This is a genomic window from Pseudomonas sp. MRSN 12121, from assembly GCF_000931465.1.
GTDB lineage: Bacteria > Pseudomonadota > Gammaproteobacteria > Pseudomonadales > Pseudomonadaceae > Aquipseudomonas.
On record NZ_CP010892.1, the window covers coordinates 794,765 to 852,435 of the forward strand.

Here is a 57,671-nt window from a genome sequence, read left to right on the forward strand (position 1 = left end):
GGAAAACAGGATGCCGATGGGGTGCAGGCGGCCGAGAAAGGCCACGGTGATTGCCGCATAGCCGTAGCCGGGCGACACCTGGGGCACCAGTTGGCCGATGGGGCCGGTGACTTCGCACACCCCGGCCAGACCGGCCAGCCCACCGCTGATCAGCAGCGCCAGCCAGATCAGGCGCTTTTCGCGAAAACCGACAAAGCCGGCGGCGCGCTTGTCCAGGCCCAGCACCTTGATCTGGAACCCGACGAAGCTCTTTTGTAGCAGCACCCACACCGCTACCAGGGCCAGCAAGGCGAAATACACCCCGGCGTGCACCCGGCCATCTTCCAGGAGCAGCGGCAGGCGGCTGGCGTCGCCGAACATCGCCGACTCGGGGAAGTTGAACCCGCCCGGGTCTTTCAGCGGCCCGTGCACGCAGTACAGCAGCAGGTTCAGGGCGATGTAGTTGAGCATGATGCTGGTGAGGATTTCATTGGCATTGAAGTGCGTGCGCAGCCAGGCGGTGAGGCCGGCCCAGGCGGCGCCGGCCAGGGTTCCGGTGAGCAGGATCAGCACCAGCGCCCAGCGGCTTTGCAGGTCGATGAGGTGCACCGCCAGCGCGCTGCCGGCCAGCGCGCCGAGCAGCAATTGGCCTTCGGCGCCGATGTTCCAGATTCGCGCCTGATACGCCACGGCCAGGCCGAGGGCACAGAGCAGGATCGGCAGCGCCTTGACCAGCAGTTCGGAGACGCCATACAGGTCGCTGATCGGGGCAATCAGCAAGGTGTGCAAGGTTTGCAGCGGATCGTGGCCCAGGGCGATGAACAGCAGCGAGCCGCAGCCCAGGGTCAGGACCGCGGCCAGCAGCGGCGAGCACCAGAGCATCAGGCGCGATTGCTGGCCGCGGGGTTCGAGTGAAAGCAGCATAAATAAAGAGCTCCGTTACGCGGGCTGGGCGGACAAGTGGACGGGGGTATCGAACTGGCCGGCCATCCAGCCTCCGACTTCGATCAGGCTGGTGTCGGCGGTGGCCTTGAGCGCCGACAGGCGACCGCCGCACAGGGCCGCCAGGCGATCGCTGATCTGGAACAGTTCATCGAGGTCTTCGGAGATCACCAGGATCGCCGCGCCCGCATCGCGCAGCGCCACCAGGGCCCGGTGGATAGTCGCGGCGGCGCCGACGTCGACGCCCCAGGTCGGGTGCGCGGCGATCAGCAGCCTGGGGCGCTGGAGGATTTCCCGGCCGAGGATGAATTTCTGCAGGTTGCCGCCGGACAGGCTGCGGGCGGCGGTCTGGCTGTCCGGGGTTTTCACCGCGAAGCGGCGGATGATGTCTTCGGCCAGGGCCAGCACCTTGCCGCGCTGAATCAGGCCTTTGCTCACCAGGCCTTGCTGAAAGGCGGTCAGCAGCGCGTTGTCCGCCAGGCTCAGTTCCGGCACGGCGCCGTGGCCCAGGCGCTCGGCCGGGACGAATGCCAGGCCCAGGCCACGACGGGCGTCGGGGCGCAGGTGGGCGACGGCTTGCCCGGCGAAGCGCAGGGTGTCGGCTTGGGTGCGGCCAAGGCGCTGTTCGCCGCTGAGCAGGGCCAGCAGTTCGTCCTGGCCGTTGCCGGCGACCCCGGCGATACCGACGATTTCTCCGCTGCGCACGTCCAGGTCGATGTCCTTGAGCGAGCAGCCGAACGGATCCGGGTTGGGCCAGGATAGCTTGCGGACTTGCAGGAAGGCATTGCCGCCCCTGGCCTTGGGGTAGTCGGTGATCAGGCCCGCGGCTTCGCCGACCATCAGCCGCGCCAATTCCTGGTCCGAACATTGCGCGGGTACGCAGTGCCCGGCCACCCGGCCGCCGCGCAGCACCGTGGCGTTGTGGCACAGGGCGCGGACTTCGCCGAGCTTGTGGCTGATGAACAGAATGCTGCAGCCCTCGCTGGCCAGGCGGCGCAGGGTGACGAACAGTTCGTCGGCCTCTTGCGGTGTCAGCACCGAAGTCGGTTCGTCGAGGATCAGCAGGCGGATGTCCTGCATCAGGCAGCGCACGATCTCCACCCGCTGGCGCTCGCCGATGGACAGGCTGTGCACCAGGCGTTCCGGCTCCAGGGCCATGCCGTAGCGTTGCGAGACCTGGCGGATCTTCGGCTCCAGTTGCTTCGGCGTGCCGGCTGCGGCGCCCATGGCCAGGGCGATGTTCTGCGCCACGGTCAGGGTCTCGAACAGCGAGAAATGCTGGAACACCATGCCGATCCCCAGGCTGCGCGCCTGGGCCGGATTGCGCATCAGTTGACGCTGCCCCTGCCAGATCAGCTCGCCCGAGTCGGCCTGGGTCACCCCGTAGATGATCTTCATCAGGGTGCTTTTGCCGGCGCCGTTTTCCCCGAGCAGGGCATGGATCTCCCCGGGCTGGATGCTCAGGTCGATCCCGTCGTTGGCCAGGCAGCCGGGATACCGTTTGGTGATCCTGCACAGTTGCAGGCGGGGTGTCGCATCGGGGACGGGGTTTGGCATGACGGACTCGGGTGGCTGAACGTTATGCCGGTGGATAAAGCAATTTCCTGGCCAGTGAGTCAGGAAATGGCCGCGACCCCGAGGAACCGGGGTTGCGGGCGCCCTTTGCGGGTTTCCCGGTGCGTGTAGGTGGCACCAGTTCGGGGCGAGGTGCTTGAAAAGGCGGCAGTTTGCCCGAACGAGACTGGTCGAAAAATGATCAGGTGCCTGCAAGCCTTGCCGGATCGGCGGCTGGCGCAGCCTTGCACGGGTTATCCACAGCTTGCTCCACAGTATTTGTGTGCAAGCCCGAAAGTCGGGCATAAGCACTGTGGGGCTTTCTTCTAAACGCGATAAAACCAGCTAACTTACTGTTTTAGCTTGAAAAATATGTTTTTTGCGAGCGATTGGGCGAAAAGTGAGCAACCGCCGCAAAGCCACGTTGCAAAAGGGTTACAGAGGAGTGTGCTCAGGTTATCCACAGTCGGGTGCACAGCGGGTGTGGGCAAGTCGGTTATCCACCGGGCCGTTGTGCACAGGACGATTGTGCCGCGTGGGTGCGTATGGGGGCGCTCAGCGCTGCAAGAGGATGCGCCCGCGGCTCAGGTCGGCCAGTTGGCCCTGCAAAGTGGCGATCTGGCTTTCACCGAGCGCCAGTTGCAGCTCCACGCCATTGGCCGTGAAATGCTCCTCGACCACCAATCCGCCCAGGTCGGCGACCCGCAGCTTGACCAGGGCCAGTTCGCTGAAGCTGCAGGCGCAGTGCAGCGCGACCCGGCTGATCAGCTCGATGCGCTCGGCGCCTTGCAGGCACTTGTTGGCGCTGCCGCCATAGGCGCGGGCCAGGCCGCCGGTGCCCAGTTGGATGCCGCCGTACCAGCGAATCACCAGTACCGCGACCTGATCGCACTCCTGGGCCTCGATGGCCGCGAGAATCGGTCGTCCCGCAGTGCCGCCGGGTTCGCCGTCATCGCTGCTGCGGTATTGGTCGGCAAGTTTCCAGGCCCAGCAGTTGTGGGACGCGTTGAGGTCGCTGTGCCGTTCGATAAAGGCTTGGGCCTCGGCCGCGCTGGTGATCGGCGCGGCGAGGGCGATAAAGCGGCTTTTGCGAATCTCTTCGCGGTACTCGCAAAGGCCGGCGAGGGTAAAGGGCATGCGCGCTGTTCTTTATAAGGCTGGCTTGAGCCCGCAACCCTTGAGGATGATGCGGATCAGATTGTTGCCGGCGTCTTCCATATCTTGCTTGGTCAGCTTGCTGCGCCCGGTGACACGGCAGATCTGGGTGGCGAAGTCGGCATAGTGCTGGGTGCTGCCCCACAGCAGGAAGATCAGATGCACCGGGTCCACCGGGTCCATCTTGCCGGCGTCGATCCAGGCCTGGAACACCGCGGCGCGCCCCTGGAACCAGGCGCGGTAATCCTGGCTGAAGTACTCGCTCAGGCATTCGCCGCCGCTGATGATTTCCATTGCGAAGATCCGCGACGCCTGGGGCTGGCGCCGCGAGAACTCCATCTTGGCGCGGATGTAGCGGGTCAGCGCTTCGGCCGGGTCGTCGTCGGCGGTCAGGGTGTTGAAGGTGCTGTCCCACTGCTCGAGGATGTTGCTCAACACCGCGATATACAGCCCAAGCTTGTTGGTGAAGTAGTAGTGCAGGTTGGCTTTGGGCAGGCCGGCATTCTGCGCGATGGTGTTCATGCTGGTGCCTTTGAAACCGTGGCGGGCGAACTCGTCTTCGGCGGCCTTGATGATCGCCTCTTCATTCTTCTGGCGAATGCGGCTGGCGGGCTTGGCGGTGTGAGGGCCGGCGTGGGCTGGAACTTCAAGGGTCATAAGCGTTTCCGGGCTGTTCTGTGGGTGCACCGGTGCGTTGATAGCGCACCCACAGGCGTCAGACAAGTCTTATGGGCAGAAAACCTCGAAGCGCCTGCGGTCAGCGGGTGGCCGCCAGGCTTTCCAGGAAGCTTTCCAGCACCAGGTGAGGGCGGCGCCCCTTGCGGGTGACCGAGGCCAGGCTCAGGTCGTAGAAGCGCGAGCCGGGTTTGAGCGCACGCAACCGCCCCTGCTGGACCCACAGGCTGGCGTAATGGTCTGGCAGGTAACCGATGTAGCGTCCCGTGAGGATCAGGAACGCCATGCCCTCGCGGTCCGACGCGCTGGCCGTGCAATTGAGCGCCTGGTAATGGGCCTGGATCTCGGCCGGCAGGCGGAAGGTCGGCGCGATGGCGTCCTGCTCGTTGAGCCGCCGATCGTCCAGTTGCCTGTCGTCCACATAAAACAGCGGATGGCCCACCGCGCAGTACAACAGCGAGCGCTCGTCATACAGCGGCTGGTATTCCAGCCCGGACAAGGCGCTGGCCTGGGGCACCACGCCGACATGCAGGCGACCGTCGAGCACGCCCTGTTCGACTTCATTGGGGGCGATCATGCGGATCTGGATCTGCACGTCCGGCCCACGCTCCTTCAGTTGGGCCAGGGCATGAGTGATGCGCATGTGGGGCAGGGTGACCAGGTTGTCGGTCAGGCCGATGATCAATTCGCCACGCAGGTGTCGGTGCAGGCCGTTGACCTCGGTACGAAAGCTTTCCAGGGCGCTCAGCAATTGCAGGGCCGACTGGTACACCTCGCGGCCTTCTTCGGTCAGGGAAAAACCGGCGCGTCCGCGCTGGCACAGGCGCAGGCCGAGACGTTGTTCAAGGTCGCTCATCTGCTGGCTGATGGCCGAGCGGCCAATGCCGAGCACGGTTTCCGCAGCCGAGAAGCCTCCACATTCGACCACGCTGCGAAAGATCCGCAACAGACGGATATCGAAGTCGCTGACTTGTGCCAGCGGGTCGGCTCGGCGGCTGCTCATAGTTTAGTGAACCACTGACTGAAGGTTATAAAAGTTGGATTTCAACGACTTTATCGCCGTGGCAACTTAGCTGCAACAACGCTTTCCGATCCCTGCGCCGCTTATTGCCCTGCGAGGTTTTGCCCCATGAACATGCCTGAAAACGCTCCAGCTTCCCTGGCCAGCCAGCTCAAGCTCGACGCTCACTGGATGCCCTACACCGCCAACCGCAACTTCCAGCGCGATCCGCGCCTGATCGTTGCCGCCGAAGGCAGCTGGCTGGTCGATGACAAGGGGCGCAAGGTCTATGACTCGCTGTCCGGCCTGTGGACCTGTGGCGCCGGCCACACCCGCAAGGAAATCCAGGAAGCGGTCGCCAAGCAACTGAGCACCCTCGATTACTCGCCGGGCTTCCAGTACGGCCATCCGCTGTCGTTCCAGCTGGCGGAGAAAATCACTGCGCTGACCCCGGGCAACCTGAACCATGTGTTCTTCACCGACTCCGGCTCCGAGTGCGCCGATACCGCGGTGAAAATGGTGCGTGCCTACTGGCGCCTGAAGGGCCAGCCGACCAAGACCAAGATGATCGGCCGGGCCCGTGGCTATCACGGGGTGAACATTGCCGGTACCAGCCTCGGCGGGGTCAACGGCAACCGTAAGCTGTTCGGCCAGGCGATGTCGGATGTCGACCACCTGCCGCATACCCTGCTGGCCAGCAACGCGTTCTCCCGCGGTATTCCGGAGCAGGGCGGCATCGCCCTGGCCGACGAGCTGCTCAAGCTGATCGAACTGCACGATGCATCCAATATCGCGGCGGTTTTCGTCGAGCCTCTGGCCGGCTCCGCTGGCGTGCTGGTGCCGCCGCAGGGTTACCTCAACCGCCTGCGGGAAATCTGCGACCAGCACAACATCCTGCTGGTGTTCGACGAAGTGATCACCGGTTTCGGCCGTACCGGCAAAATGTTCGGGGCCGACAGCTTCGGCGTGACCCCGGACCTGATGTGCATCGCCAAGCAAGTCACCAACGGTGCGATTCCGATGGGGGCGGTGATTGCCAGCTCCGAGATCTACCAGACCTTCATGAACCAGCCGACGCCCGAGTACGCGGTGGAATTCCCTCACGGCTACACCTACTCGGCGCACCCGGTAGCCTGCGCAGCCGGCCTGGCGGCGCTGGATCTGTTGCAGAAGGAGAACCTGGTACAGAGCGTCGCTGACGTGGCGCCGCATTTCGAGAAGGCGTTGCACGGCATCAAGGGGACGAAGAACGTCATCGACATCCGTAACTACGGCCTGGCCGGTGCCATCCAGATTGCCGCGCGTGACGGCGATGCCATCGTGCGTCCGTTCGAGGCAGGCATGGCCCTGTGGAAAGCCGGTTTCTACGTGCGCTTCGGCGGCGACACCCTGCAGTTCGGCCCGACCTTCAACAGCAAGCCGCAGGATCTGGATCGCCTGTTCGATGCCGTTGGCGAAGTGCTGAACAAGCTCGACTGAGTTCAACCAAACCTGCAGGAGCCGAGCTTGCTCGCGATGGCGTCCGCAAAGGCGGTCGCGGCTTGGCTCCTCCCCTGTGACATCTCTATATAGCAGGCGCTCGTTCGCGAGCGCCTGTGGACCACTTCAGGAGTCCCCCGATGAGTGTTATCCCGCATTTGATCAATGGCGAACTGGTGACCGAGAACGGTCGCGCGGTCGATGTGTTCAACCCGTCTACCGGCCAGGCAATCCACAAGCTGCCGCTGGCCAGCCGTGAAACCATCCAGAGCGCCATCGATGTCGCCAAGGCGGCTTTCCCGGCCTGGCGCAACACGCCGCCAGCCAAGCGTGCCCAGGTGATGTTCCGCTTCAAGCAGTTGCTGGAGCAGAACGAATCGCGCATCGCCCAGTTGATCAGCGAAGAACACGGCAAGACCCTGGAAGACGCCGCCGGCGAGCTCAAGCGTGGTATCGAGAACGTCGAGTTCGCCTGTGCCGCGCCGGAAATCCTCAAGGGCGAATACAGCCGCAACGTCGGTCCGAACATCGATGCCTGGTCCGATTTCCAGCCATTGGGCGTCGTGGCCGGTATCACCCCGTTCAACTTCCCGGCGATGGTGCCGCTGTGGATGTACCCGCTGGCGATCGTCTGTGGTAACTGCTTCATCCTCAAGCCGTCCGAGCGTGACCCGAGCTCGACCCTGCTGATCGCCCAGCTGTTGCTGGAAGCCGGCCTGCCGAAAGGTGTGCTGAGTGTGGTGCATGGCGACAAGGCGGCGGTGGATGCGCTGATCGAAGCGCCGGAAGTCAAAGCGCTGAGCTTCGTCGGCTCGACGCCGATTGCCGAATACATCTATGCCGAAGGCACCAAGCGCGGCAAGCGCGTGCAGGCGCTGGGCGGCGCGAAGAACCATGCCGTGCTGATGCCGGATGCCGACCTGGATAACGCGGTCAGCGCACTAATGGGCGCAGCCTACGGTTCCTGCGGCGAACGCTGCATGGCGATCTCGGTGGCGGTATGCGTGGGCGATCAAGTGGCCGATGCGCTGGTCGCCAAGTTGGTACCGCAAATCAAGGCACTGAAAATCGGCGCCGGTACCTCCTGTGGCCTGGACATGGGGCCGCTGGTCACAGGGCAGGCTCGGGACAAGGTCAGCGGTTATGTCGAAGACGGTGTGGCGGCAGGCGCGACCCTGGTGGTCGATGGCCGCGGCCTGAGTGTGCCGGGTCATGAAGATGGCTTCTTCCTGGGTGGCTGCCTGTTCGACAACGTCACCCCGCAAATGCGCATCTATAAAGAAGAGATCTTCGGGCCAGTGCTGTGTGTCGTACGGGTGAACAGCCTGGAAGAGGCGATGCAACTGATCAACGATCATGAGTACGGCAACGGCACCTGCATCTTCACCCGCGACGGTGAGGCGGCGCGTCTGTTCTGTGACGAGATCGAAGTGGGCATGGTCGGGGTCAACGTACCGCTGCCGGTTCCAGTGGCCTACCACAGCTTCGGTGGCTGGAAGCGTTCGCTGTTTGGTGACCTGCATGCCTATGGTCCGGATGGCGTGCGGTTCTATACCCGCCGCAAGGCGATTACCCAGCGTTGGCCGCAGCGTGCCAGCCACGAAGCCTCGCAGTTTGCCTTCCCTAGCTTGTAAGCAAGTGGAAGAGAGCAAAGGCCGCCCCTTGGGGCGGCCTTTGCTTTTAAGGTGTTTTTGATCGATGTGACAGGTTTATGAAAATAAGTGTTGACGGCGGATTTTATCTCTCTATAATTCGCCCCAATTCCGGCGCAGTCGAAATGGAAAACTCCTTGAGATTCAACGAGTTAAGCGATTTTCGGCAGCGGTTAAGCTTCAGTTCATCGAAGCCCGAAGGAGTTGATAAGGCAGTAAGTTTTCGCCTTGTTGACGATTCGATCGTCTCGGTCGAAAGCGGAGAAAAAGAGGTGTTGACAGCAGTGTGTAACGCTGTAGAATTCGCCTCCCGCTGACGAGAGATCGGAAGCGCAAGTGGTTGAAGTTGCAAAGGAAACTTTGAAAACTTCTTAAAATAACCGCTTGACAGATACAGAGGCTGCTGTAGAATGCGCGCCTCGGTTGAGACGAAAGACTTAACCAACCGCTCTTTAACAACTGAATCAAGCAATTCGTGTGGGTGCTTGTGGAGTCAGACTGATAGTCAAAAAGATTATCAGCATCACAAGTTACTCCGCGAGAAATCAAAGATGTAACCAACGATTGCTGAGCCAAGTTTAGGGTTTTCTCAAAACCCAAAGATGTTTGAACTGAAGAGTTTGATCATGGCTCAGATTGAACGCTGGCGGCAGGCCTAACACATGCAAGTCGAGCGGTAGAGAGGTGCTTGCACCTCTTGAGAGCGGCGGACGGGTGAGTAATGCCTAGGAATCTGCCTGGTAGTGGGGGATAACGTCCGGAAACGGACGCTAATACCGCATACGTCCTACGGGAGAAAGCAGGGGACCTTCGGGCCTTGCGCTATCAGATGAGCCTAGGTCGGATTAGCTAGTTGGTGAGGTAAAGGCTCACCAAGGCGACGATCCGTAACTGGTCTGAGAGGATGATCAGTCACACTGGAACTGAGACACGGTCCAGACTCCTACGGGAGGCAGCAGTGGGGAATATTGGACAATGGGCGAAAGCCTGATCCAGCCATGCCGCGTGTGTGAAGAAGGTCTTCGGATTGTAAAGCACTTTAAGTTGGGAGGAAGGGTACTTACCTAATACGTGAGTATTTTGACGTTACCGACAGAATAAGCACCGGCTAACTCTGTGCCAGCAGCCGCGGTAATACAGAGGGTGCAAGCGTTAATCGGAATTACTGGGCGTAAAGCGCGCGTAGGTGGTTCGTTAAGTTGGATGTGAAATCCCCGGGCTCAACCTGGGAACTGCATCCAAAACTGGCGAGCTAGAGTATGGTAGAGGGTGGTGGAATTTCCTGTGTAGCGGTGAAATGCGTAGATATAGGAAGGAACACCAGTGGCGAAGGCGACCACCTGGACTGATACTGACACTGAGGTGCGAAAGCGTGGGGAGCAAACAGGATTAGATACCCTGGTAGTCCACGCCGTAAACGATGTCAACTAGCCGTTGGGAGCCTTGAGCTCTTAGTGGCGCAGCTAACGCATTAAGTTGACCGCCTGGGGAGTACGGCCGCAAGGTTAAAACTCAAATGAATTGACGGGGGCCCGCACAAGCGGTGGAGCATGTGGTTTAATTCGAAGCAACGCGAAGAACCTTACCAGGCCTTGACATCCAATGAACTTTCCAGAGATGGATTGGTGCCTTCGGGAACATTGAGACAGGTGCTGCATGGCTGTCGTCAGCTCGTGTCGTGAGATGTTGGGTTAAGTCCCGTAACGAGCGCAACCCTTGTCCTTAGTTACCAGCACGTTATGGTGGGCACTCTAAGGAGACTGCCGGTGACAAACCGGAGGAAGGTGGGGATGACGTCAAGTCATCATGGCCCTTACGGCCTGGGCTACACACGTGCTACAATGGTCGGTACAGAGGGTTGCCAAGCCGCGAGGTGGAGCTAATCCCACAAAACCGATCGTAGTCCGGATCGCAGTCTGCAACTCGACTGCGTGAAGTCGGAATCGCTAGTAATCGCGAATCAGAATGTCGCGGTGAATACGTTCCCGGGCCTTGTACACACCGCCCGTCACACCATGGGAGTGGGTTGCACCAGAAGTAGCTAGTCTAACCTTCGGGGGGACGGTTACCACGGTGTGATTCATGACTGGGGTGAAGTCGTAACAAGGTAGCCGTAGGGGAACCTGCGGCTGGATCACCTCCTTAATCGACGACATCAGCTGCTTCATAAGCTCCCACACGAATTGCTTGATTCATTGAAGAAGACGATTGGGTCTGTAGCTCAGTTGGTTAGAGCGCACCCCTGATAAGGGTGAGGTCGGCAGTTCGAATCTGCCCAGACCCACCAATTACTGGTGCACCCTGTAGCGATACGGGGCCATAGCTCAGCTGGGAGAGCGCCTGCCTTGCACGCAGGAGGTCAGCGGTTCGATCCCGCTTGGCTCCACCATTACAGATTGGTGTCCATCGTTTAAAGCTTAGAAATGAGCATTCCGCCCAAGTGGCGATGAATGTTGATTTCTGATCTTTATCAGAATCGTTCTTTAAAAATTTGGGTATGTGATAGAAAGATAGACTGAACACTACTTTCACTGGTAGTGGATCAGGCTAAGGTAAAATTTGTGAGTGGCTCTTAAGAGCATTGCGAATTTTCGGCGAATGTCGTCTTCACAGTATAACCAGATTGCTTGGGGTTATATGGTCAAGTGAAGAAGCGCATACGGTGGATGCCTTGGCAGTCAGAGGCGATGAAAGACGTGGTAGCCTGCGATAAGCTTCGGGGAGTCGGCAAACAGACTTTGATCCGGAGATCTCTGAATGGGGGAACCCAGCCAGCATAAGCTGGTTATCTTGTACTGAATACATAGGTGCAAGAGGCGAACCAGGGGAACTGAAACATCTAAGTACCCTGAGGAAAAGAAATCAACCGAGATTCCCTTAGTAGTGGCGAGCGAACGGGGACTAGCCCTTAAGTGGCTTTGAGATTAGCGGAACGCTCTGGAAAGTGCGGCCATAGTGGGTGATAGCCCTGTACGCGAAAGTCTCTTAGTCATGAAATCGAGTAGGACGGAGCACGAGAAACTTTGTCTGAATATGGGGGGACCATCCTCCAAGGCTAAATACTACTGACTGACCGATAGTGAACTAGTACCGTGAGGGAAAGGCGAAAAGAACCCCGGAGAGGGGAGTGAAATAGATCCTGAAACCGTATGCGTACAAGCAGTGGGAGCAGACTTTGTTCTGTGACTGCGTACCTTTTGTATAATGGGTCAGCGACTTATATTCAGTGGCGAGCTTAACCGAATAGGGGAGGCGTAGCGAAAGCGAGTCTTAATAGGGCGTTTAGTCGCTGGGTATAGACCCGAAACCGGGCGATCTATCCATGGGCAGGTTGAAGGTTAGGTAACACTGACTGGAGGACCGAACCGACTACCGTTGAAAAGTTAGCGGATGACCTGTGGATCGGAGTGAAAGGCTAATCAAGCTCGGAGATAGCTGGTTCTCCTCGAAAGCTATTTAGGTAGCGCCTCATGTATCACTGTAGGGGGTAGAGCACTGTTTCGGCTAGGGGGTCATCCCGACTTACCAAACCGATGCAAACTCCGAATACCTACAAGTGCCGAGCATGGGAGACACACGGCGGGTGCTAACGTCCGTCGTGAAAAGGGAAACAACCCAGACCGTCAGCTAAGGTCCCAAAGTTATGGTTAAGTGGGAAACGATGTGGGAAGGCTTAGACAGCTAGGAGGTTGGCTTAGAAGCAGCCACCCTTTAAAGAAAGCGTAATAGCTCACTAGTCGAGTCGGCCTGCGCGGAAGATGTAACGGGGCTCAAACCATACACCGAAGCTACGGGTATCACGTAAGTGATGCGGTAGAGGAGCGTTCTGTAAGCCTGTGAAGGTGAGTTGAGAAGCTTGCTGGAGGTATCAGAAGTGCGAATGCTGACATGAGTAACGACAATGGGTGTGAAAAACACCCACGCCGAAAGACCAAGGTTTCCTGCGCAACGTTAATCGACGCAGGGTTAGTCGGTCCCTAAGGCGAGGCTGAAAAGCGTAGTCGATGGAAAACAGGTTAATATTCCTGTACTTCTGGTTATTGCGATGGAGGGACGGAGAAGGCTAGGCCAGCTTGGCGTTGGTTGTCCAAGTTTAAGGTGGTAGGCTGAAATCTTAGGTAAATCCGGGGTTTCAAGGCCGAGAGCTGATGACGAGTTACCTTTTAGGTGACGAAGTGGTTGATGCCATGCTTCCAAGAAAAGCTTCTAAGCTTCAGATAACCAGGAACCGTACCCCAAACCGACACAGGTGGTTGGGTAGAGAATACCAAGGCGCTTGAGAGAACTCGGGTGAAGGAACTAGGCAAAATGGCACCGTAACTTCGGGAGAAGGTGCGCCGGTGAGGGTGAAGGACTTGCTCCGTAAGCCCATGCCGGTCGAAGATACCAGGCCGCTGCGACTGTTTATTAAAAACACAGCACTCTGCAAACACGAAAGTGGACGTATAGGGTGTGACGCCTGCCCGGTGCCGGAAGGTTAATTGATGGGGTTAGCTAACGCGAAGCTCTTGATCGAAGCCCCGGTAAACGGCGGCCGTAACTATAACGGTCCTAAGGTAGCGAAATTCCTTGTCGGGTAAGTTCCGACCTGCACGAATGGCGTAACGATGGCGGCGCTGTCTCCACCCGAGACTCAGTGAAATTGAAATCGCTGTGAAGATGCAGTGTATCCGCGGCTAGACGGAAAGACCCCGTGAACCTTTACTATAGCTTTGCACTGGACTTTGAATTTGCTTGTGTAGGATAGGTGGGAGGCTTTGAAGTGGGGACGCCAGTTCTCATGGAGCCATCCTTGAAATACCACCCTGGCAACTTTGAGGTTCTAACTCAGGTCCGTTATCCGGATCGAGGACAGTGTATGGTGGGTAGTTTGACTGGGGCGGTCTCCTCCTAAAGAGTAACGGAGGAGTACGAAGGTGCGCTCAGACCGGTCGGAAATCGGTCGTAGAGTATAAAGGCAAAAGCGCGCTTGACTGCGAGACAGACACGTCGAGCAGGTACGAAAGTAGGTCTTAGTGATCCGGTGGTTCTGTATGGAAGGGCCATCGCTCAACGGATAAAAGGTACTCCGGGGATAACAGGCTGATACCGCCCAAGAGTTCATATCGACGGCGGTGTTTGGCACCTCGATGTCGGCTCATCACATCCTGGGGCTGAAGCCGGTCCCAAGGGTATGGCTGTTCGCCATTTAAAGTGGTACGCGAGCTGGGTTTAGAACGTCGTGAGACAGTTCGGTCCCTATCTGCCGTGGACGTTTGAGATTTGAGAGGGGCTGCTCCTAGTACGAGAGGACCGGAGTGGACGAACCTCTGGTGTTCCGGTTGTCACGCCAGTGGCATTGCCGGGTAGCTATGTTCGGAAAAGATAACCGCTGAAAGCATCTAAGCGGGAAACTTGCCTCAAGATGAGATCTCACTGGAACCTTGAGTTCCCTAAAGGGCCGTCGAAGACTACGACGTTGATAGGTCGGGTGTGTAAGCGCTGTGAGGCGTTGAGCTAACCGATACTAATTGCCCGTGAGGCTTGACCATATAACACCCAAGCAATCTGCGAACTCGAAAGAGACCAGATTGCGGTGTGTGAAGACGCAAGAACCGAAAGTTCGTATTGCTCACAAAGCACCCGCTATTACATACCCATTCGCTGAGGCGTTACTCCTGTAACGAATCGGCTACCGAATTTCTTGACGACCATAGAGCATTGGAACCACCTGATCCCATCCCGAACTCAGAAGTGAAACGATGCATCGCCGATGGTAGTGTGGGGTTTCCCCATGTGAGAGTAGGTCATCGTCAAGATTAAATTCCGAAACCCCAATTGCGAAAGCAGTTGGGGTTTTGTTTTTTGTGCGACAAAAAATGCCTCATTCCTCGCAACACTCGCATTGGTCCTCTCAGCTGCCAGCCGTGCGCGACAGTGCTAAGGTTCGGCCCTAGCTTTTGCATTTTCCAAGGAAGCCTTTATGTCGGACGCCACGTCCCTCAGCGCTGGTTTTATGGTGGTTCATGGCAACCGCCTGGATGAGTTGCGCAGCCTGGTGGTCAGTTGGATGCGGCGTTATCCCCTGGCGCCCCTGGAGAATGAGATCGCCCTGGTACAGAGCAATGGCATCGCCCAGTGGCTGAAGCTGGCTTTGGCTGAAGATCCTGAAGAGGACGACATGGGCGGTTGTGGTATCGCTGCCGCTATCGATGTACAGCTTCCCGGCAGTTTCATGTGGCAGCTCTATCGCATGGTGCTGGGGCGCGATGAGATTCCGCCCAAGTCCCTGCTGGATAAAGCTCCGTTGACCTGGCGTCTGATGCGGCTTTTGCCTGAGTTGATCGACCAGCCGCACTTCGAGCCGTTGCAACGCTTCCTCACCCGGGACACGGATCTGCGCAAACGCTATCAACTGGCCGAGCGCCTGGCGGATCTGTTCGACCAGTATCAAGTCTATCGTGCCGACTGGCTGGAGGACTGGGCGGCAGGGCGGCATCAATTGCGCAGTGCCCGGGGTGAGGCCAAGGCCCTGGCTCCCGCCAATTGCTGGCAGGCCGAGCTATGGCGGGCCCTATTGCTGGATGTGGGTGAGGAGGGCATGGCGCAAAGTCGCGCCGGTGTTCATCAACGTTTCATCGAACGCATTCTCAGCCTGGAAACGGCGCCCCAGGGGCTGCCTTCGCGGGTCATCGTTTTCGGCATTTCCTCTTTGCCGGCACAGGCCCTCGAAGCCTTGGCCGGCTTGGCTCGTTTCAGCCAGGTCCTGCTGTGTGTGCATAACCCTTGTCGTCACCACTGGGCGGATATCGTCGCCGACAAGGACCTGCTGCGTCACCAATACAAACGCCAGGCACGCAAGGCCGAGATGCCTGTGGTGCTCGATCCGCAGAGCCTGCATCAGCATGCCCATCCGCTGCTCGCCGCCTGGGGTAAACAGGGCCGTGACTACATCAACCTGCTCGACAGCTACGACGATCCCAACAGCTACCGCTCGGCTTTTCGCGATGGGCGTATCGACCTGTTCAGCGAGAACCAGCCACAGACTTTGCTGAACCAACTGCAAGACGACATTCTCGAACTGCGCCCGCTGGAGGAGACCCGCCAGCTATGGCCGGCAGTCGATCTGCAGCAAGATAAATCGATTCGTTTTCATATCGCCCACAGCGCCCAGCGCGAAGTGGAGATTCTTCACGATCAGTTACTCGCGCGCTTCAGTGAGGACGCCACATTACGTCCCCGGGATGTGATCGTCATGGTGCCCGACATCGACAGCTACGCGCCGCATATTCGCGCAGTATTCGGCCAGTTGGAGCGGGACGATCGGCGTTTCATTCCATTCACCCTGACGGACCAGGGCCAGCGTGGTCGCGACCCCCTGCTGATTGCCGTGGAACACCTGCTCAAATTGCCGGACAGCCGCTTCCCCGTCAGCGAGATCCTTGACCTGCTGGATGTACCGGCACTGCGTGCCCGCTTTGGCGTGGATGAAGCCGATCTGCCCACCCTGCACCGTTGGATCGAGGGTGCCGGCATTCGTTGGGGCATGAACGCGGAGCAAAGGGCCAATCTCGGCTTGCCGCAGGCGCTGGAGCAAAACAGCTGGCGTTTTGGCCTGCGCCGCATGTTGCTGGGCTATGCCGTGGGCCGCTCCGAGGCTTGTGAGGGAATCGAGCCTTACGACGAAATAGGTGGCCTGGATGCGGCGTTGATCGGGCCGCTGGTCGCGCTGCTCGATGCGTTGGAAACGGCTTATCAGAGCCTTGCCTTGCCGGCTTCGCCACCGCAGTGGGGCGAGCGCCTGCAGGCGCTGATCCAGCAGTTTTTCCTGGCCAGCACCGAACATGACGACTATCTGCTGAGCCAGCTCGAAGACTTGCGCGAGACCTGGCTGGAAACCTGCGAGTCGGTCGGCTTGCATGACGAGTTGCCGCTGACCGTGGTCCGCGAGGCCTGGCTGGCCGGGTTGGACCAGGGGCGCTTATCCCAACGTTTCCTGGCCGGAGCGGTGAACTTCTGTACGTTGATGCCGATGCGCGCAATTCCTTTCAGGCTGGTATGCCTGCTGGGGATGAACGATGGCGATTATCCGCGGGCGCAACCGCCACTGGATTTCGACCTGATGGGCAGCGACTACCGGCCCGGTGACCGTTCGCGGCGCGAAGACGATCGTTACCTGTTGCTGGAGGCGCTGCTCTCGGCTCGCGACCAGCTGTACGTCAGTTGGGTCGGCCGCAGCATCCGTGACAACAGCGAGCGCCCGGCCTCCGTGCTGATCGGCCAGTTGCGCGATCACCTGGCCAGCGGCTGGAAGCTGGCAAACGCTCAGCAAGACCTGCTTCATGCCCTGACCCAGGAGCACCCTTTACAGCCTTTCAGTTCGCGTTACTTCCATGAAGGCGCCGGGCTGTTCAGCTATGCCCGCGAATGGCAACTGTTGCACCAGGCCCGGCCTGCTCCTCAAGCGCTCGAGCCGCTCGCGCCTTATGTCCAGGAGGAACCTTTGAGCCTGGGGCAATTGCAGGATTTCCTGCGCAACCCGGTACGGCATTTCTTCAGCCAGCGCCTGAAGGTGTTCTTCGAGTCGGTCGACGCGCCTTTGGCCGACGAGGAGCCTTTCGTGCTCGACGCACTGCAACGCTACAGCTTGAGCGACAGCCTGCTGGAGGCCGCGTTGGCCAGCGGCGATGATCCGCAGCCGGCTTTGCAGGCCCAGGCGCAACGGTTACAAGCCAGTGGCCTGCTGCCCATGGCCGGCTTTGGCGAGAGCCTGCAAAGAGAATTGATCGAGCCCCTGCCGGATCTGCTGCTGCGCTATCGGCAGTTGCTGGAGCTCTGGCCGACCCCGGTGGTCAGCGCCTCGCCGATTGTCCTTGAGCTCCAGGGCGTGAGGGTCGAGGGCTGGCTGAGTGGTCTTCACCAGCGGGGCGATGGCGGGTTGTTGTCGGTGACGACTATCCCCAACAGCATCGGCTCGCCCAAGACCCGCAAGTGGCACCGCCTGGTCCGGCCCTGGGTCAATCATCTGCTGGCCTGTGCCAGCGGCTATAGCCTGACCACCGCGCTGGTGGCCAGCGATGACACTCTGTTGCTGCCCCCCCTGGAGCGAGACGCTGCGCAGCAGACCCTGAGCGATCTGTTGCTCGCCTGGCAGGCAGGCATGTGCCAGCCGTTGCCGGTTGCGGTAAAGACCGCCTTTGCCTGGCTCGGTCAGGCCGACCCGGGCAAGGCTGAAGCGGCGGCCCGCAAGGGTTATGAAGGGGATGGCCAGACCACCGATGGCGAGCGTCGGGAAAGCCCGGCCCTGGCGCGTCAGTACCCGGACTACAACGCCCTGGTCGCCGATGAAACCTTCAGCGGCTGGGCCGAGGCGTTGTATCGCCCTCTGTTGCAGGCGCCTTGGCGCTCCACAGCGAATGGGGAGGCGCACGCATGAGCCGACAGGCACCTCTGGCCCTGGCATTTCCGCTGCGCGGCAGCCAGTTGATCGAAGCCAGCGCCGGTACGGGCAAGACCTTCACCATCTCGGCGCTGTACCTGCGGCTGGTGTTGGGGCATGGCGGCGAGGAGGCCGGGTTCGGGCGTGAGTTGCTGCCGCCACAGATCCTGGTGGTGACTTTCACCGATGCGGCCACCAAGGAGCTGCGCGAACGGATCCGTACCCGCCTGGCTGAAGCCGCACGCTTCTTCCGGGACGAAACCGCCGCCCCCGATACCTTGATTGCCGAGCTGCGCGAGCAATTCGCGGTCGAGCAATGGCCGGGTTGCGCCAGCCGCCTGGATATCGCCGCGCAATGGATGGACGAGGCTGCGGTCTCGACTATCCACAGTTGGTGCCAGCGCATGCTGCGCGAGCACGCCTTCGACAGCGGCAGCCTGTTTACCCAGACCCTGGAAACCGATCACAGCGACTTGCTGGGCGAAGTGCTGCGTGACTACTGGCGGCTGTTTTGCTACCCGATGCAGGGCGATGCCTTGAACTGGGTACGGGCCAACTGGGGCGGCCCCGCAGCCTTGTTGCCCAGGGTGCGCGCGCTGTTCGGCAGTGAACCTGAGGCGCGCGAGGAGCGCACGCCGGCACAACTGATCGAGGCCTGCCTGCAGGAGCGCCGCTCGGCGCTGGTGCAACTCAAGGCACCCTGGCGGCAATGGGCGGCAGAGCTGCGGGAGATCTGCCTGCAGGGCGTCGCGAGCAAGGCGGTCGATGGCCGCAAGATGCAGGCCCGCTACTTTGAACCCTGGTTCGAGAAGATCGAGGCCTGGGCCGCGGACGACAGCATCGAGCAGCTGGATATCGGCACCGGCTTCAGCCGCCTGACGCCCGATGGCATGGCCGAGGCCTGGAAGGGCGAGGCACCGAGTCATCCTGCGCTGGAGGCGATGTCGAGCCTGAAAGCCGCACTCGATGCCTTGCCCAGTCCGGATGCCGCAGTGTTGCAACATGCTGCGCGCTGGGTCGGTGCGCGCTTCGAGGAGGAGAAGCGCCGACGCGCCGAGATGGGCTTCGACGACATGCTGCTGCGCCTCGATGCCGCCTTGCAGGCCGAAGGCGGCGAGCGCCTGGCGACGCTGATTCGCGAGCAGTTCCCGGTGGCTCTGATCGATGAATTCCAGGATACCGACCCGGTGCAGTACCGGATCTTCGAGAGCATCTACCGCATCGAGGACAACAGCCCCGAAACCGGCCTGTTCCTGATCGGCGACCCCAAGCAGGCGATCTATGCCTTCCGTGGCGCCGATATCTATACCTACCTGCGCGCGCGCCAGGCCACCAGTGGCCGGCTGCATACCCTGGGCACCAACTTCCGCTCCAGCCATGCCATGGTCAAGGCGGTGAACCATGTGTTCGAACGGGCCGAGTGCCGCGAGCAAGGTCGTGGCGCGTTCCTGTTCCGGGAGCCCGGCGGAGAGAACCCCGTGCCGTTCCTGTCGGTGGCCTCGCAGGGGCGCAAGGAGCAGTTGCAGGCCGACGGGCAGGGCGTGCCGGCATTGAACATCTGGCACTTGCCCGCCGAACAACCCATTTCCGGAGCGCTGTACCGCCAGCAATTGGCCGCGACCTGCGCCAGCGAGATCGTCGCCTTGCTCAATGGCGGGCAGCAGGGGCGTGTCGGATTCATGCGCGACGGCCAGCCTTTCAAAGGGGTGTTGCCGGCGGATATCGCGATTCTGGTGCGCGACGGCAAGGAGGCCCAGGCGGTGCGTGGCGAACTGGCCGCGCGTGGAGTTCGCAGCGTGTACCTGTCGGACAAGGACTCGGTATTCGCCGCCCAGGAAGCCCATGACCTGCTGGCCTGGCTCAAGGCCTGCGCCGAGCCGGACGTCGAACGCCCGCTGCGCGCGGCCCTGGCCTCCATTACCTTGGGCCTGCCGCTGGTCGAGCTGGAGCGCCTGAACCAGGACGAACTGGCCTGGGAGGGACGGGTCATGCAGTTTCGCGGGTATCGCCTGATCTGGCGGACCCAGGGCGTGCTGCCGATGCTGCGACGCTTGTTGCATGACTTCCAGCTGCCCCAGGCGTTGATCGCCCGCAGCGATGGCGAACGGGTCCTGACCAACTTGCTGCACCTGTGCGAACTGCTGCAGCAAGCGGCCGGCGAACTGGACGGCGAGCAGGCGCTGATCCGTCATCTGGCCGAGCATCTGGCCTCTTCCGCCCAGGCGAGCGAAGAACAGATCCTGCGTCTGGAAAGCGACGAACAACTGGTCAAGGTGGTGACCATCCACAAGTCCAAGGGCCTGGAGTACCCGCTGGTATTCCTGCCCTTCATCTGTTCGGCCAAACCGGTGGACGGCAGCCGCCTGCCGCTGCATTACCACGATGAGTCGGGCAAGGCGCAGATGACGCTGCGGCCAACCCCGGAGCTGATCGCCCAGGCCGACGACGAGCGCCTGGCCGAAGACCTGCGTCTGCTCTATGTGGCCCTGACCCGTGCCCAGCATGCGTGCTGGCTGGGTGTCGCGGATCTCAAGCGCGGCAACCACAGCAGCTCGGTGCTGCACCTGTCGGCCCTGGGTTACCTGCTCGGCGGCGGCGCGCGGTTGAGCGAGTCCGCGGGCTTGCTCCGCTGGCTGCAAGACCTGCAACAAGACTGCGCGGCCGTGAGTGTCAGCGAGTTGCCGAACCCTTCCGGCATGCGCTTCCATCCGCCACGCAACGACGCCACCCTGCTGGCTCCGCTGGAGCCCAAGCGGCGGGCCGCGGAAAACTGGTGGATCGCCTCCTACAGTGCCTTGCGCATCAGCGACACCCTGGGTGCCGGCAACACCGAGGCGCCGGAGAGCCCCCAGGCGCAAAAGCTCTTTGACGACGAGCGTCTCGATCCCGATGCGCCCCGCGAGGTGATGGCCAGCGGTGCGGATATCCATCGTTTTCCCCGCGGGCCGAATCCGGGCACCTTCCTCCACGGCCTGCTGGAATGGGCCGGTGACGAAGGCTTCGGCGCCGACCCCGCGGCCATCGAGGACGCCATCGCTCGCCGCTGCAACCGCCGAGGCTGGCAAGGCTGGATTCGTACCCTGAGCGACTGGTTAGGGCACCTGTTGCGACTGCCCCTGCCTGCCGGAGCGGGGCAGCCGCCCGTGGTGCTTGCCGAGTTGGCCCGCTACCGGGTGGAGATGGAGTTCTGGTTCGCCAGCCACAAGGTCGATGTGCTCAAGCTCGACGAGCTGGTGCGCCAGTACACGCACCAGGGCACGCCCCGGGTGACGGCCGAGCCGGTGCTGCTCAACGGTATGTTCAAGGGGTTCATCGACCTGACCTTCGAGCACGCCGGGCGCTATTACGTGGCCGATTACAAATCCAACTGGCTGGGCGTGGACGACGCCGCCTATACCGAGCAGGCCATGGAACAATCGATTCTCGATAACCGCTACGACCTGCAATACGTGCTGTACCTGCTGGCCTTGCACCGTCAGCTGCGGGCGCGCCTGGCGGATTACGATTACGACCGCCACGTGGGGGGCGCCCTGTATCTGTTCCTGCGGGGCACGGGATCGGCCAGTCGCGGGGTGTTTTTCACCCGGCCGCCCCGTGAGCTGATCGAGCGCCTGGACCGCTTGTTCCAGGGCAAGCCCGAGCAGCCTCGCGCCGAGCCGGCCTGGGAACAGGGAGTATTGCTGTGAACGAGGATCTGCTGACTCCGCTGGACCCCCAGCACGACCTGGCCCCCCTGGTGCGAGCCGACGACCTGCTGGTGTTGCTCGACCGTTGGGTCGAGCGTGGCTGGCTGCGTGCGCTGGACAAGGCTTTTGTGTCTTTTCTCCATGAACTGGAGCCGCAAGGCGATCCGCTGGTGTTGATGGCCGCGGCGCTGACCAGCCATCAACTGGGCCACGGGCATGTCTGCCTGGACCTGTTCGAGACGCTCAAGGAGCCGGATTTCGCCCTGTCCCTGCCGCCGGAAGGGGATCAGCCAGGCACCGCCACGGTGTTGCCGTCACAAGTGCTGGCGACGCTGGACGGTGCGCACTGGTGCAAGACCCTGGCGGCCAGCGACCTGGTTGCGCTGGCGGCCGATCCGGGCGAGCAGGCTCGCCAGCGGCCTTTGGTGCTGTCGGGCAAACGCCTTTACCTGCGCCGTTACTGGAGCTACGAACGGCGCATCGACCATGCCTTGCGCCAGCGCCTGGCGGTGCGCGAGGACACTCCCACGGACCTGGCCGAGCGCCTGGCTGGCCTGTTCGGAACAGCCAAGGGGGCGGGACCGGTCGATTGGCAGAAGCTGGCCTGCGCCCTGGCTACCCGCGGTGCGTTCAGCATCATCACCGGCGGTCCGGGCACCGGCAAGACCACCACGGTGGTGCGTCTGCTGGCCCTGCTTCAGGCCCCGGCGGTCGAGGCCGGCAAGCCATTGCGTATCCGCCTCGCGGCGCCTACCGGCAAGGCGGCGGCGCGGCTGACCGAGTCCATCAGCCTGCAAGTGCGTTCGCTGTCGGTCGCCGACGGCGTGCGCGAGAAGATCCCCAGTGACGTGACCACGGTGCACCGGCTGTTGGGCAATCGTCCCGGCACCCGGCACTTCCGCCATCATGCCGGCAACCGCCTGCCGCTGGATGTGCTGGTGGTGGACGAAGCCTCGATGATCGACCTGGAGATGATGGCCAACCTGCTCGATGCCCTGCCGATGCATGCGCGCCTGGTCTTGCTGGGGGACAAGGACCAACTGGCCTCGGTGGAGGCCGGCGCGGTGCTTGGCGACCTGTGCCGGGATGCGGAGGCGGGGTGGTACACCCCGCAGACCCGTCAATGGCTCGAGGCGGTCAGTGGCGAGCGGCTGGCGGACAGCGGCTTGCAGGAGGACGTGACAGGCAGCCACCCATTGGCCCAGCAGGTGGTGATGCTGCGCCACTCCCGGCGTTTCGGCGAGGGCAGCGGCATCGGCCAGCTGGCGCGCTGGGTCAATCAGCAACAAGCCGAGGAGGCCCGCCGCCTGCTGGCCGCCCGCAGCCATGCCGACCTGTATGGCTTGAGCCTCAAGGGCGAGCAGGATCGAACCCTGGAACGCTTGCTGCTGGAAGGCCATGGCGACGGGCCGCAGGGCTACCGGCATTACCTGAGCCTTTTGCGCAGCCAGCGCCCGCCTGCCGGCACGGCGCTGGAAGATCCCCGCTGGACGGAATGGGCCCGCGATGTGCTGTCGGCGTTTGACCAGTTCCAGTTGCTCTGTGCGGTGCGCAAGGGGCCCTGGGGTGTCGAGGGGCTGAACCAGCGGATCACCGCCGCCTTGTTCAAGGCGCGCCTGATCGAAAGCGACCAGCAGTGGTACGAAGGTCGCCCGGTGCTGATGACGCGCAACGATTACGGCCTGGGGTTGATGAACGGCGACATCGGCATCGCGCTCAAGCTGCCGGAACACGAAGGGGGGCAGGACGGGCGCCTGGTCCTGCGCGTGGCCTTCCCGCGCAACGATGGCCAGGGCGGGGTGCGTTTCGTGCTGCCAAGCCGGCTCAACGACGTGGAAACCGTGTACGCCATGACCGTGCACAAATCCCAGGGCTCGGAGTTTGCCCACACCGCGTTGATCCTGCCCGAGGTGCTGAACCCGGTGCTGACCAAGGAGCTGATCTATACCGGCATCACCCGGGCCAAGGACTGGTTCAGCCTGATCGAACCGCGGGCCGGGGTGTTCGAGGAGGCCGTGCGGCGCAAGGTCAAGCGCCTGAGCGGGTTGATGCTCGACCTGGGGTGAGTGCCGAGCCGCTGGCGCTCGGCACGCGATCAGAGCGCCGCGGCCAGCGCCGTTGCACTGGGCTGCTCGAGCCCCATGAAGCGCCTCACCCGTGCTCCGGCCTCTTCTTCGCGGATCGCCCGCGGGCTGGCGTCCAGCTGGATATTGCCGCCTTCCATGAAGATCACTCGATCGGAAATCGACAGGGCGAAGTCCATCTCGTGGGTGACGATCAACATGGTCATGCCTTCCCTGGCCAGGTCGCGAATCACATTCAACACATCGCCCACCAGCTCCGGGTCGAGGGCCGAGGTCGGCTCGTCGAAGAGCATTATCTGCGGCTCCATCGCCAGGGCCCGGGCTATCGCCACACGCTGCTGCTGACCGCCGGATAGCTGGTGCGGGTACTTGTGGGCGTGGGCCAGCAGGCCGACCTTGTCCAGCAAGGTGTAGGCCTGCTGTTCGCTCAAGGCCTTGCTGCTGCCGTGGTAACGCGGTGCCAGGCAGATGTTGTCGAGGATGCAGCGATGGGGGAACAGGTTGAAATTCTGGAAGACCATGCCGATGTGCCGCACGCCCTCGCGTACCTGCGGGCTGTGGAGATTGTCGCCGGCGCTGATGAAGCTGTTGCCGAACAGCACGATCTCGCCCTGGTCGATGCGTTCCAGGCCGTTGATGGTACGGATCAGCGAGGTCTTGCCCGAGCCGGACGGACCGATGATGGAGATCACCTGGCCGCTGGCAATGTTCAGGTCGACACCTTTGAGGACCTGATGATCGCCGTAGCGCTTGTGGATATTTTGCAGTTGCAGGGCCGGGGCGCTGCCGGCCACCGCTGGCGGGCGCGGACGGGCCGGCAGCGGTTGCGCCTGCTGCCGGAGCCGTGTGGTGCCGGCGTCGTCCAGGGTTTGCGGCGTGCGCAGGTTCAGGTCCAGGTGGCGTTCCAGGCGCTGCAACAGCCAGGCGAACAGGGTGACGATCAGCACGTAGTACACCGCCACCGCGGCCAGGGTTTCCATCACCAGGAAGTTCTGCGCATACAGGCGCTGGCCGACAGTGAGCAGTTCGGTCAGGGAGATCACCGAGATCAGCGAGGTCAGCTTGACCACGGTGATGTACTCGTTGATCAGGGTGGGCAAGGAAATGCGGAAGGCCTGGGGAATGACGATCAGCCGTTGCAGGCCGACCAGGCCGATCCCCAGCGCACGACCGGCTTCCTTCTGCCCCTTGGCCACCGAGATCAGCCCGCCGCGGTGAATTTCCGCCATGTACGCCGCTTCGGTCACCACCAGGGCGAGCAGCCCCGAGTAGAAGGGGTTGGACAGCACTGAACCTGCGGCCGGAAACAGCTGGGGCAGGTTGTAGACGAAGACCACCAGCACCAGCAGCGGGATGCTGCGAAAGAACCAGATGTACAGCGCCGCCGGGGTTCTGAGCCAGGCGGCGCTGGAGAGTTTGGCCGACGCCAGGAGAAAGCCCAGCAGCATGCCGATGAACCAGGCCAGGGCGCTGAGCTGGATCACGGTGACACAGGCGTGCCAGAAGCTGGGCAGGGAAAACAGGGAGAAGAAGTAGGACCAGTCGAATTGCATAAACACCTCGGGCGGCTTCGGATCGCCGGCAGCATGACGGGCGCCATGCGCTCGATCAGGGGCCGGTCAGGGCGCATCCGTGCGCCGCAGTGGCTGGTCAGTCGGTCACAGGCTCGAGGTTGTATTTGCCGAGGATCGCGGCGTACTCGCCGTTCCTGCGGCTCTCGGCGAAGGCTTCCTGCAGCGCCTTGTAGGTGGCGTCGTTGCCTTTCTTGACGAAGATCCCGAGGGTCTGTTGATAGATCAGGTGCTGGCTGGTGACCACCACCCGGCCGTTGGTACGTTCGGCGATCATCTTCGCCGCGCCGGCGATTTCCACCTGGGCCTGGATGTTCTTCGACAGCAGGGCCTGGGTCACTTCGGGTGCCGAGGGGTATTCGTTGACGCTGATCGCGCCCTTGTTGTTCGGCACGCAGTAGTCGCTGGAGAGCTTCTGCAACTGGCTGACCCAGGTGGTGCCCTGTTCCAGGCCGACTTTCAGGCCGCACAGGTCTTCAGGGGTTTGTGGGTTCAGGCCGCTGTCCTTGGACGCCATGATGGCCGCACCGGTTTTCGCGTAGGCGATGGTCATGGCCTGGGTCTGCCGCTCCGGGGTGATGTACATGCCGGAAATGATCGCGTCGTAGCGACCGGCGTTGAGGCCGAGGATCAGGCTGGGGAACTTGGTGTCGACGAACTCGGCCTTGGCGTTCAGGTGCCTGGCCAGGGCGTGGGCCAGTTCCGGGTCGGAGCCGACCACGTTCTTCTCGCTGTCATAGGATTCGAACGGCGGGTAGGTGATTTCCATGCCGATCTTCAGCTGGCCCGGTGTCGCGGTCGAGGCCAGGCCGGCGGTGGCGCACAACAGGCCGGCGGTGAGCAGGGTCAGGCGAGCAACATTGTTTTTGTTAAGCATGGTGGGTCTCTCCGGGGGATGGATGCAAAGGGCGGTCAGGACGCTTGCGACTGATGTTTCAGGTGGCCGAAGCTCGAGGGCTTGCGGGCTTTTTCCGGCAAGCGGATCTCGCCGTTCTCCACGCGTCTGCGCAGGTACTGATAGGTCTGCAGGGCCTGGCCGTACATGTGTTCGCCGATGGCGATCTGCTCGTAGTCGTCCGAGGCCTTGGCGAACTGCGGCAAAGGCTTGATCTGGGTATGGAAGTCGCAGGCGTAGAACAGCGGGAACGAGTAGCGCTCCTCGCTGACCGTGCGCACCCGGTGGGCGGTGGCGACGAAGGCGCCGGCGGTCATCACCTCCAGCATGTCGCCGATGTTCACCACGAAGGCGTCGGCAATGGGCGGGGCGTCGATCCACTGGCCCAGGTTGTTCATTACCTCCAGGCCTGGCTTGTCGGCCAGCAGGATGGTGAAGCATTCGTAGTCGGTGTGGGCGCCGATGCCCGGGGCATCCTGGGCCGCATCGTCGAACGGGTAGTGGATCAGGCGCAGCTTGGAAGGCGGGCGGGTGACCAGGGCGTCGAAATAGTTTTCCTCCAGGCCCAGGGCCAGGGCAAAGCCGCTGAACAGGCGCCTGCCGAGGGCGAAGACGGCCGTGTAATAGGCTTGTACCGCCTCCTTGAAACCGGGCAGTGCTGGCCATTCGTTCGGCCCCAGCAGTGGCGTGTTGGCCAGTACCAGCGGATCGTCGGCTGGCACTTCGAAGCCGATGTCGAAGGCTTCCTTGTGATCCGGCTTGCCCTTGGCATACACCTCCTCGCCTTCGGGGACGAAACCCTTGTGGCTTTTCGAGGTGCCGATGTAGTGCTGCATCTTGGTGTCCAGGGGCTGGGCGAAATAGTCCCTGGCGGCCTGGCGCAAATCGGCGATCAACTGCGGGTCGATGCCATGGCTGGTGATATAGAGGAAGCCCACTTCGCTGGCGGCTGCTCCCAGCTGCTCGGCGACAGCCAGCCGGTGTTCCAGCTCGATGCTGAACAGGCCGGCGATGTCCACCACCGGGATCTGCTTGAAGTTGGCCTTGGCCGGGGTGTTGTCGATCTTCTCGGACATGACGCAAGAACCTCACGGACGGGTTGAGTGGGTGAAGCGGTCGAAGTGTTCACGCTCGGTCCTGGCCATCCACTGGTTCAGCGACCAGAGATCGGCCACCGGCACGTTGGTGAAGGGCAGGTGATGCAGGTAGCCGTCGGCGCCGAACTCCGGGGTCAGGGTGCTGACCTGGTAGCCACGGGCCTTTTGCGAATGCCAGACGGCCTCCCAGTGTTGCTGGTGGAACGCCAGTTCACGGGCATATTCCGGGGCGGCGGGGTGCGGGACTTGCGGCCCCTGGTCGTAACCGACCCGGGCCTGGATGTGGTGAACGCGCTCGACGAACGGGGCCAGGTCATCGAAAGGATCGTCCAGCAAGCGTTCGCAGGTGACGACCCAATGGCTGATATCGCTGGTGAAGCGCAGGCCGGGCAATTGCCGGATCAGCTCCAGGGTGACCCAGGGGTTGAACAGCGAGCGGGCGCGGTGAGTCTCGAAGCTGCAGAACTGGCCATGCTTGTGCGCCAGCTCCATGGCCTGGCCGAAGAATTCGACTTGTTGCGCCAGGGGCCAGCGGTCGTTGCCGGCCAGGACGTTGACGAAGCGCGGTGCCAGCTCGGCGGCCCAGGCGAGTTTGCGGTCCAGGTCCAGCAGGTGTTCCTGGAACGCGGCCGACTGTTCGGGCAGGACGTCGTAGGCGGTGAAAACGGTGCAGATATAGCCGAGGCGATTGTCCCGCAGGAAAGTGCCGAATTCGCCGCGTTCGCGAGCTTGCAAAGGCAGGCGGGCTTCCATACCGTCGAAGCCGGCGGCCAGCAGCTCGTCGAGTGCCTCGGCCTTGCTGCCGGTATAGCCCCAGAGTGTGCGGAATATTTCCAGTTGCATCGGCTAACCTCAAAGATGTCTTGGGCTACTCATGGCACCGCAGCGGCAGGTGGCCGAGGCGGCGATACTGGGCAGTAGCAAAAGACATTCCTTGAGCCGGATCTCTGCGGATCCGATCTCACCGAGGGTGCTGGACGGCTCACTCTCTGGCGCCGATCTTAAGCAGGCGATGCAGGCATGAAGAATAGGAAGGCTCAAATCGTTACTTCATTTTTTTCTAAACCAATAGCCTGCTACCCATGCCTGGGAGCCTCGCGGCGGTTTCTCTGGCTGTGCTATCGTTGCGGCATCATTGTATGAAGATCAAAGAGAATCCCTGCATGAACGTGGCTGTCTCGGCGACGGAGCGCTTTTCGGGCTGGAGGCAGATACTGCTGTGCGCCCTTGTCTGTCTGCTGAGCACTTTCGCCGTCGCGCAACCCGAGCCTGCCGCCAGCCCGGCGGAGCAACGCGCCAAGGCGGTAACCCAGGTGGTGCTGGGCATTCTCAGTTATGCGCGCTGGCCGGTGGAGCCGGCCCAACTGCGTCTGTGCGTGATCGGGCCGACCGAATACACCGACGACCTGGTCAAGGGCACGACCCAGGCCACCGGGCGACCGGTATTGGTGCGTCGGCTGTTGGCCGATCATCCGGCCATCGTCAGCGAGTGCGATGCGGTGTACATCGGCAAGTTGACCGACGAACAGCGCACCCGCCTGTTCAATTCCCTGGTCGGGCATCCGGTGCTGAGCATCAGCGAGGGCGGTGACCAGTGCACGGTGGGTAGCTTGTTCTGCCTGCGGGTCAGCGATAACCAGGTGTCATTCGAGGTCAACCTGGACTCGGTGGCGCGCAGTGGCGTGCGGATTCACCCGAGCGTGCTGCAACTTTCCCGTCGTCGACCGGCGGCATCATGAGCCTCTTCAGATCTCCTGCGCGTCCTACGTTGCGTTCGGTCATTGGTCGCGGAAACCTGATCGTCGCGCTGCTGGCCATTTCCATGGCCAGCCTGTCCCTGACCTTTCTCGGGGTGCTGGCGTTGCGGGTCTATGCCGACCACAACCTGCATCTGATTGCCCGCTCGATCAACTACACCGTGGAAGCCGCGGTGGTGTTCAACGACAGCGCGGCGGCGACCGAAGCCCTGGCCCTGATCGCCTCCACCGAGGAGGTGGCCGATGCCCGGGTGCTCGACGCCCAGGGCCGCGTGCTGGCTCATTGGGAACGCCCGGAAACCGGCCTGCTGACCGAGCTGGAAATGCAGATCGCCCGTGCGTTTCTGGAGAAGCCCATCACCGTGTCGATCCTGCATCAGGGACGGGAAATCGGCAGCATCGCCCTGACTGGGCACGGCGGCAGCCTGCTGCGTTTCCTGCTCAGTGGGCTGGTGGGGATTGTCCTGTGCATTGCGGTGAGCGCCTGGGTCGCATTGTATCTGGCGCGCCGCCAGTTGCGCGGGATTACCGGGCCGTTGCGCAGCCTGGCCGATGTGGCTCACGCCGCACGCCGCGAGCGGGCGTTCGACGTGCGGGTACCGCCTGCGCAGATTGCCGAACTGGACAACCTGGGCAACGACTTCAATGCCTTGCTCGATGAGCTGGAAGCCTGGCAAAGCCATCTGCAGAGCGAAAACGAAACCCTGGCCCACCAGGCCAGCCATGACAGCCTGACCGGCTTGCCGAACCGGGCATTTTTCGAAGGGCGACTGATCCGCGCGCTGCGCAGCGCGAGCAAGCTCGACGAGCGGGTAGCGGTGCTGTTTCTCGACAGCGACCGCTTCAAGGTGATCAACGACAATTTCGGCCACGCGGCCGGCGACGCGGTGTTGATGGCGGTGGCCTCACGGGTGCGCGCGCAACTGCGCGAGGAGGACCTGGTGGCACGCCTGGGGGGCGACGAGTTCGCCATTCTGTTGACCCCGCTGCACCGGATCGAAGATGCCCAGCGTATCGCCGACAAGATCATCGCCAGCATGGAGGCGCCGATTGTCCTGCCGGGCAGCACCTCGGTACTGACATCGCTCAGTATCGGCATTGCCGTCTACCCTGATCATGGCACCACCCCGGGTGCGCTGCTCAATGCCGCCGACGCAGCGATGTATCAGGCCAAGCGTGTTGCCCGCGGCGGGCAACACACGGCGGGGGAGGATTCCCCCGTCGTTCACATTCAATCCAGGAGCTAATCCCTTGTTTTCTTCGATTCGATCTTGCCTGCGTTTTTTCCCTGCGGTGCTGTTGCTGGCGCTGCTTGCGTTGACCGGCTGCCAGAGCGTGCCGCCCAAAGGGCTGACTCCACAGCAGGTGGCGGTGCTCAAGCAGGAAGGCTTCGAGCTGACGGATGAGGGCTGGGCCTTCGGCCTGTCCGGCAAGGTGCTGTTCGGCAGCGATATCGAGACGCTGAATGCCGCCAGTACCGACATCGTCCAGCGTATCGGCAAGGCGCTGGTCAGCGTGCACATCGACAAGGTCCGGGTCGACGGCCACACCGACGCCTCCGGCAAGGAAACCTATAACCAGCAACTGTCCCTGCGCCGGGCAAAAAGCGTGAGCAAGGTGTTGGTAGGCACCGGCATGCGCGAAGAAAACATCCAGCTGCGCGGCCTCGGCAGCAGCGAGCCGGTAGCGCCCAACAACACCGTGGCCGGGCGTACCGAAAACCGCCGCGTCTCGATTGTGGTGATCGCCGACTGATGGGCGAACGGCATTGCCCGGGGCTGCCCTTTCAGCAGGGCCTGATTCTGTTTGGTCACGCTGTGTAGGGAGTCCCACGTGGTGGTTTTGGTAGGGCGTTTTAGGGGCGGAAAGGGTCGGGTTGGCCAGGACACCGTTTCAGGCGGGCAATAACGTCAGGAGCGGTTTTAGTGAGGTCGATCTTACCGCCCTGATCAAGGTAAACATCCATTGTTCTCCAGCGTTCTGGCGTGATGTAGATGCACCGGGGTGGGGCCGTATCGGCCCACCAATCGAACATCATGAAGAAATCTTTATCGGGAAAGATATGTCCCGCATCACCGGTTGTCTCACCCGGCCTCAGGTCCCGTCGAAATATTGAATGCTGCGTATTGAAGACGTATTTGAACTCTTTTGAGCCGTCATCTGAGTAGTGCATGACAACCCTTGGCAAAGCCAAATACCAGCATGCAATAAGGAGGCAAACGAGTCCTGTAAGCCCTCCTCCTAAGTAGCGCTTTTTCTTACTTGCAGACATGCAGTTGAACCCCTTTCGCCCAGTCGCTCATGGGGACTGCCAACACTTTGTCCATAATGATCTTCCCTGTGAGGCCACCCATTGGATATTCCTTGTATAGGCTCATCCCTATAATGATCGAGACTCTATCGGGTACATCATCCCATGCGCGCATACCCTCAACACCCTTGGTCCTTTGCGGACCATCAAATCTCCTGGGGTTTTTGATGAAGCGCCAAGTGTCCGATCCGATTTGCTCTACACCAGCACCATCGAGTAAGACACTCTCAGAAAAACCACCTGCGACACCCACATATCCGTAATGGATGTTCGACCAGATATCGTAGAAATACTCATAGGCACCTTGTTTGTGCCAAGGATATTCACCAAAGAGTTTTTGCAGTATCGGCTTGTGGTCCCACGCTCGTCCCTGTCCGACTCGCTCAGTCCAGATAGCCAAAGCCTTCGCTTTCTTCCCCAGCGCCAAGCTATAGAAGTCCGGACCGAGACCGAGTCGCAAGTAGAACGGAAGCTCAGCGTACTTCCGTGTTTCCGCTGCTGGATCAAAGCTATTCAAATCCTTCATCTGTCGCACAGACGGACTGTTGATGTTGGTATTCATCTCGCCCGCAATATAGGCCGCCAGCTCCTCCATCATGTCGGGGTCATTGCAGACGTTCTCCTCGGGCTTCTCTTCAGGCGCCTTGGAGGCTGCGCGTGGATCGACCAAAGCATTCGCAACGGTAGCCTTCTCGATCAGTCTCGGGTCGGCCAACAAGGTCGCGATCTTTTCATCATCGACAGAACCATCAGGTCGAAACGCCCCGAGCATGGCGAAGTTAATGATTGCGGCATCCGGAGCAGGCCCAAAGACAAAGCCACCGAAGGTATCGGACGAGCCGCTGATGATTGTCCCGCCATGACTGGTCGGGCTGCCCAAGTGAGCCATGGGGCGACCATTCAGAATGATCGAGGGAAACCCCGTGGTGATGACCGCACCACAGCCGCAGGTATCACCGACTCGGGCCGCGCCCACGCCATTGATATTGATGTCCCCGGATGCAGAAGCAATCGGTGTGGTGCCGTGACCGGGAAGAGGACAGAGGTGTTTGTCGCCCAGGCGAGCAGAAGAGAGCATTTTATCGTCCTTGCGTTGACCGATCCGCGAGGCTCTTTGGAGAGCTTTGCGAACCTAGCAAGTGGCGATGGGCAAGGCTTTAGGACGATTCTGAACTTGGGCGGCGTCCTTTCCGGACTATGAGTCGGCAAACACCATCGCTCGGCTCTGCCCCATCAGCAGTTCCTGATTCTGCTCCGTCACGCTGCGTATGTAGTCCCACAACAGCGTAATGCGCTTGAGCTTCCTCAGGTCCTCGCGGCAGTACATCCAGAATTGCCGGGTGATGTTGATGTCTTCCGGCAGCACGGGCAGCAGGTTCGGGTCCTGGGCCGCCAGGAAGCACGGCAGGATCGCCAGCGAGCGACCCTGCTGCGCCGCCACGTACTGGGCGATCACGCTGGTGCTGCGCAGGTGGGCGCTGGCGCCGGGCAGCACATTGGCCAGGTACAGCAGCTCCGAGCTGAATGCCAGGTCGTCCACGTAGCTGATGAACTGATGCTCGCCGAGGTCCGCTGGGCGGCGGATCGGTGGGTGCTGGTCGAGGTATTCCTGGGTCGCGTAGAGCTGCAGGCGGTAATCGCACAGCTTGCAGCAGACGTAGGGGCCGTGTTCCGGGCGCTCCAGGGCGATGACGATATCGGCTTCGCGCTTGGACAGGCTGATGAAGTGCGGCAGCGGCAGGATGTCCACCGAGATCGCCGGGTAGGCGTCGACGAAGTGGCTCAGTTGCGGGGTGATGAAAAAGCTGCCGAAGCCTTCGGTGCAGCCCATGCGCACGTGGCCCGAGAGCGCCACGCCGGAGCCCGAGACCTGTTCGCAGGCCATGTGCAGGGTGCTTTCGATCGACTCGGCGTAACCCAGCAATCGCTGGCCCTCGGCGGTCAGCACGAAGCCGTTGGTCCGGGATTTTTCGAACAGCAGGGTGCCCAGCGCGACCTCCAGAGAACCGATGCGCCGCGACACCGTGGTGTAGTCCACCGCCAGGCGCTTGGCGGCGCTGCTGGCCTTGCGGGTGCGCGCCACTTCGAGGAAAAACTTCAGGTCGTCCCAGTTCAACGAGCCGAGGGAGGTGATGTTTTTTTGCATGATGGACCGGATTTTATGTGCGTTCTTATTAGAAGTTTGCACATCTATACTCCAAAAACCGTCCGACGACCAAGCTCGCGACACACGCCTCATTTCAAGGCGACCCCCCGCCTTGGCTCCCTGCACAAGAACCTCAAGAAGTCAGGAGACCCGCATGAACGCATCCCTCAAGCCCGACGGCACCACCCTGCAAACGGTCAAGCTGCTGATCGACGGCCAGTGGGTCGAGTCCCGCACTACCGAGTGGCACGACATCACCAACCCGGCCACCCAGCAGGTGCTGGCCAAGGTGCCATTCGCCACCGCGGATGAAGTCGACGCCGCCATCGAAGCCGCGCAGCGCGCCTTCCAGACCTGGAAACTGACCCCGATCGGCGCGCGGATGCGCATCATGCTCAAGCTCCAGGCACTGATTCGCGAACACTCCAAGCGCATCGCCCAGGTGCTCAGCGCCGAACAGGGCAAGACCATCGCCGATGCCGAAGGCGATATCTTCCGCGGCCTGGAAGTGGTCGAGCATGCCTGCTCGATCGGCACCCTGCAGATGGGCGAGTTCGCCGAGAACGTCGCCGGTGGCGTGGATACCTATACCTTGCGCCAGCCGATCGGCGTCTGCGCCGGGATCACCCCGTTCAACTTCCCGGCGATGATTCCGCTGTGGATGTTCCCGATGGCCATTGCCTGCGGCAACACCTTCGTGCTCAAGCCTTCGGAGCAGGACCCGCTGTCGACCATGCTGCTGGTGGAGCTGGCGCTGGAGGCCGGGGTTCCGCCCGGTGTGCTCAACGTGGTGCACGGTGGCAAGGAAGTGGTGGACAAGCTGTGCACCCACACGCATATCAAGGCGGTGTCGTTCGTCGGCTCCACCGCGGTCGGCACCCACGTCTACGACCTGGCCGGCAAACACGGCAAGCGCGTGCAGTCGATGATGGGCGCGAAGAACCACGCCGTGGTACTGCCCGACGCCAACCGCGAGCAGGCGCTCAATGCCCTGGTCGGCGCCGGTTTCGGCGCAGCCGGCCAGCGCTGCATGGCCACTTCAGTGGTGGTCCTGGTGGGCGCGGCGAAGCAATGGCTACCCGACCTCAAGGCCCTGGCGCAGAAACTCAAGGTCAATGCCGGCAGCGAGCCGGGCACCGACGTCGGGCCACTGATTTCCAAGCGGGCCAAGGAGCGCGTGCTGGGCCTGATCGAAAGTGGCATCAAGGAAGGCGCCAAGCTGGAGCTGGACGGCCGCGACATCAAGGTGCCGGGGTTCGAGCAGGGCAACTTCGTCGGCCCGACCCTGTTCTCCGGGGTGACCACCGACATGCAGATCTACACCCAGGAAATCTTCGGCCCGGTGCTGGTGGTGCTGGAGGTGGACACCCTCGACCAGGCCATCGCCCTGGTCAACGCCAACCCCTTCGGCAACGGCACCGGCCTGTTCACCCAGAGCGGTGCGGCGGCGCGCAAGTTCCAGGCCGAGATCGACGTCGGCCAGGTCGGGATCAACATCCCGATCCCGGTGCCAGTGCCGTTTTTCAGCTTCACCGGATCCCGCGGTTCCAAGCTGGGCGACCTGGGGCCCTACGGCAAGCAAGTGGTGCAGTTCTACACTCAGACCAAGACCGTCACCAGCCGCTGGTTCGACGACGACAGCGTCAACGATGGCGTGAACACCACCATCCATCTGCGTTGAGGAGTCGCTCATGAAAATCGCATTCATCGGCCTCGGCAACATGGGGGCGCCCATGGCGCGCAACCTGCTCAAGGCCGGGCATCAGCTGAACCTGTTCGACCTCAACCAGACCGTGCTCAAGGAACTGGCCGGGCTGGGCGGCAGCATCAGCGCCTCGCCCCGCGCCGCCGCCGAAGGCAGCGAACTGGTGATCACCATGCTGCCGGCCGCCGCCCATGTGCGCAGCGTCTGGCTGGGCGAAGACGGTGTGCTGGCGGGGATCGCCCGGGGCACGCCGGCGGTGGACTGCAGCACCATCGATCCGCAGACCGCCCGCGATGTCGCGGCAGCGGCGGCCAAGCAAGGCGTGGCCATGGCCGATGCCCCGGTCTCTGGCGGCACGGGCGGGGCGGCGGCGGGCACCCTGACGTTCATGGTCGGGGCCGGCGCCGAATTGTTCGCCACCCTGCAGCCGGTGCTGGCGCAGATGGGGCGCAATATCGTGCACTGCGGTGAGGTCGGCACCGGGCAGATCGCCAAGATCTGCAACAATCTGCTGCTGGGCATTTCGATGATCGGGGTCAGCGAGGCCATGGCCCTGGGCAATGCCCTGGGGATCGACACCCAGGTGCTGGCGGGCATCATCAACAGCTCCACCGGGCGCTGCTGGAGTTCCGACACCTACAACCCCTGGCCGGGCGTGATCGAGACCGCGCCGGCCGCGCGTGGCTACACCGGCGGCTTCGGCGCCGAACTGATGCTCAAGGACCTGGGGCTGGCCACCGAGGCCGCCCGTCAGGCGCATCAGCCGGTGGTGCTGGGCGCCGTGGCGCAGCAGTTGTACCAGGCCATGAGCCTGCGCGGGGAAGGGGGGCTGGACTTCTCGGCCATCGTCAACAGCTACCGCAAGCCCGGTTAGGCACGACCCCGGCCTGCGACCTGCAGCGGTCGCCGGCCGGCCCCCTATCGGTGGACGCTGCACGTTTCCGGGACCCACGTCGGGTGGGCTCCCGGTTTTTTATTTCAGGGCCTGTAGGAGCGAGGCTTGCCCGCGATCCAGGCAATGCGGTGTATCAGGCACGCCGCCATCGCGAGCAAGCTTCGCTCCTACAGGTTTGCGGGGTTTCAGGCGAAAACGAAGTACTTACGCACGGTCTCGACCACTTCCCAGGTGCCTTTCATGCCAGGCTCGACCACGAAGATATCGCCGGCGCGCAGGTGGATCGGTTCCATGCCGTCCGGGGTGATCACGCAGTAGCCTTCCTGGAAATGGCAGTACTCCCACTTCACGTAGTCCACGCGCCATTTGCCGGGCGTGCAGATCCAGGTGCCCATGATCTTGCTGCCGTCTTCGCTGGTGTAGGCGTTGAGGTTGACGGTGTGTGGGTCGCCTTCGAGTTTTTCCCATTTGCAGGCGTCGAGCACTGGTAGCGGGTGGGTATCGCGAAGGACGGTAATAGGACGGGTCATGATGGCTCCAGGCAGTAGGGCTAGCTGAAGTCGCACCCTATAGCGCCCGCCGTTCGCCCGGTTGTCTGTACTCGACATCGGGGTGTCCAGAAACGCAGCGCGTGTTGCTGGAATAACATTGAAATTTCCAACCGCTAATCAGATGTTTCCTGGCATTTCATGCGAAAGAATCCACGCTCATCGGAGTATTTCGCAAGAATCTTCACGGGCATCGCTCGTATGATTCAGCTCGAAGTGGCCGAGAGCAGCACGATGAACACAACCCCAAGCTGGTGGGATATCAGCCCGCCCCTGAGTATCGCGACCCCGACCTGGCCTGGCGACACGCCGTTCCAGGAAGAGCGGGTCTGGCAGTACGGGCCCGAGTGCCCGGTGAATGTCGGGCGCATCACCCTGTCGCCGCATACTGGCGCGCATGTCGATGCGCCGCTGCATTACCGCCCCGATGGCGCGCCCATCGGCGAGGTGCCGCTGGATGTCTACCTCGGCCCGTGCCGGATCGTGCATTGCCTGGGTTGCGGCCCGCTGGTATTGCCCCGGCATCTGGAGGGCCATCTGGACAATCTGCCCGAACGGGTGCTGCTGCGGACCTATCGACAGGCACCGCTGAGCACCTGGGACCCGGACTTCAGCGCCGTGGCCAAGGAAACCGTCGAGCTGCTGGCCAGCCACGGCGTGCGCCTGATCGGCATCGACACCCCGTCCCTCGACCCGCAGCAATCGAAGACCATGGACGCGCACAACGCCGTGGCTCGCCATGGCCTGGCGATTCTCGAGGGCATCGTGCTCGACGGGGTGCCCGAGGGCGACTACGAACTGATCGCGCTGCCCCTGCGTTTCGCCCATCTGGATGCGAGCCCGGTGCGTGCGATCCTGCGGCCCTTGCCGCGATAATTGCGCCAGCCTTTCTACAACAACGAAGCTTCGATCCCCGGCGGCCGCGAGCCGGTCGCGCCGGGGGAATCGGGCAGCCGCGACCTGACATGAGGAGCCCACGCGATGAGTCAATGTCCTTACTCGAACAACCCGCCACCGGAGGGGTGGCATGATGCCGAGCTGAATTTCTCCAACACCATGAGCTACGGCGACTACCTGGACCTGGGGCGCATCCTCAATGCCCAGCACCCGCTGTCGCCGGACCACAACGAAATGCTCTTCATCATCCAGCACCAGACGTCGGAGCTGTGGATGAAGCTGATGCTGCATGAGCTCAAGGCGGCTCGCGACCATGTGCATCAGGGCCAGTTGCCACCGGCGTTCAAGATGCTGGCGCGGGTGTCGCGGATCTTCGACCAGCTGGTGCACGCCTGGGCGGTGCTGGCGACCATGACTCCGTCCGAGTACAAGTCGATTCGGCCATACCTAGGGCAGTCGTCGGGCTTCCAGTCGTTCCAGTATCGCGAGATCGAGTTCATCCTCGGCAACAAGAGCGCGACCTTGTTGCGCCCCCATGCCCACCGTCCGGAGCTGCTCAAGGAGCTGGAGCTGGCAATCGCCACGCCGTCGCTGTACGACGAGGCCATCGGCCTGATGGCCAAGGCCGGCCTGGCCATCGATCCCCAGCGCCTGGCCCTCGACAGCCGCGCGCCGACCCAGCACGAGCCATCGGTGGAAGCGGCGTGGCGCGAGGTCTACGCCGACCCGTCGCGTTACTGGGACCTGTATCAGCTGGCGGAGAAGTTCATCGACCTGGAGGACTCCTTCCGTCAATGGCGCTTCCGCCATGTGACCACGGTGGAGCGCATCATCGGCTTCCAGCCCGGCACTGGCGGCACCGAAGGCGTCGGCTACCTGCGCAAGATGCTCGACACCGTGCTGTTCCCCGAGCTGTGGCGGGTGCGTTCGACGCTGTAAACGGCAGGCAGGAAAAAGGCCCGGCATTCGATGAATGCCGGGCCTTTTTCATGTTGAACACGGGGCCTAGTCATCGGGGCACCGTGTCATCGTTCATCGCGGGCAAGCCTCGCTCCTACAGGAACCCTATTCATCGCGAGCGAGCTGTGCTTCTGTAGGAGCAAGCGGGCGGCGATCCGACTTGCCCGCGATGGGCGCGCCGCCGCTCCGTCAGGCCACCGCCCGCGCGCCCGCCCTGGCCAGCCGCAGGCGGTAGAAGCCCCAGATCACCAGGGCCCATACCGGAATGGCGTAGACCGATACCCGGATCCCCGGAATCATCAGCATCACGCTGATGATCACCAGCATGAAGGCCAGGCACAGGTAGTTGCTGAACGGGAACCAGAACGTCTTGAACGCCGGCACCGTGCCCTGCTGGTCCATGGACTTGCGGAACTTCAGGTGGGTCAGGCTGATCAGCGCCCAGTTGATCATCAGCGAGGCGACCACCAGCGCCATCAGCAGCTCCAGGGCTTCGTGCGGCGCCAGGTAGTTGACCAGCACGCAGAGCAGGGTGATCAGCGCCGAGACGCCCAGGGCCGACAGCGGTACGCCCTGCTTGTTGAGCTTCATCATCGCCTTGGGCGCATCGCCCTGTTCGGCCAGGCCGTAGAGCATGCGGCTGTTGCTGTACACGCAGCTGTTGTACACCGACAGCGCGGCGGTCAGGACCACGAAATTCAGCACCTGCGCGGCGGTGTCGCTGCCGATCAGGGCGAAGATCCGCACGAACGGGCTGCCGCTGTAGGAGTCGCCGGAGGCGTTGAGGCTGACCAGCAACTCGTTCCAGGGGTACAGGCAGAGCAGCACGGTCAGGGCGCCGACGTAGAAGATCAGCACCCGGTACACCACCTGGTTGATCGCCTTGGGAATCACCTTGCGCGGCTCGCTGGCCTCGGCGGCGGTGATGCCCACCAGTTCCAGGCCGCCGAAGGAGAACATGATGAAGGCCATGGCCATCAGCAGGCCGGTGCCGCCGTTGGGGAAGAAGCCGTCGTGGCTCCACAGGTTGCTCACCGCGGCCTGGGGGCCGCCGCTGCCGCTGAACAGCATGTAGCAGCCGAGGACGATCATGCCGATGATCGCCACCACCTTGATGATCGCGAACCAGAACTCCATCTCGCCGAAGTTCTTCACGTTCATCATGTTGATCAGGTTGATCAGCACGAAGAACACCGCCGCGCTGACCCAGGACGGGATCTCGGGCCACCAGAACTGGATGTACTTGCCCACCGCGGTCAGTTCGGCCATGCCCACCAGCACGTACAGCACCCAGTAGTTCCAGCCGGCGAGAAAGCCGGTGTAGCCGCTCCAGTATTTGTGCGCGAAGTGGCTGAAGGAGCCGGCCACCGGCTCTTCGACGATCATCTCGCCGAGCTGGCGCATGATCAGGAAGGCAATGAACCCGGCAATCGCATAGCCGAGAATCATCGAGGGGCCGGCGGACTTGAGCACGCCGGCGGAGCCCAGGAACAGTCCGGTGCCGATCGCCCCGCCCAGGGCAATCAGCTGGATATGGCGATTCTTCAAGCCACGCTTGAGTTCGCCGGGTTTCAAGATCTCATCCACTACACACGCTCTCTTTATCGTTGTTATCAGACCCGCCGGTATACGCGGCCGGGTCCGGGCTGAATGCTGACGGATCAGATAGTACTCTCGGTGAACTTCTCGTAATACAGCTGAACGCTCTCAAGTTGCTGATCTTGCAGCCAGTTGCGGATCGATTCGACCATCGGCGGCGGCCCGCAGACATACATGTCCACCGCCGTGTCGCGCAGTTCGCTGAGGTCGAAATGCTCGGCGATGTAGCCGCGCTTGCCCGGCCAGTCCACCGTCGGCTCGCTGACCACCGCCGTGTAGCGAAAGCCCGGCAGTTGGCCGGCAAAGGCCTCGATGCGCGCGGTCTCGCACAGGTCGGCGGCGTGGCGCACGCCGTAGTACAGGTGCACCGGCTGGGTGCAGCCGTCGGCCACCAGTTGTTCGAGCATGGCCAGCAGCGCCGACAGGCCGGTGCCGCCGGCGACCAGTACCAGCGGGCGGACGATATGCCGCAGGTAGAACGCCCCCAGGGGCGCCTCCAGCTCGATGCGGTCGCCGACCTGGCAGCGTTCGCGCAGGTAATTGCTCATCGCCCCGTCGGGCAGCAGGCGCAGGAGGAATTGCAACTGCTGGCTGCCCGCGCGATTGGCGAACGAGTAGGAACGCTTGCTCGCCGTGCCGGGCACCGACAGCCGGGCGTATTGCCCCGGCAGGAAATCCAGCGGCGCCTGGTCGAGCTGCAATTGCAGGATCGCCGTGTTGTCGCTGACCTGGCGCACCTCGCTGACCGTGCCGCTCAGCGGCGCCGGCCCCGCGCTGCTGCACAGACTGGAGTCGAAGTCGAAGTAGAAGGTGGCATCGGACTGCACCCGGGTCTGGCAACTGAGCATCTTGCCCTGGGCCAGGTCCGCGGGGGTGAGGGCCTCCTCGTCCACGTAGTCCTGGCTGTAGCGGCCGGATTCGCAGCGGCCCTGGCAGGTGCCGCAGACGCCTTCGCGGCAGTCCAGGGGGATCTTGATGCCATTGCGCAGGGCGGCATCGAGCAGTATTTCGTTGGCGTTCACCGGAAAGAACAGCGTCTTGCCATCGGCAAAGCTGAACGCGACCTTGTGGTTCATGCCCGGTCTCCGTCAGAGGTGGTAGAAGTCGAGCACCGAATTGATGGTGTCGTTGAGCAGCAGCACATGCTTGCGGGTGATCAGCCAGCTGTCGCCATGGGCCATCAGGTTGTAGGTGGCGTGGCCGAAGAACTGCTCGGCGGTGCCCAGGCGATAGAACAGCGTGTGCCAGTTCAGGCGCACTTGCAGGCTGCCGTCGGCCTGTTCGGCGATGCGCACGTTGCCGATGTCGTGCAGGGTGCGCGGCATGGGGATGGTCGAGGCGGCCTTGCCGGTGCGGATGCGGAACACCCGGTCTTCCAGGCCCGAGCGGTTGGCGTAGTAGATCAGCGACATGCCGCGCTTCGGATCGGTGGTGTAGACGTGCTCGGAATCCCACTGCGGCAGGTGGAACTCGCTGTGCGGGGCGAAGAGTTCGAGGTAGGCGTCCCAGTCCTGGGCGTCGCACAGCTCGGACTTACGGTAGAAGAACTGTTCGACGCGGTATTGCAGGTCGGCGTTCATCGTCACACCTCCTTGAGCTTGAGGGAGTGTTCTGCGGCGGCCTTGCGGGCCAGGCCTTCGAGCAGGAAGCGCTGCCAGTTGCCGTGCTGGTTGACGTACAGCCCCTCGTGGGTGAATTCGGTGCCGGTCATGGCCGGCTGGATGCCGATGGCTTCGCTGTTGCGGGTCGGCCCGGTGACCCAGCGGTGGCTGCCGCGGGAGATGTCGCTCCAGCGCTCCAGGCGGCCCTGGAAGCCGCGCTGGGCTTCGCGGAATTCCACCAGGTCGTCCGGCGTGCCCATGCCCGAGACGTTGAAGAAATCCTCGAACTGGCGGATGCGATTCTCGCGGTCGGCGTCGGACTCGCCCTTGACCCCGATGCACTGGCTGATGATCTCGGTCTTGTTCCAGGCCAGCGGGCGGATGATCCGCAGCTGCGAGCTGATCTGGTCGAGGAAGAACAGGCTCGGGTAGATGTTCAGGTTGCGCAGGCGATGCATCATCCATTCGGCCTTGGCCTGGCCGTATTCCTCCACCAGCCGCGGCATGATGCTGGCGTAGCCGGAGCGCACCGCGGGGTTGGGCATGTCGCTGAACAGCACGCTGTGGCCGTTCTCGAAGGCGAACCAGCCGTCGTCGGTGTTGGCATCGCCGGCGCCGAGCTTGCTGTAGTCGAGGGTGGCGCTGGCGCCGCCGGTTTCGCTGTTGACCTGCTGGCGGTGCTGCACAGTGGCCACGTAGTTGTAGTGCACGGTGCTCACGTGATAACCGTCCAGGCCGTTCTCGTTCTGCAGCTTCCAGTTGCCGTCGTAGGTGTAGGCGGACTTGCCGGGCAGCACCTCCAGCTCCCCGGTGGGCGACTGGGCGACCATCATGTCGAAGAACACCCTGGCGTCGCCGAGGAAGTCTTCCAGAGAATTGTCGGCCTGGGTGTCGAGGCTGATGAAGACGAAGCCCTTGTAGCTGTCGATGCGCGCTTTCTTCAGGCCGCGGGTGGCCTTGTCGAAGCCTTCGGGGTATTCCCCCGGCGCCTTGACCTTCACCAGGCGCCCGTCGCTCTTGTAGCACCAGGCGTGGAAGGGGCAGGTGAAGGTCGACTGGTTGCCCTTGCCGACCCGGGTCAGGGTGGTGCCGCGGTGCTGGCAGGCGTTGATCAGCGCGTTGAGCCGGCCTTCGCCGTCGCGGGTGATGATCATCGGCTGGCGCCCGGCGCGCATCGTCACGAAGTCGTGGTTGTTGGCGATCTCGCTTTCGTGACAGGCGTAGATCCAGTTCTTCTCGAAGATCAGTTCCATCTCCAGGTCGAACAGCTCGGGCTCGGTGAACATGTCCCGGGCGATGCGGAACACGCCGTCGGCGGGGCGAAAGTCCAGGCAGCCGTCGATGAAGCTTTTCCATTGTTCTGCGTTTCTTGCACCACTCATGAGCGGGTACCTTTTTTGTTCAGGCCAATCGGTGCCTGCATTAAAAGGAGCGCAGCCCCCGAGCGGCTATCCGCTTAGTCGGCCAAGGCCATCCACAAAGTTGAACGACGACGCGTGTCGTAGGAGCGAAGCGTGCTCGCGGTTGAAGCGACGCGGTGTGCCAGGAGAAACGCCAGCGCAGGCAAGCCGTGCTCCTGCGGGTAGGCAATACCCACCAGGCGATCGGCGGCTGCACCGGCGCGCAGCGATGAGCTACTGTTTGGCGCAGCCTTGCGCGGGTTTTCCAGCGCGGGGGGAGGGGCTCTATCCACTTATTCGGCGATTGCTATCCAGTCGGTTGGCAGTGCCGGGCGGTGGCGCAAAACTTGCTCTTGCAGGCCTGTACTTCAAACCAGACGCGCCGTCAGAGCGCGCCAGAAAATATTGCCGTGGGTGCGCCGTGATGAATAGCAAGGCCGATTCGCCGTTTCGCGATATTCGTATCGATCGCTACGACCTCGAAGGGGCGCGCAGCTGGATGTCGGGCATCTGCGGGCCGCACCGGCTCGAGACCGCGACCCCCGAGCGCCTGCGCTTTCACCACAGTGCCAACGTGTTCAAGTCCCGGGCCACGACCCTGGGCATCATCGAGTACGGCACCGACGTCACCATCGACATCGAGGACGCCGAGCGCTTCAGCAGCTACAGCCTGAGCCTGCCGCTGAGCGGCGATCAGGAATTGAGCAAGGACGGCCGCTTGCTGCGCTCCAACCGCGACCACGGGGTGATCATCGCGCCCAACGAAAGCCAGGTGCTGGCGATCTCCGGCGACTGCCGCAAAATCCAGGTGGTGATTACCCGGGCGGCCATGCACGAGGCGCTGGAGACCCTGCTGCAACGGGTACCGCAGGCGCCGCTGCGCTTCGACGCGGTGATGGATGCGGTGCAGGGCGCGTCGGCGTCCTGGTGGCGCATGGCGCAGTACTTCATTGCCGAGCTGGAGCGCAGCAGCGAGTTGTATGAGCAGTTGGCCTTCACCCGGGACCTGGAAAGTTCATTGATCAAGGGCCTGATCCTCGCCCAGCCGAACAACTACTCGGACCAGCTGCGCGAGGTGCTGGAGGTCAAGCTGCCGCATTACCTGCTCCGCGCCCGCCAGTACATCCACGACAACGCCCGCGAACCCTTGTGCCTGGAAGACCTGGAGGCCGCAGCCGGGGTCTCGCGCTTCAAGCTGTTCGAGGCCTTCCGCAAGTACTTCAGCCTGTCGCCGATGGCCTACCTGAAGAAATACCGGCTCACCGCGGTGCGCCAGGAGATCCTCGAGCACGGTTCGGCGCGGACCATTTCCGAGATCGCCCTGGGCTGGGGCTTCAGCCACCTGGGGCGCTTCTCCGCCGAGTACCGCAAGCTGTTCGGCGAGACGCCCAGCGTCACCCTGCAACGTCACGATGCGCGGCGCCTGGGCGGGTCGTGACTATTTGCGCGGCACCAGGTCGAGCAGGCTGTCCTGTTCCTTGATTTTCTGCAGGACGATTTCCGAACGGATGTCGGTGACCCCGGACGTGCGGTTCAGGTGGTTGACGATGAAATCCGAGAAGTGCTTGAGGTTGCGGGCCTGGATCCGCAGCACGTAGTTGCTGGCGCCGGTCACCACATAGGCGGTGGCCACTTCCGGCCACTGCTGGACTTTCTTGATAAAGGTCTCGTGCCAGTCCGCCACGTCCTGGCGCAGCGACACATGGACGATGGCCTCCAGCTCGATGCCCAGGCGCTCGGCGTCGAGTACCGCGCGATAGCCGCTGACGATGCCTTCGCTTTCCAGCAGGCGCAGGCGGCGCAGGCAGGCCGAAGGCGATAGCGCTACTTTTTCCGCCAGTTCCTGGTTGCTGATGCGGCCGTCCTGTTGCAGGAAGTGCAGGAGGCGCAGGTCGGTGGAGTCGAGAATCATGGTTGGCATTTATCCGCGTTTTTTGTGGTTGTCGTCGAATAATCTTCGAGGCTGGGCCGCTCTCATCGCGCATTTTGCACGAAAATTCTCCGGGGCTTCGTTCATTATTTTCCTCACCGCGCCGTCGGGGTTCCCCGGCGCTGCCGCACGCCATTGTGAAGACAGGATTGCCCATGACAACAAGAAACGACTGCCTGACCCTCGACGCCCAGGACCCGCTGGCGCCGCTGCGCGAGCGCTTCGCCCTGCCCGACGGGGTGATCTACCTCGATGGCAACTCCCTGGGCGCGCGCCCGGTGGCGGCGTTGCAACGCGCGCAGCAGGTGATTGCCGAAGAATGGGGCAACGGCCTGATTCGCAGCTGGAACACCGCCGGCTGGCGCGACCTGTCGCAGCGCCTGGGCGACCGCCTGGCCCGGTTGATCGGCGCCGACGCCAACGAAGTGGTGATCACCGACACCACCTCGATCAACCTGTTCAAGGTGCTCGCCGCGGCGCTGCGCGTGCAGGCGCTCAAGGCGCCGCAGCGGCGGGTGATCGTCAGCGAGAGCAGTAATTTTCCTACCGACCTGTACATTGCCGAAGGCCTGGCCGAGATGCTCCAGCAGGGCTATTCCCTGCGGCTGGTGGACAGCCCCGAGGAGTTGCCACGGGCCATCGACGCCGACGTCGCGGTAGTGATGCTCACCCACGTCAACTACAAGACCGGCTACATGCACGACATGCAGGCGGTGACCGCGCTGACCCACGAATGCGGCGCGCTGAGCCTCTGGGACCTGGCCCACTCCGCCGGCGCGGTGCCGGTGGACCTCAAGCAGGCCGGCGCCGACTACGCCATCGGCTGCACCTACAAGTACCTCAATGGCGGGCCCGGCTCCCAGGCCTTCGCCTGGGTGTCGCCGCACCTCTGCGACCTGGTCACCCAGCCCCTGGCGGGCTGGTTCGGCCATGCGCGGCAGTTCGACATGGAAGCACAATACCGGCCCAGCAGCGGCATCGCCCGCTATCTGTGCGGCACCCAGCCGATCACCTCGCTGGCCATGGTCGAGTGCGGCCTGGAGATTTTCGAGCAGACCGACATGGCCAGCCTGCGGCGCAAGTCCCTGGCCCTGACCGACCTGTTCATCGAGCTGGTGGAGCAGCGCTGCGCCGCCCATGGCCTGACGCTGGTGACCCCGCGCGAGCATGGCAAGCGCGGCAGCCATGTCAGCTTCGAGCACCCTGAAGGCTATGCGGTGATCCAGGCGCTGATCGCCCGGGGCGTGATCGGCGACTACCGCGAGCCACGGATCATGCGTTTCGGTTTCACGCCGCTGTACACGCGTTTCAGCGAGGTCTGGGACGCGGTGCAGATCCTTGGCGAGATCCTCGATAACCGGACCTGGGCCGAGCCGCAATTCCAGATTCGCCACAGCGTGACCTGAAAAAACCGATCCCTGTAGCCGCTGCCGAGCCATAGCGAGGCTGCGACAGGACCGAAGGTCCTCCAGCGGTCTCAAAATCCTGCGCCCCCTTCGGGGTCGATCGCAGCCTCGCTGGTGCTCGGCAGCGGCTACGGAATCCAAGCCATTACGTGTGCAAATAACAATAAAAGAGGCTCGCAACGTGACCACCACCAACCAGGGTTTCGCCGCGATATCCAATCGCGAACAGGGCTTGCGCCGCCAACTCAGTGCCGGGCAAATGAGCATGATCGCCATCGGCGGGGCGATCGGCACCGGCCTGTTCATGGGCAGCGCCTACGCCATCGGCTACGCCGGCCCCAGCGTGCTGCTCAGCTACGCCATCGGCGCGCTCATCACCTTGCTGCTGATGGGCTGCCTGGCGGAAATGACCGTGGCCCATTCCACTTCCGGTTCCTTCGGCGCCTACGCCGAGTTCTACATCAGCCCGCTGGCCGGGTTCCTGGTGCGCTACGCCTATTGGGCGGCCATCGTGCTGGCGGTCGGCGCCGAGGTCACGGCGATCGCGATGTACATGAAGTACTGGTTCGCCCATGTGCCGGAATGGGTGTGGATCGTCTCGTTCTCCAGCGTGCTGATCCTGCTCAACGCCATCAGCGTGAAGACCTTCGGCAACTTCGAGTACTGGTTCTCGACCATCAAGATCGCCGCCATCGTCGGCTTCATCATCCTGGCGGTGTACGTGGTATTCGGCTCCGGCAACGCCGACTACGGCCTGCACAACTACAGCGCCCATGGCGGCTTTTTTCCCAATGGTGTGCAGGGCATGTGGATCGCGGTGATCGTCTCGATCTTCAGCTACCTGAGCGTGGAGATGATCGCGGTGGCCGCCGGCGAGGCCGAGGACCCGCAGCAGGCGGTGAAAAAGGCCTTTCGCGCGACCATCGTGCGGCTGGTGGTGTTCTACCTGCTGACCCTGGCGCTGATGCTGGCCATCGTGCCCTGGGTCCAGGCCGGCAAGGCGCAGAGCCCGTTCGTCACGGTGATGCAGACCCTGGGCATTCCCGGTGCCACCGGGGTGATGAACTTCGTGATCCTGATCGCCGCGCTGTCGGCGATGAACAGCCAGCTGTACATCACCACGCGCATGATGTTCAGCCTGTCGCGCGGCGGTTACGCGCCCCGGTCCATGGGCGCGTTGAGCAAGAGCGGCATCCCGCTCAATGCCTTGCTGCTGTCCAGCTCGGGCATCGCCCTGGCGACCCTGGTCAACGTGCTGTACCCGGAAAGCTCGTTCACCCTGATGATGGCGATCTCGATGTTCGGCGCGATCTTCACCTGGTTCATGATCTTCCTCACCCACTATTGCTTCCGCCGCTACCACCAGCGCCATGGCGAGCAGCAGCTGTCGTTCCGCATGCGCCTGTTCCCCTGGAGCACCCTGCTGGGGCTGGTGCTGATGGGCGCGGTGATGATCACCACCTACTTCACCGAGGCGTTCAAGATGACCCTGGTGTTCGGCGCGCCGTTCCTGCTGATCCTGACGGCGGTGTACTTCGCCTGCTTCAGGAAGCCCCGGGCCGCCGCCGAGCTGAACCCGTCCAAGGTCTGACCCGATCCGGGTGAAGCACGGCTCGGCAGCCGCTACAGGTTGCCGAGGCGGCAGTCGTGGCGAGCCTGTTCCAGGCGGGTTTCGAAATCTTCGAGGCGGGCGTGCAAGTGCTGCATGGCTTGGATCTGCCGCGTCAGCTCCTGCTTCTTCTCGGCCAGGGCCTGGCGCGCCAGTTCCCAGGGAAAGGCCTCGCCCCGATGCCGGGCGAACAGGGCCTGCAATTCCTTGAGCTTGAAACCCAGTTGCTGGGCGCACTTGATAAACATCAGGCGCTCGACGCTGTCCTGGTCGTAGAGGCGGTAGCTGCCCTGGCGTCGGGCCGGGGGCAGCAGGCCGATGGCTTCGTAATGGCGGATGCTTTTGACCGTGGTTCCGGACAACTGCGCGGCTTTGCCGATGTACATGAACATGTCCTTTGCTCAAGGCGGGATAAAGCACGCAAGCCTCGGCGCAAAGGGCCGCCGCGTCAATCGGCGCCGAGCGCGGCGGCCTGCTCCAGCCAGGCTTGCTGGCGCTGGGCGGGCGCGTCGAGGATCGGGCCGAAGGTCAGGGTCTTCAGCGGGCGGATGCCGCAGAACGCCAGGGTGGTCTTGCGCACCTGATGCAGCCCGGGCATGCGGTACACCCAGCGGTAATACCAGGGCGGCGTGTCCATGGTCACCAGCAGGTGGGCGGTGCGGCCTTTGAGCAGCGGTTCGGGAAAGGCCTTGCCAGGGTGATATCTGAAGGCGAAACCGGGCAGCAGCACCCGGTCGAAAAAGCCCTTGAGCAGCGCCGGGACCCCGCCCCACCAGATCGGATAGACCAGGGTCAGGTGCTCGGCCCAGTTGATGTCGGCCTGGGCCTGGCGCAGGTCGGTTTCCAGCGGCTGTACCTGGCGGTAACCCTCGTGCAGCACCGGGTCGAAGGAAAGGTTGCCAAGCCGCAGCTGCCGCACCTCATGGCCGGCCTGTTGCGCGGCGGCGACGTAGCGTTCGCTGAGGGCGCCGCAGAAACTGGCGCTGGAGGGGTGGCCGAGAATGACCAGAATGCGTTTGCCCATCGAGGCGCTCCTTACGACAAAAGCCCAGGCTAAAGCCTGCCCCCGAGGGGAGGGTCAAGCGCCGCGCAGGGCCTCGAACAGGGCCTTGGCATAGGGCGGCAGGGCATTGAAGTCGCGGGCGCAGAGCAGCAACTGGCGTTGCGCCCAGGCTTCCTCCAGCGGCCGCACTGCGAGCGATGCATCGGGCCTTTGGCGTTCGACGGCGGCCCGGGGCACCACGGCCAGCCCGGCACCCCGGGCGACCATGCGCAGCACGCCGTCGAAACCGTCGGCGCGGATGCGGATCGACATCCGCAGCCCCAGGTGCAGCGCCTGCTCTTCCAGGTACACGGCCAGGGCGCTGTGGGCGGCGAGGCCGACATAGTCGTGCTGCAGGCTGTCGCTGAAACTCAGCCCGCGCGCGGCCGCCAGCGGATGCCCGGCGGGCAGGACCAGCACCAGCGGGTCGTGGCGAAACGGCCGGGTCTCCAGGCCCTGGCTGTCCACCGCGTCGGAGACGATCCCCAGGTCCGCCGCGCCCTGGCGCAACGCGTGGGTGATGCGCAGGCTGGGCAGTTCCTGCAGGTCGATATCGAGGTTGGGGTGGGCGCAGAGAAAGTCTGCCAGCGGCTCCGGCAGGTATTCACTGAGCGCCGTGGTGTTGCACAGCAGGCGCACCTGGCCTTTGACGCCGCGGGCGTATTCGCCCAGGTCCTGGCGCAGGTGTTCGGCCTGTCGCAGCAGGTTGCGCGCATGCTGGGCCAGGGCCTTGCCGGCGGGCGTGGGGCTGACGCCACGCCGTCCGCGCAGCAGGAACTCAGTGCCCAGGGAGGCCTCCATCGCCCGGATCCGCGCGCTGGCGGCGGCCAGGGACAGGTGGCTGCGGCTGGCGCCGGCAGTGATATTGCCGGTGTCGAGGATGTTCAGGTACAGGCGCAGGTCGGTGAGGTCGAAGTGCATGGCAGGGGGTGTCCTTGGAAACGCCGCTGCGCGGCTATCGCGGGCAAGCCTCGCTCCTACAAGGACATTGCAATACCTGTAGGAGCGAGGCTTGCCCGCGATAAGGCCATCACAGCCGCTGAAAATCCAGAGCCTCTCGCCAAACAAGAGGCTACCTCAGTATATGGCAGATTTTCAGCCGGCCGGCACAGGCGCAGGATGGCGCCATGAATACCTCCCTCGCGTTTTACCAGAACCTCGGTTTGCTCCTGTCTTTGCTGGTGATGGGCACCTTCGTCCTGGCCGGCATGGTCAAGGGCGTGATCGGCCTCGGCCTGCCGACTGTCGCCATGGGCTTGCTCGGCCTGGCTATGGCGCCGGCGCAGGCTGCGGCGCTGCTGATCATTCCGGCGACCCTGACCAATCTCTGGCAACTGGCCTTTGGCGGGCACCTGCGCGGGTTGCTCGCCCGCTTGTGGCCGATGCTGCTGGCGACCGCCACTGGCACCGGCCTGGGCAGCCGGTGGCTGGGGATCGATGGTGGACCCTGGGTGGGGCGGGCACTGGGAGCGGCGCTGTTGCTCTATGCCCTGAGCGGATTGCTGCTACCGACCCTGCGCCTGCCGCCACGCCTGGAAACCTGGCTGGGCCCGGCCTGTGGCCTGGCGACGGGTGTCGTCACCGCGGCCACCGGGGTGTTCGTGATTCCGGCGGTGCCTTATCTGCAGGCGTTGGGGTTGCGCAAGGATGAACTGGTGCAGGCCCTGGGGCTGTCGTTCACCGTCTCGACCCTGGCCCTGGCGGCCGGCCTGTACGGGCGCGGCGCCCTGGGGAGCGGCGAACTCGGCGCTTCGCTGCTGGCGCTGGTGCCCGCGCTGCTCGGCATGTGGCTGGGCCAGGCGTTGCGCCAGCGCATCAGTGCGCTGCTGTTCAAGCGGGTGTTCTTTTGTGGCCTCGGGTTGCTGGGCGGCCACCTGTCGATCAACGGCTAGCGGACGACGGGCTGAGCATGTCGACGCGGCGGATCTCGAAATCGCGCTCCAGGTAATCCATGCGCCTGTCGAAGAAGGCTTTCATGTGCGGCAGGTTGGAGTGCACGTCCAGGTGCGCCTGGGATTCCCAGATCTCGTAGAAGATGAACAGGCTCGGGTCCTGCTGGTCGCGCAGCATGTGGTATTCGATGCAGCCGGGTTCGGCGCGGCTGGGCTCGACATAGGCGCGAAACAGCGTTTCGAAGGCCTCGGACATTTCCGGGCGGGTCTTGGCGTGGAGGATAAAGCCGTGTGGTCGGGACATGGTGGTTTCCGGGCGGGTGGGTTTTAAAAATTCTACGACACGAATCCGCCTTGAATTCTTGCGTATAGGTCAAATGTTTTTTGCCCGGACTCGGCTTATTCATATCGTTTTTCGCCGATATTCTGCGCCCCATTGTTTTTCAATCTTCTCGACCCGGGCCTGCCTTGCCACGCCACAGGGTCATACCTGATGAGGCCCGACCCATGAAGAAAGTACTGTTGCTCAACGGTGGCAAAAAATTCGCCCACTCCGACGGCCGCTACAACGCGACCCTGCATGAAGCCGCGGTGGCGGTGCTGGACCGTGGTGGTATCGATGTGAAAGTCACCCATATCGACGAGGGCTACGACATCCAGGAAGAAGTGGCCAAGTTCCTCTGGGCCGACGTGATCGTCTACCAGATGCCGGGCTGGTGGATGGGCGCGCCGTGGATCGTCAAGAAGTACATCGACGAAGTCTTCACCGAAGGCCATGGCAGCCTCTACGCCAGCGACGGCCGCACCCGCTCCGACGCCTCGCAGAAGTACGGCAGCGGCGGCCTGATCCATGACAAGCAGTACATGCTGTCGCTGACCTGGAACGCGCCGCAGCAGGCGTTCGACGACCCGACCGACTTTTTCGAGGGCAAGGGTGTGGACGCGGTGTATTTCCCGTTCCACAAGGCCAACCAGTTCCTCGGCATGCGCGGCCTGCCGACCTTTCTCTGCGTGGACGTGATGAAGCGCCCGAACATCGACGCCGATGTGCAGCGTTACGAGGAGCACCTCAAGGCGGTGTTCAACCTGCCGGCGTAAATCCGGCTACTATCGGTTTTCCTGCCGCAGCGGCCAGCGGTGGCAGGCCAACCGACATAGAGGACTTACGTGAAAGCCAGATCCGACGAACTCCAGATCTTCGTCTGCGTCATCGAATGCGGCTCGATCTCCGCGGCGGCCGAGCAGGTCGGGCAGACACCCTCGGCGGTCAGCCGCACTCTGTCGCGCCTGGAAGCCAAGCTCGATACCACGCTGATCAACCGCACCACGCGGCGCATGGACCTGACCGAGGAGGGCAAGTACTTCTTCGAGCAGGCCAAGCTGATCCTCGACCAGATGGAAGAGCTCGAAGAGCGCCTGTCGTCCCGCCAGCAGACGCCGTCCGGACGCCTGCGGATCAATGCCGCCTCGCCCTTCATGCTGCATGCCATCGTGCCTTACGTCGCCGAGTTCCGGCGCCTGTACCCGGACATCCAGCTGGAACTCAACAGCAACGACCTGATCATCGACCTGCTGGAGCAGAGCACCGATATCGCGATTCGCATCGGTACCCTGGCGGACTCGACCCTGCATGCGCGTTCGCTGGGGTGCAGCCCGCTGCACATCCTCGCCAGCCCCGACTACCTGAAGCGGCACGGTACGCCCGTCAGCGTGGCCGAGTTGAGCGAACACACCCTGCTGGGCTTCACCCAGACCGAAACCCTCAACCACTGGCCGCTGCGCCATGTGCACGGCGACCGCTGGCCGATCCAGCCGGGCATCAGCGCCTCCAGCGGTGAAACGGTGCGCCACCTGGCGCTGGAAGGGCAGGGCATCGCCTGCCTGTCGCATTTCATGACCATCGACGACATCCGCGCCGGGCGCCTGACGCCGATCCTCTCCGAGTTCAACAGCGGCTATCGCCAGCCGGTCAATGCCGTGTACTACCGCAACTCGCAACTGGCCCTGCGCATCCAGTGCTTCCTCGACTTTATCCAGGGCAAGCTGGCCGACTACGCCAACCCCCAGTTCGAGGGCTGACCCGCCACCCCGCAGCCCCGTAACCCAGGCGCCGCATTTTTCCAGACCGATCGCGGACTCAGGCTTTGCGACAACTACGTTGCCGATCGCAGCCTCGCAGGCTCGGCAGCGGCTACACAGACACCGCGTCCCGTAGCCGCTGCCGAGCGTCAGCGAGGCTGCGATCGGGGCGCAGCCCCGTAACCCAGGCGCCGCATTTTTCCAGACCGATCGTGGACTCAGGCTTCACGGCAACTACGTTGCCGATCACAGCCTCGCAGCCTCGCAGCCTCGCAGCCTCGCAAGCTCGGCAGCGGCTACACAAACACCGCGTCCCGTCGCCGCTGTCGAGCATCAGCGAGGCTACAGGCGGTGGGTGGCAGGACGGTCGCTTCAAGCGGCCGTTTTTATTTGTCGATTGCTCCACCCCCGATCTTGCCCCTATCGTTCGAGCTGCCAAAAAACAATAAAAGGACGGACCTGATGCGCATTGTTCTGTTTAAGACCCTGGCCCTGACGGCGGCCATCGCCGCCAGCTCGCCGGCGTTTGCCGCGCTGCTCGAAGGCGGTGCGGTGGCCGCGCCGAACCAGTACGGCGCCGATGTCGCGGCGCAGATTCTGAAGAAGGGCGGCAACGCGGTGGACGCCGCGGTCGCCACCGCCTTCACCCTGGCGGTGACCTATCCCGAGGCCGGCAACATTGGCGGCGGCGGGTTCATGACCCTGTTCATCGACGGCAAGCCCTACTTCCTCGACTACCGCGAAACCGCGCCCAAGGCCGCGACCCGCGACATGTACCTGAACGAAAAAGGCGAGGTCATCGAGAACCTCAGCCTGGTCGGCGCGCGCGCCGCGGGGGTGCCGGGCACGGTGATGGGCCTGTGGGAGGCGCACAAGAAATTCGGCAAGCTGCCCTGGAGCGAGCTGATCACCCCGGCGGTGGGCTACGCGAAAAACGGTTTCAAGGTCGCCGACAAGCAGTACCAGTACCGCGAGGACGCGTTGAAGCTGTTCAAGGACAGCACCAACTTCGGCGATTATTTCGGCAGCATGAAAGTCGGCGCGACCTTCCGCCAGCCGGAACTGGCCGCGACCCTGGAGCGCATCGCCGACAAAGGCGTCAAGGAGTTCTACGAGGGCAAGACCGCCGACCTGCTGGTGGCGCAGATGCAGGCCGACAAGGGGCTGATCACCAAGCAGGACCTGCAGGACTACAAGGTTGCCTGGCGCGAGCCGCTGCAGGTCAACTGGCGCGGCAACACCCTGTACACCGCGCCGCCGCCCAGCTCCGGCGGCGTCGCCCTGGCGCAGCTGATGACCATCAAGGAAGCGCGCGCCGCGGACTTCAAGGGCGTCGAGCTGAACTCGGCCAAGTACATCCACCTGCTCGCGGAAATCGAGAAGCGCGTGTTCGCCGACCGCGCCGACTACCTCGGCGACCCGGCGTTTTCCGAGGTGCCGGTCAAGCAACTGACCGACCCGGCCTACCTGGAAAAACGCGCCGCCGAGATCAACCCGACGGCCATTTCGCCCACCGAAAAAGTACGGCCGGGCCTGGAGCGGCACCAGACCACCCACTTCTCCATCGTCGACGCCGACGGCAACGCGGTGAGCAATACCTACACCCTCAACTGGGACTACGGCAGCGGCGTGGTGGTCAAGGGCGCGGGCTTTTTGCTCAACGACGAAATGGACGACTTCAGCGCCAAGCCCGGGGTGGCCAACGCCTTCGGCGTGGTCGGCGGCGACGCCAATGCCATCGCCCCGGGCAAGCGCATGCTGTCGTCCATGAGCCCGAGCCTGGTAACCCGCGACGGCAAGGTCACCCTGGTGCTGGGCACGCCGGGCGGGTCGCGGATCTTCACCTCGATCTTCCAGGTGCTGAACAACCTCTATGACTTCGAGCTGCCGCTGGAAAAAGCCGTGGCCGCGCAGCGCGTGCATCACCAGTTGCTGCCCAAGGACACCATCTACTACGACGCCTACGCACCGCTCACCGGCAAGGTCGCCGACGAGCTGAAAGCCATGGGCTATACCCTGGAAGACCAGGGCTGGGAAATGGGCGATATCCAGGCCATCCGCGTCACCGGCAGCCGGCTGGAAACCGCTTCCGATCCGCGCGGACGCGGCGTAGGCCAAGTCGTCAAATAACCCACCCCTGTAGGAGCGAAGCTTGCTCGCGATCGAGGCGCCGCGGTGGGGCAGGCCCGACGCCATCGCGGGCAAGCCTCGCTCCTACGATGGTCCTGCCGGGCGAGCTAGCTTCTTGTAGGAGCGAAGCTTGCTCGCGATCGAAGCGCCGCGGTGGGTCAGGCCCGACGCTATCGCGGGCAAGCCTCGCTCCTACGATGGTCCTGCCGTGCGAGCAAGCTTCTTGTAGGAGCGAAGCTTGCTCGCGATCGAGGCGCCGCGGTGGGGCAGGCCCGACGCTATCGCGGGCAATCGAGCGTCGACCGGCCGCTCCTACAGACACGGGTTTCCGCTAGGGCGGATGAAAATACCGCCCTGCGATTTTCATTATTCGCGACATGGCATATCTATCCGCGACAAAGCATGCCTCTACACGAAAATTACTTTCATGCGGTTTGAAAGCGCGCTCCCGAAATGATTTATGGGTTTCACAACCATTCGACGTGACCCTTTTTCGAGGAGTACCGCATGACACCTGCATCGGGCTACTGGCTGCTGGGCTATGCCGCCATCGCCATCATTGCGCTGATCGTCCTGATCGCGCGTTACCGGATCAATCCGTTCATTGTCATCACCCTGGTCTCGGTGGGCCTGGCGCTGCTCGCCGGGATGCCGCCGTCCGGCGTGGTCGGGGCCTATGAGGCGGGGGTCGGCAAGACGCTCGGGCACATCGCCCTGGTGGTGGCCCTGGGCACCATGCTCGGTAAGATGATGGCCGAGTCCGGCGGGGCGGAGCAGGTGGCGCGGACCCTGATCGAGCGTTTCGGTGAGCGCAACGCGCACTGGGCGATGGTCTGCATCGCCTTCCTGGTGGGGCTGCCGCTGTTCTTCGAGGTCGGCTTCGTGTTGCTGGTGCCGATCGCTTTCACCGTGGCGAAGCGTGTCGGCGTGTCGATCCTGATGGTCGGCCTGCCGATGGTCGCCGGCCTGTCGGTGGTGCATGCCCTGGTGCCGCCGCACCCGGCCGCGATGCTGGCGGTGCAGGCCTACCAGGCATCGGTGGGGCAGACCCTGCTGTACGCGATCCTGATCGGTATTCCCACGGCGATCGTCGCCGGCCCCGTGTACGCCAAGTTCATCGTGCCGCGCATCCAGCTGCCGGCGGAAAACCCGCTGGCGCGTCAGTTCCTCGAGCGTGAGCCGCGCACCCGCCTGCCCGGTTTCGCGATCACCATGGCCACCATCCTGTTGCCGGTGGTGCTGATGCTGATCGGTGGCTGGGCCAACCTGATCGCCACCCCGGGCAGCGGTCTCAACCAGTTCCTGCTGTTCATCGGCAACTCGGTGATCGCCCTGTTGCTGGCGACCCTGCTGAGCTTCTGGACCCTCGGCCTGGCCCAGGGCTTCAACCGCGAGTCGATCCTCAAGTTCACCAACGAATGCCTGGCACCGACCGCCAGCATCACCCTGCTGGTAGGCGCCGGTGGCGGCCTGAACCGGATCCTGGTGGACGCCGGGGTCACCGACCAGATCGTCGGCCTGGCCCATGAGTTCCAGCTGTCGCCGTTGCTGATGGGCTGGCTGTTCGCCGCGCTGATGCGCATCGCCACCGGCTCGGCCACCGTGGCCATGACCACCGCTTCGGGCGTGGTCGCGCCCGTGGCCATCGGCCTGGGCTACCCGCACCCGGAACTGCTGGTGCTGGCCACCGGCGCCGGTTCGGTGATCTTTTCCCACGTCAACGACGGCGGCTTCTGGCTGATCAAGGAATACTTCAATATGACCGTTGCCCAGACCTTCAAGACCTGGACAGTGCTGGAGACCCTGATCTCGGTGGTCGCCTTCGCCCTGACCCTGGGTCTTGCCCAACTGCTTTGAGCCCAGGTGCCGCCCATGGACATCCTCTACCAGATCCGTTCCCGCCAGGATTCCTTCAGCGCCGGCGAAGGCCGTATCGCCCGGCTGATGCTCGATGACGTCGGCTTCGCGGCCTCGGCCAGCCTGGAAGACCTGGCGCAGCAGGCGCAAGTCAGTGCCGCCACCCTGTCGCGTTTCGCCCGCAGCGTGGGCTGCCGCGACCTGCGCGACCTGCGTCTGCAACTGGCCCAGGCCAGTGGCGTCGGCAGCCGCTTTCTCGATCCCGCGGGGGCGCCGGAACAGTCCGGGTTCTACCGGCAGATCGTCGGCGACATCGAGTCGACCCTGCACCAGCACCTGGCCGGATTCGACGAGTCGCGCTTTCGCGACGCGGTGCGTTTGCTGGGCAAGGCGCAGATGATCCACGCCTTCGGCATGGGCGGTTGTTCCACCCTGTGCAGCGACGAATTGCAGGTGCGCCTGGTGCGCCTGGGCTACCCCATCGCCGCCTGCCACGACCCGGTGATGATGCGCGTGACCGCCGCCGCCCTGGGGCCCCAGCAGGCGCTGATCGCCTGTTCCCTGACCGGCATCACCCCAGAGCTGCTGGAGACGGTCGAGCTGGCCCGCAGCTACGGCGCCAGCGTGCTCGCCATCACCCTGGCCGACTCGCCGCTGGCGGAACTGGCGGATGTGCTGCTGCCGCTGCAAAGCGCCGAGACGTCCTTCATCTACAAACCC

43 protein-coding genes, 2 tRNA genes and 3 rRNA genes (2 of these 48 running past the window's edge) are annotated in these 57,671 nt (G+C 63.0%); 26 read left to right on the plus strand and 22 right to left on the minus strand.

Annotated elements, in window-relative coordinates:
* The 5 genes from TO66_RS03485 to TO66_RS03505 all read right to left on the minus strand — a co-directional run.
* Positions 1-903: the 5' portion of an ABC transporter permease gene (locus tag TO66_RS03485; RefSeq protein WP_044461021.1), read on the minus strand. Its footprint begins 204 nt before the window's first position; 903 of the gene's 1,107 nt are visible here — the first part of the coding sequence; it begins with the start codon at positions 901-903; its stop codon lies beyond the left edge, outside the window.
* Positions 904-918: 15 nt separating this feature from the next.
* Positions 919-2,478, minus strand: a complete 1,560-nt coding sequence (locus TO66_RS03490) for an ABC transporter ATP-binding protein (RefSeq protein WP_044461022.1) — start codon at positions 2,476-2,478, stop codon at positions 919-921.
* Between the two features lie 552 nt (positions 2,479-3,030).
* Positions 3,031-3,612 (minus strand): YigZ family protein, encoded by a 582-nt coding sequence (locus TO66_RS03495; protein WP_044461023.1) that lies wholly within the window; start codon positions 3,610-3,612, stop codon positions 3,031-3,033.
* Between the two features lie 12 nt (positions 3,613-3,624).
* The gene (locus TO66_RS03500; protein WP_044461024.1) at positions 3,625-4,287 is read right to left on the minus strand and encodes a TetR/AcrR family transcriptional regulator; all 663 of its coding nucleotides are present in this window, start codon (positions 4,285-4,287) and stop codon (positions 3,625-3,627) included.
* A gap of 100 nt (positions 4,288-4,387) precedes the next feature.
* On the minus strand, positions 4,388-5,308 hold the full coding sequence (locus tag TO66_RS03505; RefSeq protein WP_044461025.1) for a LysR family transcriptional regulator: 921 nt from the start codon (positions 5,306-5,308) through the stop codon (positions 4,388-4,390).
* Positions 5,309-5,434: 126 nt separating this feature from the next.
* On the opposite strand from TO66_RS03505, the gene TO66_RS03510 reads away from it, so the two are divergent.
* From TO66_RS03510 to recD, 10 genes are all read left to right on the plus strand, one after another.
* The gene (locus TO66_RS03510) at positions 5,435-6,784 is read left to right on the plus strand and encodes an aspartate aminotransferase family protein (protein WP_044461026.1); all 1,350 of its coding nucleotides are present in this window, start codon (positions 5,435-5,437) and stop codon (positions 6,782-6,784) included.
* Between the two features lie 140 nt (positions 6,785-6,924).
* Positions 6,925-8,418: a CoA-acylating methylmalonate-semialdehyde dehydrogenase gene (locus tag TO66_RS03515; protein WP_044461027.1), complete on the plus strand. Its 1,494-nt coding sequence runs from the start codon at positions 6,925-6,927 to the stop codon at positions 8,416-8,418.
* Positions 8,419-9,044: 626 nt separating this feature from the next.
* A 16S ribosomal RNA gene (locus TO66_RS03520) occupies positions 9,045-10,581 on the plus strand.
* A gap of 65 nt (positions 10,582-10,646) precedes the next feature.
* Positions 10,647-10,723: transfer RNA gene (locus TO66_RS03525), tRNA-Ile, on the plus strand.
* Between the two features lie 26 nt (positions 10,724-10,749).
* Positions 10,750-10,825, plus strand: a tRNA-Ala gene (locus TO66_RS03530).
* 250 nt (positions 10,826-11,075) lie between these two features.
* A 23S ribosomal RNA gene (locus TO66_RS03535) occupies positions 11,076-13,967 on the plus strand.
* A gap of 151 nt (positions 13,968-14,118) precedes the next feature.
* Positions 14,119-14,234: ribosomal RNA gene (gene rrf / locus TO66_RS03540) — 5S ribosomal RNA — on the plus strand.
* The 16S, 23S and 5S rRNA genes sit together here with 2 tRNA genes alongside, the layout of an rRNA operon.
* Positions 14,235-14,398: 164 nt before the next feature.
* Positions 14,399-17,851, plus strand: a complete 3,453-nt coding sequence (gene recC / locus TO66_RS03545) for an exodeoxyribonuclease V subunit gamma (protein ID WP_044461028.1) — start codon at positions 14,399-14,401, stop codon at positions 17,849-17,851.
* On the plus strand, positions 17,848-21,540 hold the full coding sequence (gene recB / locus TO66_RS03550; protein WP_044461029.1) for an exodeoxyribonuclease V subunit beta: 3,693 nt from the start codon (positions 17,848-17,850) through the stop codon (positions 21,538-21,540). Before recC ends, recB begins: the two co-directional genes overlap by 4 nt.
* The gene (gene recD / locus TO66_RS03555; RefSeq protein WP_044461030.1) at positions 21,537-23,606 is read left to right on the plus strand and encodes an exodeoxyribonuclease V subunit alpha; all 2,070 of its coding nucleotides are present in this window, start codon (positions 21,537-21,539) and stop codon (positions 23,604-23,606) included. The genes recB and recD overlap by 4 nt, the downstream gene beginning before the upstream one ends.
* A 29-nt stretch (positions 23,607-23,635) precedes the next feature.
* Here recD and TO66_RS03560 read toward each other — a convergent pair whose 3' ends face one another.
* The 4 genes from TO66_RS03560 to TO66_RS03575 form a co-directional block, all read right to left on the minus strand.
* Positions 23,636-25,177, minus strand: coding sequence for an amino acid ABC transporter permease/ATP-binding protein (locus TO66_RS03560; RefSeq protein WP_044461031.1), 1,542 nt, complete (start codon positions 25,175-25,177; stop codon positions 23,636-23,638).
* Between the two features lie 97 nt (positions 25,178-25,274).
* Positions 25,275-26,072 carry an ABC transporter substrate-binding protein gene (locus tag TO66_RS03565; protein WP_044461032.1) on the minus strand — a complete coding sequence of 266 codons (798 nt, stop codon included), beginning with the start codon at positions 26,070-26,072 and terminating at the stop codon, positions 25,275-25,277.
* Positions 26,073-26,107: 35 nt separating this feature from the next.
* Positions 26,108-27,166: an isopenicillin N synthase family oxygenase gene (locus tag TO66_RS03570; protein WP_044461033.1), complete on the minus strand. Its 1,059-nt coding sequence runs from the start codon at positions 27,164-27,166 to the stop codon at positions 26,108-26,110.
* A 12-nt stretch (positions 27,167-27,178) separates the two neighbouring features.
* The gene (locus TO66_RS03575) at positions 27,179-28,030 is read right to left on the minus strand and encodes a sugar phosphate isomerase/epimerase (RefSeq protein ID WP_044461034.1); all 852 of its coding nucleotides are present in this window, start codon (positions 28,028-28,030) and stop codon (positions 27,179-27,181) included.
* A gap of 320 nt (positions 28,031-28,350) precedes the next feature.
* Between TO66_RS03575 and TO66_RS03580 the strand changes: the two genes are divergently transcribed.
* Genes TO66_RS03580 through TO66_RS03590 form a run of 3 tightly spaced genes read left to right on the plus strand, consistent with a single transcriptional unit; the run spans position 28,351 to position 30,699 of the window.
* Complete coding sequence (locus TO66_RS03580; protein ID WP_044461035.1) at positions 28,351-28,926, plus strand: YfiR family protein; 576 nt, start codon at positions 28,351-28,353, stop codon at positions 28,924-28,926.
* Positions 28,923-30,191, plus strand: a complete 1,269-nt coding sequence (locus TO66_RS03585; RefSeq protein WP_044461036.1) for a diguanylate cyclase domain-containing protein — start codon at positions 28,923-28,925, stop codon at positions 30,189-30,191. Before TO66_RS03580 ends, TO66_RS03585 begins: the two co-directional genes overlap by 4 nt.
* Positions 30,192-30,195: 4 nt before the next feature.
* Positions 30,196-30,699: an OmpA family protein gene (locus TO66_RS03590; RefSeq protein ID WP_044461037.1), complete on the plus strand. Its 504-nt coding sequence runs from the start codon at positions 30,196-30,198 to the stop codon at positions 30,697-30,699.
* A 100-nt stretch (positions 30,700-30,799) separates the two neighbouring features.
* Here the strand turns inward: TO66_RS03590 and TO66_RS32215 are convergent, their stop codons facing one another.
* The 3 genes from TO66_RS32215 to TO66_RS03600 all read right to left on the minus strand — a co-directional run bounded on the left by TO66_RS32215 (position 30,800) and on the right by TO66_RS03600 (position 33,401).
* On the minus strand, positions 30,800-31,216 hold the full coding sequence (locus TO66_RS32215) for a hypothetical protein (RefSeq protein ID WP_082061034.1): 417 nt from the start codon (positions 31,214-31,216) through the stop codon (positions 30,800-30,802).
* The gene (locus tag TO66_RS03595) at positions 31,203-32,333 is read right to left on the minus strand and encodes a polymorphic toxin type 44 domain-containing protein (RefSeq protein ID WP_044461038.1); all 1,131 of its coding nucleotides are present in this window, start codon (positions 32,331-32,333) and stop codon (positions 31,203-31,205) included. The genes TO66_RS32215 and TO66_RS03595 overlap by 14 nt, the downstream gene beginning before the upstream one ends.
* Positions 32,334-32,450: 117 nt before the next feature.
* Positions 32,451-33,401, minus strand: coding sequence for a LysR family transcriptional regulator (locus TO66_RS03600; protein ID WP_044461039.1), 951 nt, complete (start codon positions 33,399-33,401; stop codon positions 32,451-32,453).
* 154 nt (positions 33,402-33,555) lie between these two features.
* On the opposite strand from TO66_RS03600, the gene TO66_RS03605 reads away from it, so the two are divergent.
* Both TO66_RS03605 and mmsB read left to right on the plus strand, forming a co-directional pair.
* A complete protein-coding gene (locus TO66_RS03605; protein ID WP_044461040.1) occupies positions 33,556-35,082 on the plus strand; it encodes a CoA-acylating methylmalonate-semialdehyde dehydrogenase in 1,527 nt (508 codons plus the stop codon).
* Between the two features lie 10 nt (positions 35,083-35,092).
* Positions 35,093-35,980 (plus strand): 3-hydroxyisobutyrate dehydrogenase, encoded by an 888-nt coding sequence (gene mmsB / locus TO66_RS03610; protein WP_044461041.1) that lies wholly within the window; start codon positions 35,093-35,095, stop codon positions 35,978-35,980.
* 206 nt (positions 35,981-36,186) lie between these two features.
* Here mmsB and TO66_RS03615 read toward each other — a convergent pair whose 3' ends face one another.
* Positions 36,187-36,531 (minus strand): cupin domain-containing protein, encoded by a 345-nt coding sequence (locus TO66_RS03615; protein WP_044461042.1) that lies wholly within the window; start codon positions 36,529-36,531, stop codon positions 36,187-36,189.
* A gap of 252 nt (positions 36,532-36,783) precedes the next feature.
* Here TO66_RS03615 and kynB point away from each other — a divergent pair, with 252 nt between their 5' ends.
* A complete protein-coding gene (gene kynB, locus TO66_RS03620; RefSeq protein WP_044465932.1) occupies positions 36,784-37,425 on the plus strand; it encodes an arylformamidase in 642 nt (213 codons plus the stop codon).
* A gap of 105 nt (positions 37,426-37,530) precedes the next feature.
* Complete coding sequence (kynA, locus tag TO66_RS03625) at positions 37,531-38,385, plus strand: tryptophan 2,3-dioxygenase (RefSeq protein WP_044461043.1); 855 nt, start codon at positions 37,531-37,533, stop codon at positions 38,383-38,385.
* 210 nt (positions 38,386-38,595) lie between these two features.
* Here the strand turns inward: kynA and TO66_RS03630 are convergent, their stop codons facing one another.
* The 4 genes from TO66_RS03630 to antA form a co-directional block, all read right to left on the minus strand.
* Positions 38,596-39,993 (minus strand): amino acid permease, encoded by a 1,398-nt coding sequence (locus tag TO66_RS03630; RefSeq protein ID WP_044461044.1) that lies wholly within the window; start codon positions 39,991-39,993, stop codon positions 38,596-38,598.
* A gap of 74 nt (positions 39,994-40,067) precedes the next feature.
* Positions 40,068-41,081 carry an anthranilate 1,2-dioxygenase electron transfer component AntC gene (gene antC, locus TO66_RS03635; RefSeq protein WP_044461045.1) on the minus strand — a complete coding sequence of 338 codons (1,014 nt, stop codon included), beginning with the start codon at positions 41,079-41,081 and terminating at the stop codon, positions 40,068-40,070.
* A 12-nt stretch (positions 41,082-41,093) separates the two neighbouring features.
* Positions 41,094-41,585, minus strand: coding sequence for an anthranilate 1,2-dioxygenase small subunit (antB, locus tag TO66_RS03640; protein WP_044461046.1), 492 nt, complete (start codon positions 41,583-41,585; stop codon positions 41,094-41,096).
* Between the two features lie 2 nt (positions 41,586-41,587).
* Positions 41,588-42,988: an anthranilate 1,2-dioxygenase large subunit gene (gene antA / locus TO66_RS03645; protein WP_044461047.1), complete on the minus strand. Its 1,401-nt coding sequence runs from the start codon at positions 42,986-42,988 to the stop codon at positions 41,588-41,590.
* A 442-nt stretch (positions 42,989-43,430) separates the two neighbouring features.
* Here antA and TO66_RS03650 point away from each other — a divergent pair, with 442 nt between their 5' ends.
* Positions 43,431-44,444, plus strand: a complete 1,014-nt coding sequence (locus TO66_RS03650; protein ID WP_044461048.1) for a helix-turn-helix domain-containing protein — start codon at positions 43,431-43,433, stop codon at positions 44,442-44,444.
* Here the strand turns inward: TO66_RS03650 and TO66_RS03655 are convergent, their stop codons facing one another.
* A complete protein-coding gene (locus TO66_RS03655; RefSeq protein ID WP_044465933.1) occupies positions 44,445-44,918 on the minus strand; it encodes an Lrp/AsnC family transcriptional regulator in 474 nt (157 codons plus the stop codon).
* A gap of 173 nt (positions 44,919-45,091) precedes the next feature.
* Between TO66_RS03655 and kynU the strand changes: the two genes are divergently transcribed.
* Both kynU and TO66_RS03665 read left to right on the plus strand, forming a co-directional pair.
* On the plus strand, positions 45,092-46,342 hold the full coding sequence (gene kynU / locus TO66_RS03660) for a kynureninase (protein WP_044461049.1): 1,251 nt from the start codon (positions 45,092-45,094) through the stop codon (positions 46,340-46,342).
* A gap of 181 nt (positions 46,343-46,523) precedes the next feature.
* Positions 46,524-47,933: an amino acid permease gene (locus TO66_RS03665; RefSeq protein ID WP_044461050.1), complete on the plus strand. Its 1,410-nt coding sequence runs from the start codon at positions 46,524-46,526 to the stop codon at positions 47,931-47,933.
* A 32-nt stretch (positions 47,934-47,965) separates the two neighbouring features.
* Here TO66_RS03665 and TO66_RS03670 read toward each other — a convergent pair whose 3' ends face one another.
* The 3 genes from TO66_RS03670 to TO66_RS03680 form a co-directional block, all read right to left on the minus strand.
* Positions 47,966-48,337, minus strand: a complete 372-nt coding sequence (locus TO66_RS03670; protein ID WP_044465934.1) for a MerR family transcriptional regulator — start codon at positions 48,335-48,337, stop codon at positions 47,966-47,968.
* Between the two features lie 62 nt (positions 48,338-48,399).
* Entirely contained in the window at positions 48,400-48,975 is a 576-nt protein-coding gene (locus TO66_RS03675) for an NAD(P)H-dependent oxidoreductase (protein WP_044461051.1), read from the minus strand.
* Between the two features lie 54 nt (positions 48,976-49,029).
* Positions 49,030-49,914 (minus strand): LysR substrate-binding domain-containing protein, encoded by an 885-nt coding sequence (locus tag TO66_RS03680; protein ID WP_044461052.1) that lies wholly within the window; start codon positions 49,912-49,914, stop codon positions 49,030-49,032.
* Between the two features lie 206 nt (positions 49,915-50,120).
* Between TO66_RS03680 and TO66_RS03685 the strand changes: the two genes are divergently transcribed.
* Entirely contained in the window at positions 50,121-50,885 is a 765-nt protein-coding gene (locus TO66_RS03685; protein WP_044461053.1) for a sulfite exporter TauE/SafE family protein, read from the plus strand.
* On the opposite strand, the gene TO66_RS03690 is transcribed toward TO66_RS03685, so the two are convergent.
* On the minus strand, positions 50,875-51,189 hold the full coding sequence (locus tag TO66_RS03690; RefSeq protein ID WP_044461054.1) for a putative quinol monooxygenase: 315 nt from the start codon (positions 51,187-51,189) through the stop codon (positions 50,875-50,877). The two genes, TO66_RS03685 and TO66_RS03690, sit on opposite strands and share 11 nt — an antisense overlap.
* A 203-nt stretch (positions 51,190-51,392) precedes the next feature.
* On the opposite strand from TO66_RS03690, the gene TO66_RS03695 reads away from it, so the two are divergent.
* The 5 genes from TO66_RS03695 to TO66_RS03715 form a co-directional block, all read left to right on the plus strand.
* Positions 51,393-51,983, plus strand: coding sequence for an NAD(P)H-dependent oxidoreductase (locus TO66_RS03695; RefSeq protein ID WP_044461055.1), 591 nt, complete (start codon positions 51,393-51,395; stop codon positions 51,981-51,983).
* 69 nt (positions 51,984-52,052) lie between these two features.
* Entirely contained in the window at positions 52,053-52,964 is a 912-nt protein-coding gene (locus tag TO66_RS03700) for a LysR family transcriptional regulator (RefSeq protein ID WP_044461056.1), read from the plus strand.
* A 462-nt stretch (positions 52,965-53,426) separates the two neighbouring features.
* Positions 53,427-55,094 carry a gamma-glutamyltransferase gene (gene ggt, locus TO66_RS03705; RefSeq protein WP_044461057.1) on the plus strand — a complete coding sequence of 556 codons (1,668 nt, stop codon included), beginning with the start codon at positions 53,427-53,429 and terminating at the stop codon, positions 55,092-55,094.
* A gap of 507 nt (positions 55,095-55,601) precedes the next feature.
* Positions 55,602-56,951 carry a gluconate:H+ symporter gene (locus TO66_RS03710; RefSeq protein WP_044461058.1) on the plus strand — a complete coding sequence of 450 codons (1,350 nt, stop codon included), beginning with the start codon at positions 55,602-55,604 and terminating at the stop codon, positions 56,949-56,951.
* 15 nt (positions 56,952-56,966) lie between these two features.
* On the plus strand, positions 56,967-57,671 hold the 5' portion of the coding sequence (locus tag TO66_RS03715) for a MurR/RpiR family transcriptional regulator (protein ID WP_044461059.1). Its footprint extends 156 nt past the window's final position; 705 of the gene's 861 nt are visible here — the first part of the coding sequence; the start codon lies at positions 56,967-56,969; its stop codon lies off the right edge, out of view.

Coding starts and splice junctions, on each gene's coding strand:
- kynB (WP_044465932.1), top strand. CDS start 36,784: ATGAACACAACCCCAAGCTGGTGGGATATCAGCCCGCCCCTGAGTATC.
- ggt (WP_044461057.1), top strand. CDS start 53,427: ATGCGCATTGTTCTGTTTAAGACCCTGGCCCTGACGGCGGCCATCGCC.
- TO66_RS03495 (WP_044461023.1), bottom strand. CDS start 3,612: ATGCCCTTTACCCTCGCCGGCCTTTGCGAGTACCGCGAAGAGATTCGC.
- TO66_RS03505 (WP_044461025.1), bottom strand. CDS start 5,308: ATGAGCAGCCGCCGAGCCGACCCGCTGGCACAAGTCAGCGACTTCGAT.
- TO66_RS03595 (WP_044461038.1), bottom strand. CDS start 32,333: ATGCTCTCTTCTGCTCGCCTGGGCGACAAACACCTCTGTCCTCTTCCC.
- TO66_RS03600 (WP_044461039.1), bottom strand. CDS start 33,401: ATGCAAAAAAACATCACCTCCCTCGGCTCGTTGAACTGGGACGACCTG.
- TO66_RS03675 (WP_044461051.1), bottom strand. CDS start 48,975: ATGGGCAAACGCATTCTGGTCATTCTCGGCCACCCCTCCAGCGCCAGT.
- TO66_RS03650 (WP_044461048.1), top strand. CDS start 43,431: ATGAATAGCAAGGCCGATTCGCCGTTTCGCGATATTCGTATCGATCGC.
- TO66_RS03565 (WP_044461032.1), bottom strand. CDS start 26,072: ATGCTTAACAAAAACAATGTTGCTCGCCTGACCCTGCTCACCGCCGGC.
- antB (WP_044461046.1), bottom strand. CDS start 41,585: ATGAACGCCGACCTGCAATACCGCGTCGAACAGTTCTTCTACCGTAAG.
- TO66_RS03680 (WP_044461052.1), bottom strand. CDS start 49,914: ATGCACTTCGACCTCACCGACCTGCGCCTGTACCTGAACATCCTCGAC.
- TO66_RS03695 (WP_044461055.1), top strand. CDS start 51,393: ATGAAGAAAGTACTGTTGCTCAACGGTGGCAAAAAATTCGCCCACTCC.
- TO66_RS32215 (WP_082061034.1), bottom strand. CDS start 31,216: ATGTCTGCAAGTAAGAAAAAGCGCTACTTAGGAGGAGGGCTTACAGGA.
- antC (WP_044461045.1), bottom strand. CDS start 41,081: ATGAACCACAAGGTCGCGTTCAGCTTTGCCGATGGCAAGACGCTGTTC.
- kynA (WP_044461043.1), top strand. CDS start 37,531: ATGAGTCAATGTCCTTACTCGAACAACCCGCCACCGGAGGGGTGGCAT.
- TO66_RS03510 (WP_044461026.1), top strand. CDS start 5,435: ATGAACATGCCTGAAAACGCTCCAGCTTCCCTGGCCAGCCAGCTCAAG.
- TO66_RS03570 (WP_044461033.1), bottom strand. CDS start 27,166: ATGTCCGAGAAGATCGACAACACCCCGGCCAAGGCCAACTTCAAGCAG.
- TO66_RS03575 (WP_044461034.1), bottom strand. CDS start 28,030: ATGCAACTGGAAATATTCCGCACACTCTGGGGCTATACCGGCAGCAAG.
- TO66_RS03500 (WP_044461024.1), bottom strand. CDS start 4,287: ATGACCCTTGAAGTTCCAGCCCACGCCGGCCCTCACACCGCCAAGCCC.
- TO66_RS03515 (WP_044461027.1), top strand. CDS start 6,925: ATGAGTGTTATCCCGCATTTGATCAATGGCGAACTGGTGACCGAGAAC.
- TO66_RS03585 (WP_044461036.1), top strand. CDS start 28,923: ATGAGCCTCTTCAGATCTCCTGCGCGTCCTACGTTGCGTTCGGTCATT.
- antA (WP_044461047.1), bottom strand. CDS start 42,988: ATGAGTGGTGCAAGAAACGCAGAACAATGGAAAAGCTTCATCGACGGC.
- recC (WP_044461028.1), top strand. CDS start 14,399: ATGTCGGACGCCACGTCCCTCAGCGCTGGTTTTATGGTGGTTCATGGC.
- TO66_RS03710 (WP_044461058.1), top strand. CDS start 55,602: ATGACACCTGCATCGGGCTACTGGCTGCTGGGCTATGCCGCCATCGCC.
- mmsB (WP_044461041.1), top strand. CDS start 35,093: ATGAAAATCGCATTCATCGGCCTCGGCAACATGGGGGCGCCCATGGCG.
- TO66_RS03690 (WP_044461054.1), bottom strand. CDS start 51,189: ATGTCCCGACCACACGGCTTTATCCTCCACGCCAAGACCCGCCCGGAA.
- TO66_RS03580 (WP_044461035.1), top strand. CDS start 28,351: ATGAACGTGGCTGTCTCGGCGACGGAGCGCTTTTCGGGCTGGAGGCAG.
- recB (WP_044461029.1), top strand. CDS start 17,848: ATGAGCCGACAGGCACCTCTGGCCCTGGCATTTCCGCTGCGCGGCAGC.
- kynU (WP_044461049.1), top strand. CDS start 45,092: ATGACAACAAGAAACGACTGCCTGACCCTCGACGCCCAGGACCCGCTG.
- TO66_RS03670 (WP_044465934.1), bottom strand. CDS start 48,337: ATGTACATCGGCAAAGCCGCGCAGTTGTCCGGAACCACGGTCAAAAGC.
- TO66_RS03615 (WP_044461042.1), bottom strand. CDS start 36,531: ATGACCCGTCCTATTACCGTCCTTCGCGATACCCACCCGCTACCAGTG.
- TO66_RS03685 (WP_044461053.1), top strand. CDS start 50,121: ATGAATACCTCCCTCGCGTTTTACCAGAACCTCGGTTTGCTCCTGTCT.
- TO66_RS03560 (WP_044461031.1), bottom strand. CDS start 25,177: ATGCAATTCGACTGGTCCTACTTCTTCTCCCTGTTTTCCCTGCCCAGC.
- TO66_RS03655 (WP_044465933.1), bottom strand. CDS start 44,918: ATGATTCTCGACTCCACCGACCTGCGCCTCCTGCACTTCCTGCAACAG.
- TO66_RS03490 (WP_044461022.1), bottom strand. CDS start 2,478: ATGCCAAACCCCGTCCCCGATGCGACACCCCGCCTGCAACTGTGCAGG.
- TO66_RS03605 (WP_044461040.1), top strand. CDS start 33,556: ATGAACGCATCCCTCAAGCCCGACGGCACCACCCTGCAAACGGTCAAG.